The sequence below is a fragment of the uncultured Sphingomonas sp. genome (assembly GCF_964243315.1).
GTDB lineage: Bacteria > Pseudomonadota > Alphaproteobacteria > Sphingomonadales > Sphingomonadaceae > Sphingomonas.
On the sequence record NZ_CAXTEM010000006.1, the window covers coordinates 55,455 to 111,509 of the forward strand.

The following is a 56,055-nucleotide window of genomic DNA, read 5'->3' on the forward strand; positions in this document are numbered from 1 at the left end:
GCCAGCCCGCACACCGCGGTCATCAGGCTCCATAGGGCCAGCGCGATCGCGATGATGTTGACGCGATTGCCGCGGTCGGCCAGCCGCGCGACCGGGATGCCGAGCGTGGCGTAGAAGATCGCGAACGCGAACCCGGCGAGCAGCCCCAGCTGGGTGTCGCTGAGCAGCAGGTCCTTGCGGATCAGCTCCTGGAGGATCGCCAGGATCTGGCGGTCCATGTAGCTGAAGAAATAGGCGGTGGTCAGCAGCGTCAGCGTGATCCCGCGCCGCTTCAGCGCCAGCGTCGCGGCGATTTCCGGGTGGCTCGCAATTCCAGTCATCGCCATACTCGCTTTACGAAAACAAAGGCCCCGCTGCGCAGACACTCGCAGCGGGGCCAGACCGGGTCAACTATTCCGTTCGTTGCAAATCATTGCCGAACGTCATGGCTTTAGAACTTCTGGGTGATCGCCAGCTTTGCGGTGAAGCCCAGTGGCGATGCCGTGAACGGGTCGTAGTTCTGGTCGAGCCGCGCGAACGGCGGGTCGCGATCGAAGACGTTCAGCGCCGAGAGGGCGAGCGTCGTGCCGGTCCGCAGGCCGACCCGCAGCGTCGCATCCATCGTCTTGTACGCACCGATCTCCTTGCCGCGCGTCACCGACGCACCGGCAAGCGCGCCGGGGTTCGGTCCGAAGATCGCCGCGCCGCGCTGATCGGTATAGCCGTCCAGATAGTTGAACTGGATGCGCAGGCTGGTCAGACCCAGGTCGCCCTGGACGTACCAATTGCCCTTCACCTGCGGCAGCGGATAGGCGGTGGTCTGGTAATTGAGCAGCCCGACGCCGTCGAACGCGGGCTGGACGACGATGCCTTCGACCGTGATGTCCTTGGTCTTGTAGTCGATCACATAGGTGCCGTTCACCCCGACCGTGACCGCGCCGTTGCCGATCTCGCCGCGGTAGCTCGCCTGAAGGTCGAGCCCGGACGTGCTGACGTCCGCCGAGTTGATCACGTTGGTCCGCAGCCGCTGCACGTTGGCGACGTTGCAGATCCCGCCGTTGAAGGTGAAGCGCGATGCCAGCGCCGCATAGGCCGGATTGGCGCAGTTCGCCGCGCCCGATGCGCCGAACAGCGCGGTGACGATGCCCTGGATCGGCTCGCCCTCGATCGGCCCGTCGAGATCATATTTGAAATAGTCGAGGCTCGCGTTCAGGCCGCCGACCTGGACGATGACGCCACCGCTATAGGTCTGCGCCTTTTCCGGCTGCAGATTGGCGTTGCCGCTGATGTCGACCGCGCGGAACGAGGTTCCGATGATCTGCAACGCGGTCAGGTTACCCTCGAGCTGCTGTGCCGGTGGGCCACGGAACGTCGTACCCGCACCGCCCCGCAAGGCCAGCCACGGCGTGACCTGGAAGCGAAGCCTTGCCTGCGGGTTGAAGGTCGATCCGACATCCTCGCCATAATCCTCGTAGCGGGCAGAGAGCTGCAGGTTGATCGCTTCGATGATCGGCAGCTGCAACTCGGCGAACAGCGCCTTCACGTCGCCGGACACCTCGTTGTTGCGGTTGGTGCCGAGGAAGCCGAGCGCGCCGGTCTGCGGGTTGCAGGTCGCGTTGGGGTTCAACGGCGTGCCGGGGCACGGGTTCACCGCCAGGTTGCTGTCGTTGTTGTAGTTCACCTTGTACTTGTTGCGACGATATTGGCCGCCGACCGCGAAGGCGACATCGCCGCCCGGCAGCCGGATCCCGGTCTTGCCGCTGAGCACCACGTCGCCGACGAACAATTGGGTGTTGTAGGTCGTGCGCGTCGTGCGGAAGAAATTGTCGAAGGTCGCCGCGTCGTTGATCAGGCCCGCGCCCGGGGTCACGCTCAGTCCATTGGTGCCGCGCGCGCCGGCATAATTGGCGTTCATCTGCCCGGTCACCGGATTGCTGGCCGACGCGGTGGAGAAGGGGTTGAAGAAGGTGCAACCGCCCGTACCCGCGAGCGCGGCCAGCTGCGGCGCCGTCAGCCCCACCCGCGATGCCGTGCTGGCGTAAGCGCAGTTCGGTCCGCCGAACCCCGCGAGCGCATTCTGCAACAGGTCGCCGAACGTGTCGGTCCCTTCGCCCTCGCGATAATATTGCGAATAGGTTCCGCTGGTGGTCAGGTTGAGATCCGACGTTACCTCCCACGACAGGTCGGCGGTGAAGCGGATCTGGTCCGACTGGCGCTTGGTATAGGCCGAACCGCGGTCGTTACCCTTGCGATCGAGCAGCAGCGGATTGCCGCCGAGCAGCGCCGGCCGGAACAGTACCGGGAACGCCAGCGCCGGGGCGAGCGGCACGCCAGCGGGCGCAAGACACCCCGATTGCGCGCCGTAGAAGTTGCAATAATCGCGCAGCGCCGGCGCATAGGTCGGGATCTGGAAGAACCCGGAACCGCCACTCGCCGCGTTCGCGGACGGCGGCAGGGTCGGCAGGTAGGTCGGCGACGTCGTGATCCGCGTCGACGTCGTGCCATACAGCGCACTGGCGGTGAAGCGGACGGTATCGGTCAGGTCGACCGCCGCCTCGACATAGGCTTGCAACCGGTCTTCCGGCTCGACCAGATTGCCGAATTGGCCGTAATTGTTGAAGCAGCGGTCGGTCGCCTGGTTGAGCACGCCGATGGTGGTCGGCGTCGGCGCGAACGAACCGGGCGTGCTGCGGAAGCCGCCGAGGTTTTCGCAGCCGAGATCGCGGATGAAGTTCACCCCGTTCGGTACGCCGGTCGCGCCGAAGCCGGTGAACAGCCGCCCCGAAGGATCGTTGTAGGGCTGGGTCGCGTTGAAATCGAAATTTCCGGGATTGCCGCCGCCGGTCCAACCGCCTTGCGGATTGGCCGCGTAGGGCTGGATGGTGAAGTCGCGGTCGGTGGTCCGCAGCTCCGACCGGTGCTGGTAGCCGATCGACGCCAGCATCCGGAATCCGTTGCCGCTATGGCCGTAGCTTACCGCGCCGCCGTAATCGCCCTTGGATCCATCGATGTAGCGATAGTCGCCCGAGGCGAGGAAACCCTGCTGGTCGGTCCGCGTGATGAAGTTGACCACGCCCGCGATCGCGTCCGAGCCATAGGTCGCGGCGGCGCCGTCCTTCAGCACCTCGACCCGGCCGATCGCGCCCTGCGGGATGAGGTTGATGTCGACGATCGGGATGCCGCCGCCGACCGGCACCAGCCGCTTGCCGTTGAGCAGCACCAGCGTCCGCTGCGGTCCAAGCCCGCGAAGGTTGACCGATGCGATGCCCTCGTTGCCCTGCGCCCGACTGTCGAACTGGTTGGCGTCGCCGGTCACACCGTTCGAGGTCGGCAGGTTCTTCAGCAGGTCGACCGCCGATGGCGCGCCCTGTTTGGCGAGTTCGTCGCCAGAGATGACGTCGACCGGCGCCGCAGCGTCCTCGGTCGATCCCCTGATCAGCGACCCCGTGATGACGATGTCCGGTCCCGCATCGACCGCGGTCGGTGCTTCCGCGGTGGCGATGTTCTGCGCATCGGCCGGCAGTTCCGCCTGTGCAGGCGTGGCGGCGCCGCCGACCTGTGCCTGTACCGGGCTCGCGAGTGCGATCGCCAAAGTCGACAGCGCACAGGCCGCCAAATAATGCCGCTTGATCATGATGTCCTCTCCCGCCGGCCGGAACGCTTGATGGTTCCGTACCGCATCCTCGAATAGATAGAGGGCGGAAGCAGTCGTCAAGCGAAACAAACGTTGCGTTTCGCTACGGTATTTGCCTCATGGGCGAGCATGTCAGCAATACCGACTAATCATGATGCAACAGACCAAGTCTTCGATAATGCGCCGTTTACGACAAGCTCCCGCTCGAGATCAGGTCGATCCACGCGGGCAGATCGGCCAGCCCGACGAGTTCGCGGAAGCGCGGATGCCCGCCCGGTGGCGCCGCATGCTCATGCCCCCATGCGAGCGGCTGCGGAACGAACGCGGCCCACGCCCCTGCCGCCAGCGCGGGCAGCACGTCCGATCGCATCGAATCGCCGGCCATCAGCGCTTCATCGGGCGCCACGCCGTACCGCGAGAACAGCCGCGCGAAGGTGTCCGCGGTCTTGTCGCTGACGATCTCGACCCCGGCGAACCGGTCGCCCAACCCCGACGCGGCGAGCTTCGCCTCCTGGTGAAGCAGGTCGCCCTTGGTGACCAGCACCAGCCGCCCACGCGCAGCAAGCGCGTCGAGCGTCGCCTCGATGCCATCGAGCAGCTCGACCGGGTGCGCCAGCAATTGCCGCCCCGCCGCGAGGATCTCGCCGATCGCCGCCGCCGGCAACGCCGCGCCGCCGAGTTCCACCGCGGTCTCGATCATCGATAGCGTGAAGCCCTTCGCGCCATAGCCGTACAGCTTCAGATTGCGCGCCTCGCACGCCTCCAGCGTCGCCCGCGTCGCCGCCACGTCGGCGAACGGCCGCAGAATCGCCGCGAACGCCGCCTCGGCGGCTTCGAAGTGACGCATGTTGTGCCAAAGCGTATCGTCGGCATCGAGGCAGATCAGGCGGATAGGCATGACGCAGGTCTACCAAAGTGCCGGCGCGGTCGTCACCCACACTTTCCCACCCCGAGACCCGGAGCGGCAGCGCCTGTCGATAGCTGCAGCAGTAATGCGCGGCACCACCACCTCCATCTCCGCCACCCCGGCGGAGGCCGGGGCCCAGTTCGGTGACGATAGTAACTACGGACCGTCCGTCGTCACAGCCGCCTGTCTACCTGGGCCCCGGCCTCCGCCGGGGTGGGAAATAAATGTATGTTCGCGCTTCAGCTTTGCCGACGAAGCTCGAGAGGGCCTGCACGACTCCGGCCGACCCCGCCTCCCCATCAATACCCGTTGAGCTGCGCGAACCGCTCGCGGTGGTACGCCGCGTTGCCCCACATCGGCTCGATCACCGCGGCGCGCTTCATGTACAGCCCCGCGTCGTGCTCGTCGGTCATGCCGATGCCGCCGTGCAGCTGCACCATCTCGCGGCTGACCAGCTTCAGCGTCTCGCCGCCGACCGCCTTGGCCAGGCTCACCGCCTGGTCGACGTCCGATCGCCCAGCGTCGATCGCCTCCAGCGCCGCCTCTACAACCGATCGCATCAGCTCCAGCTCGGTGAACATCTTGGCCATACGGTGCTGCAGCGCCTGGAAGGTCGACAGCGGCTGCCCGAACTGCACCCGCGTCTTGAGGTAGTCGTTGGTCACCGCGAACGCCTGTTCGGCCATCCCCAGCATCTCGGCACATAGCAGCGCCGCGGCGCGATCCACTACCGCGCGAGTCAGCTCGGGCCCGCCGAGCTTTTCCGCCGGCGCGCCCGAAAACACGATCTGCGCATGGCTGCGCGAATCCGCCATCTTGCGCGTCGCCCGCGTCACGCCTTCGTCGCCCGCGACGAGGTAAAGTCCATCGACTGCCGCCACCACGAACAGCGCCGCGGTGTCGCCCTCAGCGACGAACGCCTTGGTGCCCGTCAGCAATCCGCCTTCGACCGTCGTTGCGATCTTGCCGAGATCGTGGATCGGCCCCTCATCCACCGCCAGCGTCGCGACCACGTCGCCCGACGCGATCTTCGCCAGCCAGTCGTTCTTGGCCGCATCCGACGATCCCATCGCGATCGCGGTCGCCGCGGGCCCGGTCGAGGCCAGCGGCGTCGCTGCGAGATTGCGGCCAAGCTGCTCGATCACCAGCCCCAGCGACAGATAACCGAACGCCGATCCGCCATGCTCCTCCGGCACGACGATACCGCCCCAGCCCATCTGCCCAATCTCGGTCCACGCCGCGGGATCGAAGCCCCCGGGCGTCGCGGCATTGCGGAGCTTGCGAAACGCGGTGACGGGCGACTCATTGTCGGCCCATTCGCGCGCCATGTCGCGCAGCATCGTCTGTTCGTCGTTCAGGACGGCCATTCGTTCATTCCCTCGTTAGCCAAGGATGGCGGGAGGTCCGGTCCTGCCGGCCTCCCGCCTCGCCCCGCTCTCCAACCTTATTGGTGATCCAGCATCCCGAGGATGCGCTTGGCGATCACGTTGTTCTGGATCTCGGTCGATCCGCCATAGATCGACACCGCCTTGCCCCACAGCCAGGTGCGGGTCTGCGCCAGCTCGGCCTCGCTGAAGCCTTCGCCTTCCCAGCCGACGCCGTTCATGCCCATGATCTCGACGCCGAGTTCGGCCTTGTCCTGGGTGATCCGCGCACCGACATTCTTCATGATCGACGTCGCCGCCGACGGCCCCTGGTTCGACTTGGCGTCGAGCGCGGCACGGCGCAGCGTCAGCATGAAGGCTCGGGTATCCATCTCGTGCCGCACGATCCGCATCCGCAGGTCGCTGTCGGCGATCTTGCCGTCGACCTCACCGCGATATTCCTTGGCGAGCGCGCTGACCGGCTTGCCCGCCATCATCCGACCGGCGCTGCCGCCGCCGCCCGACAGGCTCGATCGCTCATGCTGGAGCAGCCGCGTGCCGATCGTCCAGCCTTGCCCTTCCTGGCCGACCAGATTTTCCTTCGGCACCTTCACGTTGGTGAAGAACGTCTCGCAAAATGGCGAGGCGCCCGAGATCAGGCGGATCGGCTTCACCTCGACGCCCTCGGCATCCATGTCGATCAACAGGAAGCTGATCCCGGCATGCTTCTGCGTCTTGTCAGTGCGCACCAGCGCGAAGCACTTGTCCGCCCACTGCCCACCCGAGGTCCAGGTCTTCTGGCCGTTGACCAGATAATGGTCGCCCTTGTCCTCCGCGAACATCTGCAGCGACGCCAGATCCGATCCGGCACCCGGTTCCGAATAGCCCTGGCACCAGCGCACTTCGCCCCGCGCGATCTTGGGGATATGTTCCTGCTTCTGCGCCTCGGTGCCGTATTCCAGCATTGTCGGGCCGAACATCATCACGCCCATGCCGCCGATCGGGTTCCACGCGCCGATCCGCGCCATCTCCTCCTGAAGCACGCGAACCTGATCGCGTTCGAGCCCGCCGCCGCCATATTGCTTGGGCCAGGTCGGGACGCCCCAACCCTTCTCGCCCATCGCCTTCTGCCAGGCGGCTTCGTCGGCGCTGTTCTCCGACGGCCCGTCGATCGCGGACATCGCATTGTCCTTGTGCGCGAGCGCGGCCGGGAAGTTCGCGGCGAGCCATTCGCGCACCTCGGTACGAAACGCATCCAGTGGCGAGGTCGGGGCGTCGAGTTCGGCGGCGGTCGCCATGCGGTCTCTCCTGAACGTCAATCTGAAGATCGGGTATGGCCGGTCTGTCGCACGGATCGCGCCCGGATGCAAAGGCAATGCTGATAGCGCTCGTTCGTTTCAGCGGAGAAGGAATGGGTGCCCCCCTTCCCTCCGGCCCGCATTTCGCCAATGACCCAGTCCACGCACGCGGTAGCCCGCATGCGGGGGGACTCCACCGATGCGCTTCCACCACAATGCCATTCCGATCGTACTGGCGGCGGTGCTCATCGACACGATCGGGTTCGGCATCGTCATCCCGGTGCTGCCGCGGCTGATCACCGAATTGGGCCATGTCGATCTGGAACAGGGCGCCCGGCTCGCGGGCTATATGCTCGTGCTGTTCTCCGCGACGCAGTTCGTGGCGGGGCCGATCATGGGCAGCCTCGGCGATCGCTTTGGCCGGCGCCGCGTGCTGATCGCGTCGATGCTCGCCTTCGCGATCGATTACGGCCTGATGGCGCTCGCTCCGACGCTCGCCTGGCTGTTCGCCGGGCGCGCGATCGCGGGCGTCGCAGGGGCGGTATACGCGCCCGCTATGGCGGTGCTCAGCGACGTCACCCCACCCGAAAAGCGCGGCGCCACCTTCGGCCTGATCGGCGCGGCGTTCGGGATGGGCTTCATCATCGGCCCCGCGATCGGCGGGCTACTCGCCGGGCTCGGCCCGCGCGCGCCGTTCGTGGCCGCGGGCGTGCTCGCCGCGATTAACGCGCTGACGATGATGATCGCTCTTCCGGAGACCCTCGCCCCCGAGAACCGCCGCGCGTTCGACTGGCGCGCCGCGAACATCGTCGGTGCGTTCCGCCCCCTGTTCGCCGCAGGCAACGCCGCAGCGCTGCTCGGCGCGTGGTTCCTGTGGCAGCTCGCGCACATGGTCTACCCGTCGACTTGGTCGTTCTGGGCGACGATCCAGCTCGGCTGGGACGCGCGGGCGATCGGCTGGTCGCTGGCGTTCACCGGCATGTGCATGGCGGTGGTGCAGATCGCGCTCACCGGCCGCGCGATCGCGCGCTTCGGGGAGCGCGTGACGGTGGTGATCGGCCTCATATCGGGCGCGGTCGCGTTCACGGCGCTCGCCTTCGTCACGCAAGGCTGGATGGTCTATGCGCTGTTCGTCGCTGGCGCGTTCCAGGGTTTCGTCTTCCCCGCGATGAACGCGCTGCTGTCGCACATGGTCGACGCGGATCGCCAGGGCGCGTTGCAAGGCGGCATCTCGAGCATGTCGAGCGTCGCCTCGATCATCGGCCCGCTGGTCCTCACCCAGGCACTCGCGGCAGGCACCGCGCGCGGTTTCCCCGGCGCGTCGTTCCTGCTCGCCGGACTGCTCGCTACGGCCGCGCTGGTCATCATCGTGACCTTCGTCCTGAACCGTGCGCCAGCCAGAAGTTGATTGTCGCGCAGAGACGCGGAGGACGCGGAGGCGTTTCGCTTGCGGTAGCTTGATCCTTCATCGCTACCGCCGACCTTGCTGCCGCCTGTGAGGTGAAGATGCCGCCACAGGCGGCGAACGCACCACCTCCGCGTCCTCCGCGTCTCCGCGCGAACATCCTTCTTCAACGCCGACCTAAGCCGCTTCCAACCTCCGGACCACAGGCGCAACCTCCCGCCGCCCGGTGTCGAACGCCGCTGCCTTCGCCACCAGCGAACCGACCTCGCTCGCCAGCGTCCGCGCCGCCGCGGAGGTCTGCTCGACCATCGCCGCGTTCTGGCGGGTCGATCGGTCCATCCCCGCCACCGTGGTCGCGACATCGGTGAACGCAACCGATTGCGCGCGGTTGTCGCGCGCAATCGTGCCGAGCATCGCGTGCACTTCGCCGATCGCGGCCGCGATCGTCACCAGCGCGCCGTCGACCTCGGACACCGCGCCCACCGCCGCCTCGATATCGACCTGCGTGACCGTCAGCCGCTCGCGTGCCTGTCGCGCCTCGGCCTCCGCGCGGATCGCGAGCGCCCCGACCAGATCGGCGACGATCGCGAAGCCGCGCCCCGCCTCGCCCTCGCGCCCCGCCTCGATCGCGGCATTCATCGCCAGCACGCGGGTCTGGAACGCGATCTTGTCGAGCCCGCCGATCACCTCGTCGATCCCGCGCGCGCTGCCCGCCACCCGGACCATCGCGTCGACCGCCCCGCGGGCACTCGCGCGACCCTGATCGACCGTCGCGATCGTCCGGTCGGCGCGGTCTGCGGTATCGGTCGAGACCTGCGTCGTCGCCTTCAGCCGCGCGTCGATGTCCCCCAGCGCCGCCGCGGTCTCCTCCAGATCGGCCGCGTTGCGCTTGGATCGCGCCGCGAGATCGTCCGACGCCGCCGCGATCTCGCTCGACGCGGTGCCGATCTGTCCGGTGCCGTCGATCACCGCCTCGATCATCTCGCGCAGTGTCGTCACCGTCATGTCCAGATTCGCGCCGATCGCGGCATAGCTCGGCGGAAACGTGCGCCCGCCCCGCCCGGTGAGATCGCCCGCCGCCATCGCACGTAGGGCCACCGCGAGCAGGTCCGACACCGCCTGCTGGTCCGCGGTACTCCGCGCATCGTCCGCGCGGCGCGTCTCGGCCGCGACGCGGAACCGCTCGACCGCGACCGCCAGCGTGCCGAGCTCGTCCACCCGCGCCAGGTGCGGCACCGCGCAGTCGCCGCCGGCCGCGAGGTCGGTCGTCGCCGTCGCGACCTCGCCGAGCGGCACCACCACCCGCCGGACCAGATACAACGCCGCGCCGATCGCCATCGACACGATCGCCGATGCCAGCGCGATCAGCACCGCGATCCCGAGCCGAAGCTCGCTCTTCGCATCCGCATTCAGTTTCGTCTGGTAAGCCGCTGCGGCCGTCACCGTCTCGTCGATCATCCGGCGATGCGCGGCATAGGCGGCGCTCAGCCGTCGATAGCTCGCCGCCGCCGCCGCCGCGTCCCCACGGCGCACCGAGGGCAGCAGCGTGTCGTCCAGTTCACGCCAGAACAGCCGCGCCGGGGCATCGGTACGCGTGGTGATCGCAGTCTTCAGTGCCGGGTCGAGATCCGATGCCCGCCAATAGACCTGCCGGGCATCATAATCCTTGCGCAACCGCGCCAGCCTTCCCGCATGCTCGGCATAGGATGACGGATCGCGCACCAGCAGCGTCGCCTCCAGATAGGGTTCGATCACATAAGCGGGCGGCGGCAGGATGTCGGCGATCAGGTCCGATGCCTGTTGCAGCTTGACCTGGATCGGGCCCCCGACGCGGATCCGGTCGATCCGCCACGATGCCAGCATCGCCCCTGCGCACAGCAGCGCGATCAGCGATGCCGCGCTGATCCTGACGAGAACCCGAAGCGTCATGGCCTTGCACCGTCCCCTACCTCGCCGGCACGTTGATCGCCGAACGAGACATTATAGACGCGCCGCCCCGCGCCCCGTGCAGCCGGTCAGCTTTCCTTGCCCGGCCGCCGCGACAGCCCGATGTCGAGATGCGCGCCGGCGTCGAGCAGCAGCGTCTCGCCGGTGATCACCCGGCTCATCGGATCGAGCAACATTTCGATGGGTCCGGCGATATCCTCCGGCCCCGCCGCCATCGCCATCGGCGTCGCCGCCGCAATGCGCTCGTTCAGCCGCCCGAACGCCTCCGTGCCGAGCCGCTTCTCGAACCAGCCGGTGCCGACATAGCCCGGCGCCACCGCGTTGACCCGTATCGCGGGCGCCAGCACCCGCGCCAGGCTCTTGGTCATCGTTACCAAAGCGCCCTTGGACGCGGCATAGGCAACCGACGATCCGATCCCGAATACACCCGCGACCGATGCGACGTTGACCACCGCACCCATCCCGCTCTCGCGCAGCGCCGGCGCGCAGGCGCGGATCATCTGGAACGGCGCCACGGTGTTGAGCCGGTAGATGTCGATGAAGTCCTCCGCGTCCAGCGCGTCGAGATCCTCGTGGTTGGCGTATTTGGTGCGACCCGCATTGTTGACCAGAAAGTCGATCCGGCCGAACGCGTCCAGCGCCGCCCCCGCGAGCGTCCGGCACGCCGCATCCTCGACGATGTCGGCTTGCACCGCGATCGCGCCCTCGCCGAGTTCCGCCGCCAGCGCCTCCGCCTCGTCGCGGCTGTGCGCATAGTTGATCGCGCAGCGCACGCCCCTGGCGGCAAGCCGCCGCACCACTGCGGCGCCGATGCCCGTGCCGCCGCCGGTGACGATCGCGACCGCGCCCCTCATGCCTGCGCACTCGGGCGCCCGGTGGCGCGGTCATGCCAGCCGCGCAGCGCGGTCAGCTCATCCGGGATCGGGATGCCGACGAACGCCGCGAAGTCGATCGTGGTCAGCAACACGATATCGGCGATCGTATAGCGCTCGCCATCGAGCCAGTCGTGCTTGGCCAGCGCGTGGTCGAATTCGACCATCGCCGCGGTCACCCGCGGGCGCTGGCTCTCACCGAATTCCTTGTATTGCGGCTTCACCACCCGCGCGGTGAACGGATGGGTATGCGCCCATACCAGGCCTAGCGGCATCATCAGCCGCAGCTCCACGCGGCGGGTCCACATGTCGATCTCAGCGATGTTGCGCGGATCGCGGCCGAACAGCGGCGGCTCCGGATGCAGCGCTTCGAAATAGCGGCAGATCGCGATGCTCTCGGTCAGCACGCTGGTGTCGTCGAGCGCCAGCGCCGGCGTCTGCCCGAGCGGATTGACCGCCAGATAGTCGGGCGACTTGTGCTCGCCCTCGCGGATCGAGACGTGCGCCATCGGCACCCGCAGTCCCTTCTCCGCCAGGAAGATCCGCACCCGCCGCGGATTGGGCGCTGGGTTGGCGCTATCGTAGAACAGCATGGCGGCGTCTCTCCTGCGTTTTGTGTTTTCGAAGATCGCGTATGGCATTCGCGGGGCGGTTCGCCTAGCGGTGGCGGGATGGATAAGACCGCCGACCTGCTCGCATCCGACTTCGCGACGCTGCCCGTCCTGATCTCGGCGCATGCTCGCGAACGGGGCGACCGGATCGCGGTGGCCGACGATGACGGCGCGATCGACTATGCGATGCTCGACACGCTGATGGACCGCGTCGCCGCCGCCCTGCAGCGTGACGGCATCGCGCCCGGCACCGCGATCGCGATCGTCGCCGCACCGTCGGTCGACTATGCCTGCGTCTTCCTCGGTGCCCTCCGCGCCGGCTGCGTCGCCGCCCCGATCGCGCCGTCCGCCACCCCCGCATCGATCGTCGCGATGATCGCCGACTGTCGCGCCCCGATCGTCTTCCTCGACGACGATAACGCCGCCGCACTCGCGGGCGAGCAACTGCCCGCTCGTGCGGTACGGTTCGGCACGGCGTTCGCGGCGTGGCTCGCACCCGTCGGCGCAAGACCCCTGCCCGTCGTCGTTTCCCCCGCCGACGGCTTCAACATCATCTATTCGTCCGGCACCACCGGCACGCCCAAGGGCATCGTCCAGAGCCATGCGATGCGCTGGGCACATATCGCGCGCAACGCCGCGGCAGGGTTCGATCGCGCGGTGACGATGCTCGCGACGCCGCTCTATTCGAACACCACGCTGGTCAGCTTCCTGCCGACGCTCGGCTGGGGCGGCACCGCGGTGGTGATGCGCAAGTTCGACGCCCGCCGTTTCCTCGAACTCGCCGAGCGTCACCGCGCCACCCATACGATGCTCGTCCCCGTCCAATACCAGCGCATCATGGCGCTCTCCGATTTCGACCGCTTCGATCTGTCCAGCTTCAGGCTGAAGACGAGCACCAGCGCGCCCTTCTCGGCCGCGCTGAAGGTCGACGTCGTGAAGCGCTGGCCCGGGCTGCTGATCGAATATTACGGCATGACCGAAGGCGGCGCCTCCACCGGCCTCAACGCCAATGAATTCCCCGACAAGCTCCACACCGTCGGCCGCCCGCTGCCGGGGCACGAGATCAGGCTGATCGACGAGGACGGCGTCGAGGTGCCTCCGGGCGCGATGGGCGAGGTCGTCGGCCGGTCGCCGACGATGATGACGGGCTATTTCGGCCGCGACGCCGCGACCCGCGACGCCGAATGGTTCGATGCCGACGGCAACCGCTACATCCGCCACGGCGATGTCGGGCGCTTCGACGACGACGGCTTCCTGATCCTCATGGATCGCAAGAAGGACATGATCATCTCGGGCGGCTACAACATCTACCCGTCCGATCTCGAGGCTATCCTGGCGCAGCATCCCTCCGTCGCGGACTGCACCGTGGTGGGCGCGCCGTCGGAAGCCTGGGGCGAGACTCCGGTCGGCTTCTACGTCCCGCGCGCCGATGCAGCGGACGATAGCGACGCGATTCTCGCCTGGCTCAACGCGCAGGTCGGCAAGACCCAGCGTCTGTCCGCGCTCCACCGCGCGGACGAACTGCCGCGCAGCGCGATCGGCAAGGTGCTCAAGCGCGAATTGCGCGATCGGCTGACGGGGACGGCATGACGACATTGAAGGCGATCATCGATTCGCTCCAGCCGGTCGACGGCGGCTGGCGCGGCACCATTCCCGACGCGTGGCTACAGGGGCGCACCAGCTATGGCGGCCTTTCCGCAGCACTCGCGCTCCACGTCGCGCAACACTCGGACGTCGATCTGCCACCGCTCCGGTCCGCGCTGGTCGCGTTCATCGGGCCGCTGTCCGGCGAGATCACGATCCGCGCGACCCGGCTGCGGCGCGGCCGCAACGCCGCCTTCATCCAGGTCGATGTCGAGAGCGAGGCCGGGCTCGGCCTGCGTGCGACCTTCGTGTTCATGGGTCCCGTCGAATCGAAGGTCGATCACCGGGTCGGCACCGCGCCCGACTTCCCAATGCCGACGCCGGAGGACAAGGTCTTCAACGGCCTCGCCGCGGTCTCCTTCACGCAGAATTTCGAGATGCTCGATCTGCGCGACGGCACGCTCGGGCCCACCGAATGGTTGCGCTGGGTGCGGCTCGCCGATCGCGACGGCGTCGATCCGACGGTCGAGCTGATCTGCATCGCCGATTGCCTACCCCCCGCCGCGCTGAAGCTCATCGGCGGACCCGCACCGGTCAGCTCGATGACCTGGCAGCTCAACCTGCTCGGCGCGAAGCCGAGGACGGAGAATGGCTGGTGGCTGCTCCGCGCCTCGTCGGATCATGCCAAGGACGGCAGCTCCAGCCAGACCATGGCGATCTGGAACAGCGACGGCACGCCGATCGCCGATCAGATGCAGAGCGTCGCGATCTTCGCCTGACGACCGCACGATTGGGGCAGCCTCGGTCCGTCGCAAATTTCATCGTGATTACAATGTGTCGCTTGGAATCCGAAATCGGGACGCCTAACAATTGTTAGCCTCTTCCTGACTTGAGGCGCAACCTACCTGGGCGTCGGCGATCCCTCGCGGCGCCCATTTTGGCGTGGTGACGCCCAGCGCACGCGACAAGTTGCGACACATCGCTCCACCCCCGACACACCCCGGCGACAGCCATCCGCGATAAGCTCACGGGACGAGCGCACCCCACCGGGTTCGACCGCGCTTCCCAGGAGCATTCGCCATGGTAAACCCCGATGCGATGGGAGATTCGCCGCACCTGCTGCTCGTCGACGACGAGCGTTCGATCCGCGAACCGCTCGCGCAATATCTCACCAAACAGGGCTTTCGCGTCACCCAGACCGGCGACGCGGAGAGCGCGCGCACCCGGCTCGCGGCCTATGCGATCGATCTCGTCATCCTCGACATCATGATGCCCGGCGAGGACGGCCTCAGCCTCTGCCGTCACATCGCCGCGACATCCGACGTGCCGGTGATCCTGCTGACCGCGAAGAGCGAGGAGACCGACCGCATCGTCGGGCTCGAAATGGGTGCCGACGATTATGTCGTGAAACCCTTCTCCCCGCGGGAACTCGCGACCCGCGTGAAGGTCGTGCTGCGTCGCCTCACCGTCGGCGGTGCGCGCCAGCATGCGCCCGAAAGCGGCTCCTACGCCTTCGCCGGCTGGGTGCTGAAGACCGGTGAACGCGCGCTGGTCGACCGCGAGGGGGTATCGGTGCCGCTGTCGACCGGCGAATACAACCTGCTGTTCGCGCTGGTGACCCGCCCGCGCCAGGTCCTCACCCGCGATCAGCTGCTCGATCTCACCCAGGGGCGCGAGGCCGCGGCGTTCGACCGCGCCATCGACAATCAGGTCAGCCGCCTGCGCCGCAAGATCGAGACCGATGCCAAGAACCCCGACATCATCAAGACCGTCTGGGGCGGCGGCTACACGCTGGCGGCCGAGGTGACCCGCCTGTGATCCGCCTGCCTGTGACCCAACCGTGATGCGTATTTGGCCGCGCAGCCTCGGCGGGCAGATGGCGCTGCTGGTCGCGCTCGCGCTGTTCGTCGCGCAGGCGATCAACTTCGGGCTGCTGCTCCGCGAACGCCAGAGCTTCCGCCTCGCGCAGATCACCGGGCCCGCGGTCACCCGGCTGATCGACGCGGCCGAGCGCACCGCGCAGGGCCGCGGGCCCACCGCCGATCGCGGCCGCGTCCGCCGCGCCGCTACCAATCCGATCACCCCCAGCATGGCGCCCGAACCGTCGGTCGAGCGCCGTATCCGCCATGAACTGACCGAAGCCGGGCTCCAGGTCGGGCGCATCGCCACGGGCATCCGCCCGATCGACCCACGCGATCCACCCTTCCGCACCTTGCAACGCGGCGGGCCCGATCGCCTCGCCCGCTATAATGACGAACTGGTGATCGCGGTGGAGCAGCCCGGGCGGGGCTGGCTGGTGCTCCGCGGGGTATGGCCCCGCGGCGACGACGGCATCATCTGGCGGCTGATAGGCCAGACCCTGATCCTCTATGGCGTCGTCCTCGTCCCCGTGCTGTGGATCGGCCGACGCATCTCGCAGGGCTTGCGCGAACTCACCCGCTCGGCGGAGCGATTCGGCTCGACCGACAGCGGCGATCCCGTGCCAATCCAGGGCACCGACGACGTCGCTCGCCTGATCGCGGCGTTCAACGCGCTTCGCCTGCGCGTCACTGCAATGTTAGACGAGAAGGATCGAATGCTCGGCGCGATCGGCCACGACCTGCGTACCCCGCTAGCGGCGTTGCGGGTGCGGATCGAATCGGTCGAGGACGAGACCGACCGCGCCAAGATGGCCGACACCGTCGCGGAGATGAACCGCACGCTCGACGACATCCTCTCGCTCGCCCGCCTCGGCCGCCCCAGCGAACCGCTGACCGAGGTCGACCTCGCCGCGCTGGTCGACGCGGTGGTGGAGGACTTCCGCGATCTCGGCAACGACGTCACCTTCGTCGAGGCCGCACGCCTACCGATGCGGCTGCGCCCGTCGCTGATGCGCCGCGCGATCCGCAACCTGATCGAAAATGCGGTGAAGTACGGCCACGCCGCGATCGTGACCGTCGAAGCCCGCGCGCAAGACGTCGCGATCGTCGTCGCCGACAGCGGGCCGGGCATCCCCGCCGATCGGCTCGCGGACGTGTTCGTGCCGTTCACCCGCCTCGAAACCTCGCGCAACCGCAACACCGGCGGCATCGGCCTGGGCCTCGCACTCGCCCGCACCATCGTCCAGGAAGCCGGCGGCGACATCACCCTCACCAACCGCCCCGAAGGCGGCCTCGCCGCGACGATTACGCTGCCACGAAAACCGCGTTGAGTCCCCGGACCTGAGCATGATGACTTCAAGTCGAACCAGACCACCCTCTTCGTCATCCCCGCGCAGGCGGGGATCCAGACTGGCAAGCGTTGCGGCTGACATGCTGAAGCCACCCACCCCGTCATCCCCGCCTGCGCGGGGATGACGGGGTGGGTCAATCCAACGTCATCCTGCCTTAGAATTTTTTGCGTTCGTTTCGAGCGCGGTCGAGAAACCGCATGTGAGAACAATCCCCTCCTTACAGGGGAGGACCTACGACGACCTAATCCTCGACAATGCGGCTGTGCGCCCGCGTATCCCGCATCCGCAGATACACCAGCAACGACACCCCGATCATCGCGGTCACATACCAATAGAAGCCCCGCTCCAAGCCCGCATTCTTCAGCCACAATGCGACATATTCCGCCGTCCCGCCGAAGATCGTGTTGGCCAGCGCATAGGGCAGCGCGACCCCCAGCGTGCGGATATGCGCGGGGAACAGCTCCGCCTTCACCACCGCGTTGATCGACGTGTAGCCGGTCACGATCAGCAGCGCCGACAACACCAGCGACAATGCCGCCCACGGGTTCGTCACCCGTTCCAGCGCGAGGAAGATCGGCACCGTCGCGACCACGCCGGCGACGCCGAACGCGACCATCAACGGCTTGCGCCCGACCCGGTCCGACAACGCACCCGCCACCGGCTGGATCGCGGCATAGACGATCAGCGCGGCGGTCATGATCCAGGTCGCGGTCTCGCGGCTGAACCCGCTGGTGTTGACCAGGAACTTCTGCATGTACGTGGTGTAGGCGTAGAAGGCGAGCGTACCCCCCGCAGTCAGCAGCATTACCTTCGTGGCCTCCCGCGGATGGTCGCGGAACAGCGCCAGCGCGCTCGATCTCGGCGATCCGGCCGCGGCGGCGTTCGTGAAGCTCTCGGTTTCGATCAGCCCGCGGCGGATGCGGAACACCGCGATCGCCAGCAACCCGCCGACCGCAAACGGGATTCGCCAGCCCCAGCTTTCGAGCTGCGCCTCGCTCAGCACCGCCTGCAACAGCAGCAACACGCACAAGGCCGCGATCTGGCCGCCCACCAGCGTGACATATTGGAAGCTCGAATAGAAACCGCGCCGCTCCCGCCCCGCCATCTCCGACAGATACACCGCGCTCGCGCCATATTCGCCGCCGACGCTCAGCCCCTGCAGCAACCGCGCCACGACCAGCAGCGCCGGTGCGCCCCAGCCGATCGCCGCATAGGTCGGCGTCACCGCGATCAGGAACGCGCCCGCGCACATCAACGTCACGGACAGCGTCAGCGCCGACTTGCGCCCGTGGCGATCGGCATAGATGCCCATCACCCACGCGCCGACCGGCCGCATCAGGAACCCGACCGCGAAGATCGCCGCGGCGTTCAGCAACTGCGCGGTCGCGCTCGCCTTCGGAAAGATCACCGGCGCGAAGTACAGCGTGAACGCCGAATAGACGTACCAGTCGTACCATTCGACGAGGTTGCCCGCCGATCCGCCGAGGATCGACCGCAGCCGCCGGTCGACGCTCAACTTTCCTGGGCCCATCCGGCAGTGTCGGAGTAGAGATAGTCCGGTTCGAACTCGGCGACGCGCGCGAGCCGGTTATAGTCGATGATCGTGACCTCGCCGCTGCGGAACGCCAGCAAGCCGTCCTCGCGCAACGCGCGCAGCGTGCGATTGACGTGGACGCCGGTCAGCCCGCACGCCTCGCCGATATCGGTCTGCGTCAACGGCAGCTGGAACGACGATCCGTCCACCAGCTCGACCATCTTCAGCCGGACGAACAGCTCGCAGAAGAAATGCGCAATCCGCCCGTCGGCGCCCAGCCGTCCCAGCCGGAAGATCCACTCGCGGTGCATTGCCGCATCGAGCAGCGTCGAGAACCACAGCTTGCGGGTCAGATGCGGCATCTGCTCGGTAAGCTCGGTAAGCACCCGGTGATCGTAGACTGCGATCTTGACCGGCCCCAGCGTACCGATGTCGTGATCCAATCGCTTCATCGGAAAGGCATGGAGATCGATGAAGTCGCCCGGCACGTGGATCGCCACCAGCTGACGATGACCGTCGCGATCGTCCATGTAGCGGCAGACATAGCCTTCGATCAGATAGGTGCTGTTCTCGAGCCGTTCGCCGCGGCTGATGATCTGGCTGCGCGCGGGAAAGTCGCGGATGCTGCCCTTCGCATCCTCGATCGCACGCCGCTCCCCGGCGCTAAGGGTGTCGCGCCCCCGCCCCATCAGGAATCGCCGCGTGACCAGCGACGCGTCGTCGCGGTCGTCGTGCAGCTGGGTAGCGGGCACGGAAGCCATAGATCAAATGCCCAGAAGGAAGGTACGTCGACGAAACGATCGTCCAAACCGGGACACGCGTCAAGCTGCACGGTAGGGCTACCATGCATTGCGCGTAGACCGTCGCACTCGGCGATCGATCAGATGGTGGTGCGGGTGGCCGGGGTCGAACCGGCACTCCTTTCGGAACAGGATTTTGAGTCCAGCGCGTCTACCAATTCCACCACACCCGCACAGCCGGTCGAACCGGCAAGCGCGGCTACTAATCGCCACGCCCGACGATTTCAACCGGCACACGACATCGAGTTCGGGCTCAATTCGTCGGCGCCCGACGCCGATAGCTCAGCGCCTCGGCGACATGGATCCGCGCCACCCGGTCCGCGCCCGCTAGATCCGCGATCGTTCGCGCCACCCGGATCACCCGGTGGAAGCCTCGCGCCGACAGCCGCATCGCCTCCGCAGCCTGCGCGAGAAGCCTGCGCGCATCCTCCTCCAGCACCGCCACCTGCTCCAGCAACTCGCCGTCCCCCTCCGCATTGGTCCGCACGCTCGTCCCCGCATAACGGTCGCGCTGGATGGCGCGCGCCGCCGCTACGCGCAGCGCGATCTCGGCCGATCCCTCCACCGGCGGCGGCAGCATCAGGTCCGCCGCGCTCACCGCGCCCACCTCGACCGTAAGGTCGATCCGATCGAGCAGCGGGCCCGACACCTTGCCCTGATAATCGGCGGCACAGCGCGGCGCTCGAGCGCAGGCGAGGCTCGCATCGCCGAGATGCCCGCAACGGCACGGGTTCATCGCCGCGATCAGCTGGACCCGCGCCGGGTAGGTGACGTGCGCGTTCGCCCGCGCCACGCTGATCGTCCCCACCTCCAATGGCTGGCGCAGCGAATCGAGCACCGCGCGCTGGAACTCGGGAAGCTCGTCGAGGAACAACACGCCAAGGTGCGCGAGGCTCACCTCGCCCGGCTTCACCTTCAACCCACCCCCCGTCAGCGCCGCCATCGACGCCGAGTGATGCGGCGCGCGAAACGGCCGCGTCCGCGTCAACCGCCCGCCGGTCATCGTTCCCGCGACCGACTGCACCATCGACACCTCCAGCGCCTCCCCCGCATCCAGCGGCGGCAGGATGCCCGGCAGGCATGCCGCCATCAGCGACTTGCCCGCACCCGGCGGCCCGATCATCAACAGATTGTGCGCCCCCGCCGCCGCGATCTCCAGCGCACGCTTCGCAATCTCCTGCCCCTTCACCTGCGCGAGGTCCGGCCCGCGCGCGATCTCCTCCGCCTCCCCCGGTCGCGGCGCGGCGAGCAGCCCGTGACCCTTGAAGTGGTTGATCAGCGCCAGCAGGTCCGGCGCGGCGATCACCTCGATCGATCCCGCCCACGCCGCCTCAGCTCCCTGCGCAGCCGGACAGACCAGCCCGACACCTTCGGTCGACGCATGCAGCGCCGCAAGCAGCACCCCCGGCGACGGCGCGATGCGCGCGTCCAGCCCCAGTTCGCCGACGACCACATAGTCCGCCAGCGTCTCGACGTCGACCACCCCCATCGCCCCTAGCAGTGCGAGCGCAATCGGCAGGTCGAAATGCGATCCCTCCTTGGGCAGGTCGGCCGGCGACAGGTTCACCGCGATCCGCTTCGGCGGCAGCGCCAGTCCCATCGCGGAGATCGCGCCGCGCACCCGCTCGCGGCTTTCGCCGACCGCCTTGTCGCCGAGCCCGACGACGTTGAACGCCGGCAGGCCGGGGATCAGCTGCACCTGCACCTCGACGGCGCGCGCCTCCAGCCCAAGATAAGCCACCGTCCGTACGATCGTCGCCATAAGTCGCCCCCAATCCGCGTGATCCTTAAGCGCTTTCGACGGGCAGCGATGCTTGCGGCTAATACCTAGTCGCCGCCTATCTTCACTGTCTTGCTAAAACAACACACCGGCTCTACATCGCATCACGATGGCCGCGCCCCGCCTCTCCCCTGCGTTGACTTGGGCAACAGGTCTGGCTATGCGCACCGCCGACAAGGCCGTCCTCGGGGCGGCCGTTTTCTATTCAGACGATCAGGGAATGAACGATGAAGCGGACCTTTCAGCCGAGCAACCTGGTGCGTGCGCGCCGTCACGGCTTCCGCGCACGGATGGCAACCGTGGGCGGTCGCTCGGTGATCCGCGCCCGCCGCAACCGCGGCCGCAAGAAGCTGTCGGCGTAAAGACGCTTACCGCGCGCCGCGATTTCCTCGCGGCCAACGCGGGCCGGCGTGCGCCGATGCCGGGCTTCGTGCTGCTGATGCGCCGGCGTGACGATGGCGACCCGACGATGCGGATCGGGTTCACCGTCACCAAGAAGATTGGCAATGCCGTGGTTCGCAACCGGATGAAGCGCCGGTTGCGCGCCCTGGCACGTGACCTGCTGCCGACCACCGGCACGCTCGGCGCCGATCATGTCCTGATCGGCCGCAACGGCGGCAACGAGCGCGACTTCGCGCTGCTTCGCACCGAACTGGGTAAGGCGCTCGCCAAGGTGGCCCGGTGATCGCCCGCCTGCTGATCCTGCTGGCGCGCGGCTGGCAGATCGGCCCGTCGGCGATCCTGCCGCCCACCTGCCGCTACCAGCCATCCTGTTCGGCCTATGCAATCACCGCGCTTCGCCGCTATGGCGCGGCGAAGGGGGGCTGGTTGGCCGTAAAGCGGATCGCGCGATGCCATCCCTGGGGCGGGTACGGACCCGATCCCGTTCCATGACCCGTTCGCCGAGCACTGGGGCCACGTCTTGAATCAAGATCGTCAGAATTTCGTCTTGTTCGCGGTGATCGCGGCGCTGATCCTGTTCGGGTGGCCGCTGATCCAGGGCAAGTTCTTCCCCACAGCCAATCCGCCCGTCACCAAGATCGAGGCCGGCCAGACCAAGGTCGTCGCGAACAAGACCGCCGATCCGACCGCCGACACTGCGGGGGCGATCCGCAGCCGCACCGTGGTGCTCGCCGAAGCACCGCGGATCGCAATCGACACGCCGACGCTGAAGGGTTCGATCAACCTGAAGGGCGCACGCATCGACGACCTCGTGCTGGTCAAGTACAACGAGACGATCGCCAAGAACTCGGCGCCGATCCGCCTCCTCTCCCCCGCCGGTGCCCCTGAATCCTACTTCGCCGGCTTCGGCTGGCGCGACGACGGGCTTAAGCCCCCCGCAGCGGATGCGCTGTGGAAAGCGACCGGAACCACGCTCTCGCCCGGCCGCCCGGTCACGCTCGACGCCGCCAACGCGACCGGCCAACGCTTCCGCATCGTTCTCGCGGTCGACGACGCTTATATGTTCACCGTCACACAGACCGTGCTGAACGGTGGCATCTCGCCGGTTCCCGTCGCCCCCTATGGTTTCGTCAACCGCACCGGCATCTCCAAGGATCCATCGAGCATGACGATCCATGTCGGCCCAATGTCGGTCGACAATGGCGGCGCGCATTACCGGCCCAATTTCGACGACCTGCTGGAGGCGCCGTCGCGGTTCAGCACCACCGGCGGCTGGCTCGGCTTCACCGACAAATATTGGCTGACCGCGCTGATCCCCGATCAGCGCGCGACCTTCGACGGCCAGTTCCGCGGCGGCGCGCGCGACAGCTACCAGGCCGATTACTCCTTCCAGCCCAAGCTGCTGCCCCCGGGCCGGTCGATCACCCAGACCAGCCGTTTCTTCGCCGGCGCCAAGGAAGTCCGCACGCTCCAGCGCTACCAGGATCAGGAAGGCGTCGAGAAGCTCGACAAGGCGATCGACTGGGGTTGGTTCGAGATCGTCGAGAAGCCGATCTTCACCTATCTCCACTGGCTGTTCCGCATGGTCGGCAATTTCGGCGTGGCGATCATCCTGCTGACGGTGACGATCCGCGGGCTGATGTTTCCGATCGCGCAGCGCCAGTTCGCGTCGATGGCCAAGATGCGTGCGATCCAGCCGAAGATGAAGGCGCTCCAGGATCGCTACAAGGACGACAAGCCGCGCATGCAGCAGGAGGTGATGGCGCTCTACAAGACCGAGAAGGTAAATCCGGTCGCGGGCTGCCTGCCGACGCTGCTCCAGATCCCGATTTTCTACGCGCTGTACAAGGTGCTGATGCTGACGATCGAGATGCGTCACCAGCCTTTCGTCGCGTGGATCAAGGATCTGTCCGCGCCCGATCCGCTGACCCCGGTCAATCTGTTCGGGCTGCTGGCCTTCACCCCGCCCGCGTTCCTCGCGATCGGGATCGTGCCGATCATCCTCGGCATCTCGATGTACTTCCAGTTCAAGCTGAACCCCGCGCCGATGGACGACACCCAGAAGCAGGTGTTCGCGCTGCTGCCCTGGGTGCTGATGTTCGTGATGGCGCCGTTCGCGGTCGGGCTGCAGGTCTATTGGATCACCTCCAATTTCCTCGCGATCCTCCAGCAGAAGATCCTCTACGGCCGCCACCCCGATCTCGCGACGGCACCGGCCAAATAATGGCCGAGTTCGACCCCGAGACGATCGAAGCCGCGCGCAAGCTGTTCGCGGGGCCGGTGACGTTCCTCAAATCAGCGCCGACCCTCGAATTCTTGCCCGATGCTTCGGTGTCGGAGGTTGCGTTCGCAGGACGATCGAATGTCGGCAAGTCGTCGCTGCTGAATGCGCTGACTGGGCGCAACGCGCTGGCGCGGACCTCGAACACGCCGGGGCGGACGCAGGAGCTGAACTTCTTCGACGTCGGCCAGCCGCTCGCGTTCCGGCTCGTCGACATGCCGGGCTACGGGTTCGCCAAGGCGCCCAAGGATGTCGTCAAGAAATGGCGCTTCCTGGTCAACGACTTCCTCCGCGGCCGCCAGGCGCTGAAGCGCGCGCTGGTGCTGATCGACGCGCGCCACGGCATCAAGGACGTCGACCGCGAGATCCTCGAGATGCTCGATCGCGCCGCGGTGAGCTATCGCATCGTCCTGACCAAGGCCGACAAGATCAAGGCGAGCGAACTCGCCGCCGTCACCGAAGCCACCGAAGTGGAGGCGCGCAAGCGTCCGGCCGCGCACCCGGACATCCTCGCGACGTCGAGCGAAGGTGGGATGGGGATCCCCGAACTACGCGCAGCGGTGCTCGACGCAATCGGGTGATCGCGGGCTGGCATCTCCAATCCTCCCCTGCAAGGGGAGGTGGCTGGCGCCAGCCAGACGGAGGGGTGACACGCCCTTACGGATAGCGGATTACCCCTCCGTCAGTCCTGCGGACTGCCACCTGCTTTTGCAGGGGAGGATTGCGGCGGCGCAACTACCCCCGCTAGACCAGCCCCCGCCACCTCGCTAAGCCCGCGGCCATGAAACTGATCATCGGCAACAAGGCCTATTCCTCCTGGTCGCTCCGCGGCTGGCTCGCCTGCAAGCTGTCGGGTCTCGCTTTCGAGGAGGTGGTCGTCCCGCTCTACGACAATGAATGGGACAAGCGTCGCGAGGGCGACGAATTCGCGCCATCGTCGGGCAAGGTGCCGATCTTGTGGGACGGCGACGCGGTGGTGTGGGACAGTCTCGCCATCGTCGACTACCTCGCCGACAAGGTCGGCCGCGACGTCTTCTGGCCGGTCGATGATGCGCCGCGCGCGATGGCGCGGTCGATGGCCGCGGAGATGCATTCGAGCTTCTCCGCGCTCCGCCGCAAGCACAGCATGAACATCCGCCAGGTCTTCCCCGCACGGCGCCCCGACGACGATGTCATCGCCGAACTGGCGCGGATCATGGAGCTCTGGGCGCAGGCCCGTGCGCGCTTCGGCGGAGACGGTGACTTCCTGTTCGGCGCGTTCGGCGCGGCCGACATCATGTTCGCGCCCGTCATCACGCGGATCGTCACATATCAGCTGCCGATCGCGCGCTTCGCGGTCGGCTATATGGACGCGGTGCTGCAACACCGGTTCATGCAGGACTGGATCGCGGGCGCGCAGGAAGAGGAATGGGTGATCGAGCAATATGAGCAGCCCGCTAGGTGATGCGGGCGTGATCGATCCGGTCGCGCTGGCGCAGGCGCTGATCGCCACCGACAGTGTCACCCCGGCAAGCGGCGCGGTCTTCGACCTGATCGAAGCCGCGCTTGTTCCGCACGGCTTCGAGATCGACCGGTTCTTCGCCGGCGAGGCACCCGACGGACCGGTCGAGAACATCCTCGCGGTCCGCGGCACCACCGGCCCCCACCTCGCCTTCGCCGGCCACCTCGACGTCGTGCCCCCGGGCGAGGGATGGAGCGCATCGCCCTGGTCAGCCGAGATCAGGGGCGGACTGCTCTACGGGCGCGGCGCGGTCGACATGAAGGGCGCGGTCGCCGCTTTCGTCGCCGCCGCGGTCGCGCCGAGCAGCGGCATCGTCAGCCTGATCCTCACCGGGGACGAGGAAGGACCCGCGACCTACGGCACCCGCGCGTTGATCGACCGCATGGCCGACATCGGCATCGCGCCGGATCTCTGCCTCGTCGGCGAACCGACCTCCTCGGCTCGGCTCGGCGACACGATCAAGATTGGCCGACGCGGCTCGGTCAACATCTGGATCGAAATACCCGGCCGGCAGGGCCATGTCGCCTACCCGCACCTCGCCGACAATCCGATCACGCGCCTCGTCGCGGCGCTGGCGGAGATCGAAGGACTAATCCTCGACGACGGCAATGCGTGGTTTCAGGCATCGAACATCGAGATCACCGACCTCGCGGTGAACAACCCCGCGACCAACGTCATTCCCGGCCATGCGGCTGCACGGCTAAGCATCCGCTTTAACGACGAACAACGCGGCGACGCGCTGGTCGCGCGCATCACCGACTTGGTCCGGGGCCATGCGCCAGAGGCGACGGTGACCGGTCGCGTCAGCGGCGAGGCCTTCCTGACCCAGCCGGGCCGGCTCTCGACGATGGTCGCCGAAGCGATCGAGGCGCGGACCGGCCTCGTCGCTGAGTTGTCGACGACGGGTGGGACCTCCGACGCACGCTTCCTGTCGCGGCTATGCCCGACGGTCGAGTTCGGCCTGGTGAACGCGACGATGCATCAGGTCGACGAAGCGGTTGCCGTTGAGGACCTCCTCGCGCTCACCGACATCTACGCCGACATCATCCGCCGCGCCCACGCCGCAGGATGATGTAGAGCGCGCCCATCCCGCCGTGCCGGGGATGCGCCCCGCGTACTGCCGCGATGTTCCCCGCGTGGCGGGACGATGCGATCCAGTCGCTGACCGCCGACCGGATCGCGCCGCGCGCATGCGGGCGCTCGCTTTCGGGTCGCGGCGGCTTGCCCGTCACCAGCAACAACACCCGGTCGCCGCGTGCGACCGCGCGCTCGAGACCATAGTCCAGCATCGCATGCGCCGACGCGAGGGTATGGCCGTGCAGGTCGATCGAACTGTCGGGCGACACCAGCCCGCGCGAAATGCGGCGATCCCATCCGCCGTCGAGCGTGACGCCCGGCTTTTGCGGCTTCGGCTTGGCGACCGGGGGCGCGGCGGCAGGAACACGGCTGAGCGTCGCGGGCTTGCTCTTCGCGACGACGGTGTCGGCGGGCGCGATCGGCGGCGTGACGATCCCGCGGAGCGGCTTGACGCTGGCCATGACCCGCGCCCACAGCCCTGCCTCGTCAGGGCTGAGCGACCGCACCGGTCTGCAATCGCGCGATGGTCCCGACCGGCAGGAGCAGGAATGCGGTCCCGCGCGCCGCCATGCCGCCCGCGGTCGCTTCCGCCGCGGGTCCGGCGCCCCAGAAGGTATCGACCCGGTTGGCCCCCTTGATCGCGCCGCCGGTATCCTGCGCGACCCACAGCCCGCTCGCATCCGCACGATCCATCGACAGGAACAGCGGCGCGCCCAACGGCACGAACTTAGGATCGGCAGCGGCGCTCACCCCGCCATTGACGATATAGCCGAGCGCGCCGAGCGGCGGAGTGTTCAGTTCGCGGAAGAACACGAACGACTTGTTCTCGTCCATGATCGCGCGGCCCTCCTCGGGGTGCGCGCGAAGCCAGGCGACGATCCCCTGCATCGACGTCTGCCCCGGTTGCAACAGCCCCCGCGCCTTCATCAGCGCGCCGATGCCGGTGTAGTCGCGCCCGTTCTGCGTATCGTAGCCGACCCGCATCGTGGTGCCGTCGGGCAGCCGTATCCGGCCCGAGCCCTGGATCTGGAGGAAGAACACCGCCGCCTCGTCCGCACCCCAGGCGAGCACCGGCGCGCGGTCCGCCAAGGCGCCGCGGACGATCGCCGCGCGGTCGTAATAGGGCACCAGACTGCCGCCCTCGACCCGCCCGCGAACCTTCTTGCCCTTCAGGTCGGTGGAGAACTTGCCGAGATCGACGTCGACCAGATCCGACGGCCGCGCATAGATCGGCACCTCGTAACCCGCCCGACGCGTGCGTGATCCCGCGATCTCGGGCTCGTAATAGCCGGTCGCGAATGCCTTGCCGTCGCCGATCTGCGCCGCTTCGAACCAGCGCGTGAAGAAATCGCGCGAGCCCCCGCGCGGCACCGACGCCGCCGCCACGCACGCCGCGCGCCAGTCGGCTCCGCGGGTCAGCCCCGATGCGTCGGTGCGGCGTTGCAGCGTCGGACAGGTGGAGAGAAAGGCGAGCCGCGCCGCCTCCGCCTGCGCCTCGACCAGCGGCAGCTCGGTCATCGGCGGCCCGACGACGACCCCGGTGCTCGCTGCGGTGGGGGCACCCGGGGCCGCGACGGCAGGCAAAGGCGCAAATGGCGTCGCGGCGGCGATCCGGCCGTCGAACGCTCGTCCGCTCGCGACGACGCTACCCGCGCCGGTGGCGGGAGGTGGCAACGGCGCCGTAGCTGGCGGGCGACGGACCGGCTCGCGCGATGCACTGGACGGCGGAACGATCGCGCCACTGCAACCCGCAAGCATCGCGATCGCCGCGAAGCCGCTGCCGATCGCCGCAACACGCGACAGCGGCAAACCGCCCGCTCGGCAGCGCCTACCCCCCGTCATGATCTCCACCCGGATCAGGCTTCGTCGGTGTCGGCGAGCTTCCAGTTCGGATCGCTGCTCTTCAAGGTCCGTGCGAAGGTCCACACATCGTGCGTCTCGACCGCATCGGTCACCGACCCGGCCACCACGGCGCCCTCGGCGTCGCGGGTCACCGCGGCGATGTCCGCGTCGAAATTGACCGTGATCCGCGCCTCGCGCCCGTTCAGCGATGCATCCGCGATCATCGCGCGCTCGATCGAAACCAGGCGGTTGTCGAGAACATGCCCGGCTTCGCGGCGCTCGTGGATCGCCGAGACGAACGCATCGCGCACCTCGTCGACCGCTAGGAACCCCAGCGCTTCCTCGTCGCCCTTCCAATAGGCTTCGAGCGTCATCCGGTATGCAGCCTGCGCGCCCTCCAGGAAGCGTGCCACGTCGAAGCCGGGTTCACCCGCGACGATCGCCCGCAGGCCAGCTTCGGCGCGCGGATCGATGTTGCGGCTCGCGGCTTCGCGAACCTCGGGAGCGGCATCGACGGTACGCGGCACCGACAAGGGCGCGATCCGCTCTTCGGCGGGACGAGGCAGCGGTTGTTGCTCATGGCCGGTCCGCTTGCCGAGGACACTATAAAGCCTCAGCGCCAGGAACCCTGCGACCATTGCGAGAAGAACGACGTATAACACCAGGCCTCCGATCTTCTTGTCAACATAGGCCAAGGCGACGCCAATTCAAACCCGCGCCCGTTGAAACGTTCGGAACACGCTGCTAGGCGCACCGCGATATCGCGTGAACGCGCGACGGCGCCAGTTCGCTCCAGATGATATAGCGGCCCCGAGGGGCTTTTTTCCAGTCAACGCCCAGTCAAAGCAAGGATGATCTTCATGGCCGATCAGGACACCGGCACCAACCTCGAAACCCAGCCGCTGGCCAATGGCGCCGATACCGGACCGGCAGCGGGCATGATCTCGCAATATGTGAAGGACCTCTCGTTCGAGAATCCGAACGCACCTGCGATCTACCAGAACCAGAACCCGCCTGCGATCGACGTCCAGTTCAACATCGGCACCAGCCAGCTCGCCGACGAAGTGCACGAGGTCGTGCTGAAGATCGACGTGAAGGCGGACGCCGACGGCACGACCGCGTTCATCGTTGACCTCACCTATGCGGGCCTGTTCGGCCTGCGCAACGTCCCCGAAGAGCATATCCAGCCCTTCCTGCTCGGCGAAGCACCGCGGCTGCTGTTCCCGTTCGCGCGCCGCGTGCTCGCCGATTGCGTGCGCGACGGCGGCTTCCCGCCGCTGCTGCTCGAGCCGATCGACTTCGGCCAGCTCTACCTCCAGCAAGCAGAGGCCAAAACGCAGCAGGAATTCGGCGACTTCGGTCAGGCATAAGGTCCGCACGGGACCTCGACCATGAACCTCACCAGGGCCCTGGGATCGGTCGGCGGGCTGACGCTCGCCAGCCGCATCCTGGGGCTGCTGCGCGACGTGCTGTTTGCGCGCTTCGTCGGCGCCGGCTTCGCCTCCGACGCCTTCATGGTCGCGTTTCGCCTGCCCAACATGTTCCGCGCGCTGTTCGCGGAGGGCGCGTTCAGCGCCGCCTTCATCCCGATGTTCAACCGCAAGGTCGCCGATCCCGCGGGCGAGGGCCTGCCGACCGGCATCGCCTTCGCGCGCGACACGCTGTCGGTGCTGCTGCCGGTGCTGATCGTCCTGACCGCGGTAATGGAGGTCGCGGCGTGGCCGATCACCTGGATGCTGTCGGGTGGCTTCAACGACGTCACGTCTCAGGAGTTCGACTTCGTCGTCCTGCTCTCGCGGCTGACGATCCCCTATCTGCTGCTGATCAGCCTGGTGTCGCTGCTCGGTGGCATCCTCAACTCGCTCCACCGCTTCTGGGTCGCCGCCGCCGCGCCGATCCTGCTCAACGGCACGCTTATCGCGGCCCTGGTGTTCTTCCATCACCACGAAGCGCTCTACACCGCGCGTAACCAGGCGATCGCGGTGACGGTATCGGGCGCGCTCCAATTGCTGTGGGTGTGGTATGCCTGCAAGCGCGCCGGGGTCGTCCTGCCGCTCCGGCGCCCCCGCCTCACCCCCGACGTCCGCAGGCTGATGAAGCTGATCGGCCCCGCCGCCGCGGGTGCAGGCGCGGTGCAGATCAACCTCGTCGTCTCAACCGCGCTCGCCGCCCGGCTGCTGCCCGAAGGCTCGGTGACCTTCATCTATTATGCCGATCGGCTGAACCAGCTGCCGCTCGGCCTTATCGGCATCGGCCTCGGCACCGTGCTGCTGCCGACGATCTCGCGCCAGCTCGGCCGCGGTGAAGAAGCCAATGCGATGCAGACTCAAAATCGCGGCATGGAGCTGGCGCTGCTGCTCACCCTGCCCGCCACCGTCGCGCTGATCGTCTGCGGCATGCCGATCGTCGCGGCGTTGTTCCAGCACGGCAAGTTCACCGCGACCGCGGCGTTCGCCACCGCCCAGGCGCTAGCCGCCTTCTCGATCGGCCTTCCGTCGTACATCCTCGTGAAGGTGCTCACGCCGGGCTATTACGCCCGTTCCGACACCCGCACGCCCGTCCGCTACGCGACGGTGTCGATGATCGTGAACCTGATCCTGAACCTCGCGCTGATCGTCCCGCTCGGCCATATGGGCCCGCCCCTCGCCACCGCGATCGCGAGCACGGTCAACGTCGTTCTGCTCTACCGCACGCTCGCCAAGCGCGGGCACTTTGTCGCCGACGCGCAGCTCCGCCGCCGTTTCCCGCGGCTACTGGTCGCCGCGCTGGCGATGGGGCTGGTGATGTACTTTCTCAACGATTTGTTTGCGCCCTATGTCACCGGCACCAGCCTGCAGCGCTGGGCCGCGATGCTGGTGCTGGTCGCAACCGGCGGGGTCGTCTATGCGGCCGGGGTGTTCGCCACCGGCGCGATCCGCCTGCGCGACATCCGCCAGCTCGTCCGTTCCAGATAAGGTCAATCCCTTGCGCGTCGTTTCCGGCATCCAGCCCACGGGCAATCTCCACCTCGGCAACTACCTCGGCGCGATCAAGCAATGGGTGGCCATGCAGGACGCGATGGCGGTGGCCGACGACTGCCTGTTCTTCCTCGCCGATCTCCACGCGCTGACCGGCACGGTAGAGCCACGCGCGCTCGCCGCCAACACGATCGAGATGGCCGCGACGTTGCTCGCTGCCGGGATCGACCCAGATCGCGCAATCCTGTTCAACCAGGCGCGCGTGAAGGCGCATAGCGAACTCGCCTGGATCCTGGGCGGCACCGCCCGCATCGGCTGGCTCAACCGAATGACCCAGTGGAAAGACAAGGCGGGCAAGAACCGCGAAGGCGCGAGCGTCGGGCTGTTCACCTACCCGGTGCTCCAGGCCGCCGACGTGCTCGCCTACAACGCCACCCATGTGCCCGTCGGCGACGATCAGAAACAGCATCTCGAACTCGCCCGCGACATCGCGACCAAGTTCAACACCGACTATTCGATCGACCTGTTCACCCTGCCCGAGCCGTTCATCTCGACGGCGGCGCCGCGGGTGATGTCGCTACGCGACGGCGCCGCCAAGATGTCCAAGTCGGACCCGTCGGACATGAGCCGCATCAACCTGATCGACGATGACGACCTCATCGTCCAGAAGCTCCGCAAAGCGAAGACCGATCCGGAGCCGCTGCCCGACACTGCAGCCGGCCTCGCCGACCGCGCCGAAGCCCGCAATCTGGTGACGATCTATGCGGCCCTCGCCGACGAGAGCGTGGAGGCGGTGCTTGGCCGATTCGCGGGCCAAGGCTTCGGCGCGTTCAAGCCCGCCTTGGCGGATCTGGCGGTTGCGACGCTGAGCCCGATCCGCGAACGCCTCACGAGATTGTTGGAGGATCGCGGGGAAGTGGCCGTGGTGCTGGAGCGCGGCGCCTCGCGCGCTCGCGACCTCGCAGCTCCGACGCTAAAGGCCGCGCAGGAAGCGGTAGGCTTGCTGATCTGATGCGCGCGCCGGCAGCGTAAAGGAGGCTTGCCGCCCGCCTGCTTGTGCTCCCGCGAAGGCGGGAGCCCAGTACTGGGTCCCCGCCTGCGCGGGGACACAACATGTTGAGCATTCGATAAGTGGTTCGAACGAGCGAACCAGCGTCAGCCCCTCAACGCACCCCTTCTTTGCGCGCTCCATCGATCATCCCGCGCGCGATCTGGCGCACCCGCTCGTCGTCCTTGGTTTCGTCGCGTGCCGGGTCACCCAAATGGTCGAGGCTGTTCTCCAGATGATCGAGCAGCCCCGGATGGCGGTCCTCGACATATTCGATGAGCTTGAACAGCAAATGCTCCGTCGCGATCTCGCGCTGCCGAGTGTTCACGGTGTCGTCGTTGGTCATCATGATCTCCGGGTTGGACCCGGCTCAACGTGCCAGCGGCGCCAACGGTTCAGGCCTCGAGCTCCCGCATTAGCGAACGCACCGCAGTGTCGATGTCGCCATCCGTATCCCGCAGTTCCTCTATCCTGCGCACTGCGTGGATCACGGTGGAATGGTCGCGCCCACCGAATTTCCGCCCGATCTCGGGCAGCGAGCGCGTCGTCAACCGCTTGGCGAGGTACATCGCGATCTGCCGTGGTCGCGCCACGGCGCGGGCACGGCGAGCGGAGATCAGGTCGAGCGGCTTGAGGTCGAAGTGCGACGATACCAGCTTCTGGATCTCGTCGATCGTTACCCGCCGCTGGGCGCCCCGCAGCACGTCGCCGAGCGTCGCGACCGCGAAATCAAGATCGATCGTTTCGCCGGTAAGCTGCGCATAGGCGACAACGCGGTTGAGCGCGCCTTCGAGTTCGCGGATATTGGCGTGGATCCGTGCCGCGAGCAGATCGAGCACCGGGGCGGGCACGACGACGTCCGGCATATCGGCCAGCTTGCGCTCCAATATCGCGCGGCGCAGCACCGGGTCGGGTGCCTTGATATCGGCGACCAGCCCCATCGAGAGCCGCCCGACGATCCGCGATTCGACGCCGTCGAGCGCCTGCGGGCACCGGTCGGCGCTGATCACCAACCGCCGCCCGCCGCCGATGATCTCGTTGACGGTGTGGAAGAATTCTTCCTGAGTCGCGTCTTTGCCGGCGATAAACTGAAGATCGTCAATCAACAGCAAGTCGGCAGACCGCAGGCGCTGCTTGAACGCGAACGTGTCCTTGCCGCGCATCGCTGCGACGAAGTCGTACATGAAGCGCTCTGCGGACATGCACAGCACGATCGCGTCGGGCTGGATGGCGAGGAACGCGTGGGCGATCGCGTGCATCAGGTGGGTCTTGCCCTGGCCCGTGCCGCTATGCAGGAATAGCGGGCTGAAGCGCGGCACGCCGGGTTCGGCCAGCGCCCGAGCGGCGTTGAACGCGACGCGATTCGACGCATCGACCACGAACCTTGCGAAGGTGAAGCGCGGATCGAGGGTCGGCTGCTCGCTTGCCGGACGGACCGCGGCGGGGGCCGCGAACTCGACATCGGCAGGAGCGGTCACCACCGGCACCTGGTCGGGCGCCTGCGTCTCGATCGTGACGCTGCGTACCTGCGGCAGTAAGGCACGAAACTCCAGGTTCAGGCGGTCTGCATAATGATTGCGGACCCAATTGGTCATGAAGGCGGAGGGCAGGCCCAAACGGATCGAGTCGCTATCCCCGCCCTCGATCAGCTCGATCGGCTTCAACCACTGGTCGAACAGTCGCGCCCCTGCGGATTCGCGCAGATTGGTGCGCACCCGAGCCCAGGCCCGCGCGGCCTCGCTCGTCTGCGTCGCTCCTCCCTGCCAATTCGCCACGCGCACCTCTCCTCCGGCCCGCACGAGCGTTCGTGCGGTGCCGCTGCAAGTCGACGGAAAATATCCCCCCGTTCGGCCGATCGGCCGTCCGGCATTTCCTGCCTGTGTATGAAGCGGATCGGTGGTCACCGCCGCTGCGAGGTGCGATCTATGCGCCTGCGGTTGAGTCGAGCAAGAGCACGACCTGTCACATTTCCTAAATAATGCGGATTGACTCGGTTTCGCCCGCAGATTTGCGTCGTATATTTAACAACCCGCTGAATTAACAGGCGTTTTCCTCGCGCACGACGATCCGCAACTTGCCTTGCCGGGCGCGAATCGCGGTGAATCCTACGTTTCTGTTTTCGTTCCTGCGGGCGCGCGGCGGGCAACGAAAAACCCGCCAGATTTGCATCTGGCGGGCTCGAATATCGTAGCCGATTGCAGTCGGGATCAGCCGATCGCGGACAACGCCTTGGTAAGGCGGGCGAACTTGCGGCTCGCGGTGTTCTTGTGGAGCACGCCCTTTGACACGCCGCGTGCCAGCTCCGGCTGGACCTGCTGCAACGCGGCTGCGGCGGCAGCCTTGTCGCCCGACGCCAGGGCGGCCTCGACGCGCTTGACGAAGGTGCGGATGCGACCGACGCGGGCGCCGTTCACTTCGGCGCGACGATCGTTGCGACGGATACGCTTCTTGGCTTGCGGCGTGTTCGCCATGTTCGGTCCTCGTAAATTCTGTTCGATGAAAAAGGGGCGCCGGGAACACCCTACGCTCTCTCGAAGGTGCGGCCCTTAGCGAGAGGTACGCCGCGGGTCAACCGCGCTGGCAGGTCGGGCACCAGAATGTCGACCGGCCATTCTCGGCCCGACGCCGCACCACGCCCCCGCAATGACAGGCTTCCCCCTCACGGCCATAGACCAGGAACTGCTTCGAGAAATAGCCGAGCTCGCCGTCGGGCCGCGCATAATCGCGCAGCGTCGATCCTCCCGCGTCGATGGCCGCCAGCAAAACCTCGCGAACCGCGACCGCCAGCCGTTCGAGCCGGAACAGCGCAACCCTGCCCGCTGCCCGTGATGGAGCGATCCGGGCGAGGTGCAGCGCTTCGCAGACATAGATGTTGCCCAGCCCAGCGACGATCCGCTGGTCGAGCAGCATCGCCTTGATCGGAGCACTGCGCCCGGCGAGCGCGGCCAGCAGATGATCGCCGGTGAAATCAGGGCCGAGGGGCTCGGGCCCCATCGCGGCGAACGGTGGATAGTCGCCAATCGAGACGCTCGACCACAGGTCGAGAAAGCCGAATCGCCGCGGATCGTTGAGCGCGAGTCTTCGCCCCTCGGCCGTCTCGATGAGCAGATGGTCGTGCGCTAACTCCTCGCCCGGATCGACCCTCCAGCGGCCCGACATGCCGAGATGGAAGATCAGCGTGTCGCCGCGATCGGTGAGGATCGTCCCGTATTTGCCGCGTCGCCCAAGCGACGTCACGGTCGCCCCGGTCAGCCGCTGGCGCAGATCGACCGGGATCGCCTTGCGCAGATCGGCACGGCGCGGCTCGACCTTGATCAGGCGCTGGCCGGTCAGGACGGGGGCGAGCCCGCGGACCGTGGTTTCGACTTCGGGGAGTTCGGGCACGATCCGCAGCTAGGTTGGGTTTGCCGCCGCCACAAGCACTGGCTAGAGCGGGCGGATGAGCGATACCGTTTCCTTCGGCTACGAAGACATCCCCGCGACCGAAAAGACCGCGCGCGTCGGCGGCGTCTTCACCAACGTCGCGAGCCGCTACGACCTGATGAACGACGCGATGTCCGGCGGCATGCACCGGCTTTGGAAGGACCGCTTCGTCCGCCGCGTTCAGCCGCGTACCGGCGAGCAGATCCTCGATATGGCCGGCGGCACCGGCGACATCGCGTTCCGCCTCGCCTCGTCGGGTGCGTCGGTGACGGTCGCGGACATCAACCCCGCGATGCTGGACGTCGGCATGGAACGCGCGGCGAAGCGCGGCATCGACGGTTTGGTATGGACGGAAGCGAACGCTGAGACGCTGACCTTTCCCGACCGGTTCTTCGACGCCTACACGATCGCGTTTGGCATCCGGAACGTCACCGACATCCCCAAGGCCCTGCGCGAGGCGAACCGGGTGCTGCGCCGTGGCGGGCGGTTCTTCTGCCTGGAATTCTCCACCACCTTGTGGCCGGGCTTTCGCGAGATCTACGACGCCTATTCGCACAAGATGGTGCCGAAGCTTGGCCAGTTGCTCGCGCAGGATTCGGAGAGCTATCGCTATCTCATCGAATCGATCCGCCGCTTCCCGGACATGCCGACCTTCGAACGGATGATCGGTGAGGCGGGCTTCGTGCGTACCAAGGTCGAGCCGCTGCTCGGCGGGCTGGTCGCGATCCACAGCGGCTGGAAGATTTGATCGTGCGACAGCAGGATCAAACGTCGGCGCAGGCCGGGGTCCAGGCTCAGGACGCGTGACCGCCCCCATCGTTCATGTCTGGCGGCTCCTCCGCTGGGGCCGAATCCTCGCGCGGCACGGTGCGCTGCGCGGGATCGAGCGCGATCCTAACACACCCGCGCCGGTGCGCCGGCTTGCGCGGATCGCGCGGTTCGGTGCGCGCGTGCCCGCGGTGCCGCGCTATGCGGATGCGTTCCAGGCGATCGGCCCCGCCGCGATCAAGCTCGGCCAGACTCTCGCGACTCGCCCCGATCTGGTCGGCGACGCCGCCGCGCACGATCTGCTGCGCTTGCAGGACGCGCTGCCGCCGGTCCCGTACGAGACCATCCACGCCGCGATCGAGGCTAGCCTCGGCCGGCCGACCAGCGACTTCTTCACCCGGATCGAGCAGGTCCCGGTCGGCGCCGCATCGATCGCGCAGGTCCACCGCGCGGTGACCATCGACGGTCGCCAAGTCGCGGTGAAGGTGCTGCGCCCCGGCGTCGAGGCCGATTTCACCCGCGCGATCGCGACCTACCAATGGGCCGCGGCGCAGCTCGAGGCGATGAGCGTCGAGGCTAGGCGGCTCCGCCCCCGGCTTACGATTGAGACCTTCAAGCGCTGGACCACGCGCGAACTGAATTTCCGGCGCGAGGCGGCGTCCGCGTCCGAACTCGCCGAGGCGATGACCGCGGAACCCGATTTTCGCGTCCCAGCGATCGACTGGCAGCGGTCCACCGCCAAGGTGCTGACGATGGAGTGGATCGACGGCATCAAGCTGTCGGATCGCGCCGCACTGGTGGCCGCTGGCTATGACCTGCCCAAGCTCGCCCAGACGCTGATCCGCGCCTTCCTGCGCCAGGCGATCGCGGAGGGGTTCTTCCACGCCGATATGCACCAGGGCAATCTGTTCGCGCTGCCCGGCAATCGCATCGCGGCGATCGATTTCGGGATCATGGGCAGGATCGATCGCCGCGCGCGGGTGTGGCTCGCCGAGATCCTCTACGGGCTGATCACCGGCAACTACAAACGCGTCGCCGAGATTCATTTCGAGGCGGGCTATGTCCCCTCACACCACAATGTCGCCGAATTCGCGACCGCGTTGCGCGCGGTGGGCGAGCCGATGCGGGGGTTGCCGGTGAAGGAGATGTCGATCGGGATGATGCTCGACGGGCTGTTCTCGATCACCCGCGACTTCGACATGGTCACCCAGCCGCATCTGCTGCTGCTCCAGAAGACGATGGTTATGGTCGAGGGCGTCGCCACCGGGCTGGATCCCGACATCAACCTGTGGGAGTCGGCGGCGCCGTTCGTGCGCGAATGGATCCGCACCGAACTGGGCCCCGAGGCGGCGCTCGCCGACAGGTTGCTCGCCGACGTGCGGACGCTGGTCGGCATCCCCGAGCTGATCCGCCGCATCGAGGCGCGCTACCCCGCGCCCGGTGGCGAGCCCCCTGCCCCGCCGCTTGCCGAGATCGAGGTGATCCGCATCGGCGGCGGCTGGCGCTATGCGGTGGTCGCAGTGCTGACCGCCGCGGCGAGCGTCGCGACCACGTTGCTGGTGCTGCGGTAAGCGATCGGCGATGCGCCGTCCCCCGGCCCCCCTCTGGCTGTCGCAGCCGTCGCGATTCGCCACGCTGTCCGCAGGCCGGGCGCGGGTAGCGCTGGCGCTGCTGGCGATGCTGCTGCTGGCGACGCTGCTCGCGCTCGGCACGCCGGGCCCGCCCCCGGTCAGCGGCGATCCCGCCAATCGCGCGGACGACCAGACCGACGTGGTGCTCTACGAGACGATCGTCGAGGGCGTGCGCCACGGTGGCAGCTATTACCCCGTCGCCGCCGACGCGCTGCGTGCCGGTGACTATCCGCTCCGCCCGTTCGTTACCTTCCGCCTGCCGACGCTCGCGATGGTGCAGGCGGCGCTTCCCGCGATCGTCACGACGATGCTGCTCTACCTGCTCGCCGCCACGACCGCGCTCGCGTGGCTGGCGCGGCTGCGCTCCGCCTTTTCGCGCGGACCCCCGCTGATCATCGCGATGGCACTGCTCGCGGGCGGGATGATGGCGTTCGTCCAATCGGATCTCGTCGCCTTCCACGAGGTTTGGGCGGGGCTGTTCGTGGCGCTATCACTTGCCGTGCGTCGGCCCGACAATTGGACGCCGGCGGTGGCGTTGGGGCTGGCCGCGGTGCTGATTCGCGAGACCGCCGGGCTCTACCTCGCGTTGATGGCAGCGTTCGCCTGGATCGAGGGCGATCGGCGCGAGGCGCTCGGCTGGGTCGCGGCGATCGGCGTGCTGGCGTTGGCGGTCGGGCTGCACGCGCATGCGGTGGCGCAGGTCGTCCGCCCGCTCGATCCCGCGTCGCCGGGGTGGAGCGGCATGCTCGGCTTCGGCTTCTTCGTCCGCACGATGACGATATCGACCGCGCTGGCGCTGGCGCCCGAATGGCTGGCGGCACCGCTGGTCGGGCTGGCGCTGTTCGGTTGGGCGGCGTGGCGCGATCCGCTCGCGCTGCGGGTACTGGCAATCACCGGCTCCTATGCGCTGGTGCTGGCGCTGTTCGGCCGCACCGATACCTTCTATTGGGGGTTGCTGGTGGCACCGACGATGCTCGTCGGGCTCGCCTTCGCACTCGACGGCGTCCGCGACCTTATCGTCGGCGCGCTGGACCGGCGGCGGATCACGGTGACGAGGATGGTTCGATGAAGCGCATCCTGTTGATCGTCGGCGGCGGTATCGCGGCCTATAAGGCATCGGAACTGGTTCGGCTGCTGCGCAAGCGCGGCCACGCGGTCCGCTGCGTCCTGACCGATGGCGGCGCGCATTTCGTCACTCCGATGACGCTGGCCGCGCTCAGTGAGGACAAGGTCTACACGACGCTGTGGGACCTGAAGGACGAGAGCGAGATGGGCCATATCCAGCTCAGCCGCGAAGCCGACCTCGTGGTGGTCGCCCCCGCCACCGCCGACCTCATCGCCAAGATGGCCGCAGGGCTCGCCGGCGATCTCGCAACCACGGTCCTGCTCGCGACCGACAAGCCCGTGATCGTTGCGCCCGCGATGAACGTACGGATGTGGCATCACCCCGCGACCGTCCGCAACATCGCGCAATTGCACGCGGACGGCGTGACCGTCCTCGACCCCGACGACGGCGCGATGGCCTGCGGCGAATACGGCAAGGGCCGCCTGCCCGATCCGGAGGCGATCCTCGCGGCCATCGAACACGCGCTGCACGGTCGCCGCGGCGGGCCGCTGCACGGCCGTCACGTTCTCGTCACCGCGGGGCCGACCCACGAACCGATCGATCCGGTTCGCTTCATCGCCAACCGATCCTCCGGCCGGCAAGGTTTCGCAATCGCCGCCGCCGCCGCCGCCGCGGGCGCACGGGTTACGCTGATCGCCGGGCCGGTCGATCTCGCCACGCCCACTGGGGTCGACCGCATCGATGTCGTCACCGCCGAGGACATGGCGCATGCGGTCAACGCCGCGCTGCCCGCCGATGTCGGCGTGATGGTCGCCGCGGTGGCAGACTGGCGGGTCGACGTTGCCCCGCAGAAGCTGAAGAAGGGCGATGCGTCGCCGACCCTGGCGCTCACGGAAAACGTCGACATTCTCGCGACGCTCGCGCGCAGCCCCGATCGCCCCAGGCTGCTGATCGGTTTCGCGGCCGAGACCGAGCACGTCGTCGAACATGCCAGCGCCAAACGCACTCGCAAGGGCGCCGACTGGATCGTCGCCAACGATGTGTCGGGAGACGTGTTCGGCGGTGACGCCAACACCGTGCACATCGCCACCGCGCTCGGGGTCGAATCATGGGATCGCCTCCCCAAGGCGGCGGTCGCGGCGAAGCTGGTGGCGCGGATCGCCGACACGCTGGAACATGACGCATGACCGCCATCCGGATCGCGCTGATGCGGCTGCCGCATGGCGAAGGGCTGCAGCTGCCCGCCTATGCCACTGCGGGTGCGGCAGGGATGGACGTGGTCGCCGCGGAGGATCTGGTTCTCGCACCCGGCGCGCGGCACGCGGTGGCGACCGGCTTCGCCATCGCCATTCCCACGGGGTTCGAGGTGCAGGTGCGACCCCGTTCGGGCCTCGCGCTCAAGCACGGGATCACCTGCCTCAACACGCCGGGCACGATCGATTCGGACTATCGCGGCGAGGTGAAGGTGATCCTCGCCAATCTCGGCAGCGAACCGTACGCAGTGGTCCGCGGGGAACGCATCGCTCAACTCGTGCCGGCGCCGGTGCAACATGCTATCATCGACGCCGTCGACTCGCTCGACGACACGGAGCGCGGTAGCGGAGGCTTCGGATCCACCGGACGATGATGACGGGCTGGCTCATGATCGCGGCACAAGCCGCCGCACAGGTGGCGCCTACGGTCCCGCCGAACTGGGCCGCGCTGCCACTGTTCTCGCTTCCGCTCCGCACCGACGGGTTCCACGTCTCTTCGTTCGTGCAGGGCGAGGTGAAGGCGGGTCGATGCCGGGTCGAGCCCGATCCGGCGGGCATGTCGCGCGTCGATGTGCCGGTCGCGATCCTGATCGGCGCCGAGGGCGTAATCCGCCAGGTCGTCCCGCAGGCGATCGACTGCCCGACCGTGGAGCAGTTCACCGTCGGCTATGTCTCCACCCTCGCGCGTAGCGCGGTCGCGGCCGATCGCAACCGGGTCAAGCCCGGCTGGTATCGGTTGCCGGTGACCTATCAATGGCAGGGATGACCCTCGGCGACGACGAGCTCGCACGCTACGCCCGTCACATCGTGCTGAAGGAGATCGGCGGCGACGGCCAGCGACGGATCGGCGCGGCGCGGGTTGCGATCGTCGGCGCGGGCGGGTTGGGATCGCCCGCGATCCAGTATCTCGCGGCGGCGGGCGTCGGGCGGCTCGTGCTAATCGATGACGATGTGGTCGACCGATCCAATCTGCAGCGGCAGACGATCTTCGCGACCGACGATGTCGGCACCGCCAAGGTCGCCGCGGCGGCGGCGGCGGCGGTGCGGATCAACCCGCATGTCGCGGTCGATGCCTATCGAAAGCGCATCGATGCCGACAATGCGGCGACCTTGATCGCGGGGGCGGACGTCGTGCTCGACGGTTGCGACAATTTCGCGACCCGGCTGGCGGTCGCCGACGCCGCGCTCGCGCTGCGTATCCCGCTGGTCTCGGCAGCGGTCGGCCAATTTGAAGGGCAGCTCGCGGTGTATCGTGGCTGGGAAGCAGGCAAGCCCTGCTATCGCTGCTTCGTGGGCGGCGATCCCGATCAGGCCGCGAACAGCTGCGCCGAGGACGGTATCCTCGGCCCGGTCACCGGCATCCTCGGCAGCCTCGCCGCGCTCGAGGTGCTGCGCGCAGTCGTGCCGTTCGGTGACGACAGCGCGGGCAAGCTCCTGCTCGTCGATGCATTGGCGCTACGCTTTCGCACGCTCGTTCTGCCGAAGGACCCCGGCTGCCCGGCCTGCGCGCCTCAAACGCCGGTATAACCGCGATACCATTCCACAAAGCGCGGAATGCCGACGTCGATCGGCACCGCGGCACGGAAGCCCAGATCGCGTTCGATCGCACTGGTATCGGCATAGGTCGCGACGACATCGCCCGGCTGCATCGGCATCATCTCGCGGATCGCGGGTCGCCCACAGGCGGCTTCGATCAGGTCGACGAATCGACCGAGTTCCTCAGCGCGATTGTTGCCGATATTGTAGATCGCGTGCGGCGACACGCTGCCCCCTGCCTTCGGGTTGCGATCGTCCGCGGGTGGTGAATCGAGTGCGGCGACGATGCCCCCGACGATGTCGTCGATATAGGTGAAGTCGCGCTGCATCGCGCCGCCGTTGAACACCTTGATCGGCCGCCCCTCCAGGATCGCGCTGGTGAACAGCCACGGCGCCATGTCGGGCCGCCCCCAAGGTCCGTAGACCGTGAAGAAGCGCAACCCCGTCATCGGCGTGCGATACAGATGCGCATAGCTTTCGCTCATCAGCTCGTCCGCCTTCTTGGTGGCGGCATAGAGCGAGACCGGGTGATCGACGCGGTCTTCGACCCGGAACGGCAGTTCCTTGTTGCCGCCATAGACCGACGACGACGATGCGTAGACGAGGTGCTCCGTCTCCCGCGCCCGTGCGAGTTCGAGCATGTTGAGATGACCGAGCAGATTGGCCCGCGCATAGGCCCGCGGGTTCTCAATCGAATATCGCACCCCGGCCTGTGCGGCGAGATGCACGATCCGGTCGATCGTCGCGCCGCCCACCGCCTGCTCCAGCGCCGCCTCGTCGGCGATATCGACCTCGACGAAACGCACCCGCTCGCCATGATCACGCGCCAGCGCCGCCAAACGGTCATGCTTCAGCTGGACCGGATAATAGGTGTTGAGGTCGTCGATCCCGAGCACATCCTCGCCGCGCGCCGCCAGTGCGTGCGCGACGTGATAGCCGATGAACCCCGCCATCCCGGTGACGAGGATCGTCATCCGATCAATTCAGCAACGACTGGGCGAACGCGCGAACCGCGGGTCCAATGTCCTCGCGGGCGAGCGCCAGCGCCAAATTGGCCTGGATGTACCCGGCCTTGTCACCGCAATCGTAGCGATGCCCGTCGAAGGTGAAGCCGTGGAACGGCTGCTTGCCGATCAGCTGCGCCATCGCGTCGGTCAGCTGGATCTCGCCGCCCGCACCCGCGCCCTGCGTCTCCAGGATGCGCATGACCTCGGGCTGCAGGATATAGCGGCCGGGGATCATCAGGTTGGACGGCGCCTTGCCCTTAGGCTTCTCGACCAGCCCGGTGACTTCGGTCAGGCGACCGTCGACAGCGCCCGGCGAGATGATGCCGTATTTGTCGGTCTCGCTGTCGGGCACTTCCAGCGCGCCGACAATGTTGCCGCCGACGCCGGCATAGGCGTCGACCATCTGTTTCATAAAATTGGGCGTGCCGACCATCAGTTCGTCGGGCAGCAGCACCGCGAAAGGCTCGTCGCCGACGATCTCGCGCGCGCACCACACCGCATGACCAAGGCCGAGCGGCTCCTGCTGGCGGACATAGACGGGCGAACCCGGCTTCTGCCGGATGCCTTCGATCGCGACGAGCGACTTGCCGCGCGCACGCATGGTGTCCTCGAGCTCGTAGGAGATGTCGAAATGATCCTCCAGCGCACCCTTGCCGCGGCCGGTGACGAAGATGATCTGCTCGATCCCCGCTTCCAGCGCTTCCTCGACCGCATATTGGATCAGCGGCTTGTCGACGACGGTAAGCATTTCCTTCGGCATCGCCTTGGTCGCCGGCAGGAAGCGCGTGCCGAGCCCCGCCACCGGGAACACCGCCTTGCGCACGGGCTTGATCATCACATCGTCCTTCTTGTCTCGACCGGGGGTCGCTTACCGATCCGGCGCCTTCCCCGCAAACGCGATTCGTGTCCTCGCCGCGTCGGCTTAGCATCGTCTTAAAGTCCGAACGCTAACGCACCCCGATGACAAAGATCCTCATCGTGTTCGGCACGCGTCCCGAAGCGATCAAACTGTTTCCGGTGGTCACCGCGTTGCTCGCGACGCCCGGGCTGACGGTGCGCACCTGCGTCACCGCGCAACATCGCGGCCTGCTCGATCAGGTGCTCGCGGTCGCGGGGCTGGTGCCCGATCTCGATCTCGATCTGATGGAGCCCGGCCAGTCGTTGGACCGCCTGACCGCGCGGCTGCTTACGGGCTTGGGCGAGGTGATGGACGTCGAGCGGCCCGATCGTGTCATCGTCCAGGGCGACACCGCCACCGCGATGGCGGGCGCGCTCGCCGCCTATTACCGCAAGATCCCGGTCGCGCATGTCGAGGCGGGGCTGCGCTCCGGCGACATCTACCATCCCTGGCCCGAAGAGGTGAACCGCCGCATCGTCGCGCCGATTGCCGATCTTCACTTCGCGCCCACCGCCACCGCTGCGGCGGCCTTGACGCGCGAGAATATTCGCGACGGCGTCCATGTCACCGGCAACACCGTGATCGACGCGTTGCACTGGACGAAGGCGCGGATCGTGGCGGACCCCGCGATTGCCGCCGGGCTCGACGATGTCGCCGAGCGTTTTGCCGGCAAGAAGATCGTCCTCGTCACCACGCACCGCCGCGAGAATTTCGGCGACGGCATGGCAGCCATCGCGCGCGCGATCGCGCGGATCGCCGCGCGCGAGGATGTCGCCATCCTCTTCCCGGTGCACCCCAACCCCAATGTTGTCGCGGTGATGGACGACATCCTCGGCGATCATCCGCGCATCGCGCGCGTCGCCCCGCTCGATTACCCGCATTTCATCCGCGCGCTCGATCTCTGCCACCTCGTGCTGACCGATTCGGGCGGCGTGCAGGAGGAGGCACCCGCCTTCGGCAAGCCGGTGCTGGTGATGCGCGACACCACCGAACGGCCGGAAGGCGTCGAAGCAGGCACCGCGCGCCTGGTCGGCACCGACGAGGCGCGCATCGTTTCCGAAGTCTTCAGGCTTTTGGACGACAAGGCCGCCCACGCCACCATGGCCCGTGCGCACAACCCCTTCGGCGACGGCCAAGCCAGTAAACGAATCGCGAGGATCATCGCCGATGCTGTCAGCGCCTGACCTGAAGGTCGCCATCCTCGGGCTCGGCTATATCGGCCTGCCCACCGCGGCGGTGATCGCGCGAACCGGCGCGCAGGTGCTCGGGGTCGATGTCGCGCAGTCGGTCGTCGACACGGTCAATTCGGGCAAGGTCCACATCGAGGAGGTCGATCTCGACGGCCTCGTCTCGGGCGTGGTCGCGCGCGGCACGCTGATCGCTTCGACGCAGATCGCGCCTGCCGATGTCTTCGTAATCGCGGTTCCGACCCCGTTCGCGGCCGATCATGCACCCGACATCCGCTACGTGCTCGAAGCGACGGCGACGATCGCGACGGTGTTGAAGGCGGGCGATACGATCATTCTCGAATCGACCTCGCCGGTCGGCACCACAGAACAGGTGCGCGACCTGCTCGCGCGCTTGCGACCCGACCTGCGCGTGCCGGGGCGGACCGGCGACGGCGCCGACGTCGCGATCGCCTATTGCCCCGAACGCGTGCTGCCGGGCCGCATCCTCGTCGAACTCATCGACAACGACCGGGTGATCGGCGGCATCACGCCACGCTGCGCCCGCAAGGCACTGGCGTTCTATCGGCGATTCGTGCGCGGCGCCTGCGTGACGACCACCGCGCGCGCCGCGGAGATGACCAAGCTTACCGAGAACGCGTTTCGCGACGTCAACATCGCCTTCGCGAACGAACTCTCCCTCATTGCGGATACGATGGGCGTCGATGTCTGGGAGGTGATTCGCCTCGCCAATCGTCATCCGCGCGTGAACATCCTCCAGCCTGGCCCCGGCGTCGGCGGGCACTGCATCGCGGTCGACCCATGGTTCCTGGTCCATGCCGATCCCGAGAACACGCCGCTGATCCGCACCGCGCGCGAGGTCAACGACGGCAAGACCGCGCATGTGATCGCGCAAGCGACCGCATTGATCGAATCGCTGCCCGGCACGCCGGTCGCGTGCCTCGGCCTGGCCTTCAAGGCCAATATCGATGACTTTCGCGAGAGCCCGGCACTGCTGATTGCGACGACGCTCGCCGCCCGTTTCGGCAACCGCGTGCGCATCGTCGAACCCTATGCGGCATCGCTGCCAGCCAGCTTCACCGGCAGTGGCGCCACGTTGATCGATATCGACGCGGCAATCGCCAGCTGCCCAATCATGATCGTGCTCGTCGATCACGACGTGTTCCGCTCGGTCCCGCTGGAAGAGCGCGCCGACAAGCGGGTGCTCGATACCCGTGGGATCTGGCCCGACCAGCCCCGCATCACCAGCTTCGACGCAGCCGCGGCCACCCCGCTCAGGCTCGCCGGCTGACGCGAGTTGCGACCGCGCCCACGGGCACCTATAGGCGGCGGCTTGCCGGACACATCATTCAGCCATGCTACGTAACTTCCTGAAATCGCGCGCGGCCAAGCCCGGCTTCGCCATTCCGCCCGGTGAGCGGGTCTATGCGATCGGCGATCTGCACGGGTGCGACGATCTCCTCGCCCGCCTGCTCGACCAGATCGACGCGGACGACAAGGCGCGTGGGCCGGCGAAGACGACGCTGATCTTCCTCGGTGATCTCGTCGACCGTGGCCCCGCCTCGGCGCAAGTAGTCGAGCGGCTGAGACGCCTGGCGTCGGCGCGGCCCAACACGCGGTTCCTGAAGGGCAATCATGAAGAGATCTTCCTCGGCGCGGTCGAGGGAGAGCCAAAGGCGCTGCGGCTGTTCTGCCGGATTGGCGGGCGGGAGACGGTGATCAGTTACGGGCTCGATCCCGATCGCTACGACCGGCTCGATTATGAGGAGTTCGCGGCCGAACTGAAGCAACTCGTGCCGGAAGAGCACGCGGCGTTCATCGATGGTTTCGAGGACATGATCGAGATCGGCGACTATGTCTTCGTCCATGCCGGGATACGCCCCGGCGTCGATCTGGGCGAACAGCAAAGCCGCGACCTGCGCTGGATCCGCGATCCGTTTCTCGACCATGATCGCTCGTTCGACAAGATGATCGTTCACGGGCACACGATCTCTCCGGAGGTCGAGTTCAGGAGCAATCGGATCGGGGTCGATACCGGTGCTTACACCAGCGGTCACTTGTCGGCGCTCGGGCTCCAAGATGCGACGAGCTGGACTATTGTTACAGTTTAACTTCGCTTCACCGCAAGAATTACCCGACGAGCAGCTATACACCCTCTTTCCGCAACTTGCTGGCATGCTATGAGGTAAAACGGCGCTGGATTGTTGCAGCGCCGCAACAGTGCGGAAGACATTCGCATAAAACCCGTTCGCGGGTTGCCTTGCTCTCCCGGTGGTGGCAAGGCACCGGCTGACGAGCAAAGAGGGAGTTCGACATGCGTCTTGGTAAGTATTTCATGGCCGCAGCAGCCGCCACGATGGCAGTTGCTCCGGCAGTGGCCGCTCCGGCGAACCCGGCAGCGAGCCTCTCGGTTTCGAAGTCGGTTCGCGCCGCTTCGGTTTCCGCGAAGAAGGATAAGCTTGCAGGCGGCGGCGTTATCGTCGCTATCCTGGCCGCAGCAGCGGTCGTCGCAGGCATCGTAATCGTCGCTGACAGCGATGACGACGCAGACAGCAACTAAGCTTAACCGCTCAGTTGAGGAAAATAGCGGTCCTAGGGCCGCTATTTTTTTGTCTGCGGTAGATGATTGTACCTGTGTTTGAGGGCGATAGGAGTTGAGCGGCGCGGGTGCTTACCTCCACTTGCACGCATTATGCGTGACAACCCGGTCCGCGCGGCGCCGCGGAGATCGTCGGCCCAAACGTCTTTCGAAGACGAAGTGAGCCGGACTGCGCTAGGGGACCGCAAGTAGCGCTCCGCCAGCTTGTTCGTCATCCCCGCGCAGGCGGGGAGCCAGACTGGCTGACTTCAGTATGTCAGCCGCATCGTTGTTCGCTAGTCTGGATCCCCGCCTGCGCGGGGATGACGGAAACGGGCAGCTCGATGTTTTCTACTCTCGGGAACTCAACGACTGAGCCACCCCCGTTCGCAGTGATGGGGGATAGTAGCCGCCAAGCAGCGTATCGACCGTCGGTGTTGTAGGACAGACTGGCACTGTGCTCGGGCATCGACGAAGCTCGCTAATTCCCGAAGAACAGATCGATGGCCGTTTAGACCTCACAATATCGGGTTAGCTCTCTGACGCTGAGTGGGCCGACGATTACTGGACCATGCCGTGTCTCACTGCCGTCGGCGACGACAGGAAGTCAGCCCTCCTCCAATCTCGCCTTACGACGGTGCCACCGCTGGTTGCGGGTCAGCCGGAGCGTGCCTTGATCGACCTGGCAGCCATCACTGCGGCGGCGGGCCGCCAGGCATGCCGCCGGGCATACCACCCGGGGCGCCGCCGGGCATGCCGCCCTGGCCCATCATCTGCTGTTGCTGCTGCATCTGGCGGACGACCGCCTCGGGCAGGAAGTCGACCAGTTCGATGTCGAAGGCTAGCGTCGAGTTGCCAGGGATCGGGCCCTTGGTCTCAGCGCCATAGCCGAGGCTCGGCTTGATCCATACGCGGTACTTGGCGCCCTTGGGCATCAGCTTCAGCGCTTCGGAGAAGCCGGGGACGACGCCTGCGACGGGCATCGGCGTCGGCTGCTGCGACTTGTCGAAGGTCGTGCCGTTGAGCAGCTTGCCCTCGTAGTTGATCAGCGCGATGTCGGCGTCGGTCGGCTTGGCCGCGCCGGGCTTGCCGGGCGCGATCACCTTGTACTGGAGACCGGACGGCGTGGTCACCACACCGCGGGCGCGGGCGTTGCGCGCCATGAAATCGTCGCCCTGACGGGCCAGCGCGAAAGCGGCGATGCACGCCAGCGCGATTCCGATCCAAAGATAGACGATATAGCTGCGCTTGACGGGCTGCAGCGGCACGGCGGTAACGGTCGACATGGCGAGACACCTGGAGTGGGTGATGCCGGGCCGGCCGTCACCGGTGAAAAGTCACAAAAGTCACACCCTACGCGCACGCGCGCGCGAGGTAAGGCAGCCGGTTCTTACCGGGCGCCGTCGCGCTCCATGCGCTTGCGCTCCAGCTTGCGGGCGCGGCGGACGGCGGCGGCACGCTCGCGAGCGCGCTTCTCCGAGGGCTTCTCGTAGTGACGGCGCAGCTTCATTTCGCGGTACACGCCTTCGCGCTGCAGCTTCTTCTTGAGCGCGCGCAGGGCCTGATCGACATTATTGTCGCGAACGATGATCTGCATAAACCGCCTGGACTCCAGTCAAATAGCAAACGCGGCTGCGGACCCAGTCCGCGCCGTGCGAACGGGGCGATTAGCAGCGAGCCCCAGCGATGGCAACCCTCCCCGGCCCGCGGAGAGACGCTTTGCCGCCGCCTTGCAGCAGGGCTAAGGCCGGTGGATGACCCCGCTGACGCTATACAACAGCCTGACTCGATCGCTGGAGCCGTTCCGACCGATCGATCCCGCCAACGTTCGGATCTATTCCTGCGGCCCGACAGTGTACAATTATGCGCATGTCGGCAATCTGCGCGCCTATGTCTTCACCGACACGCTAGGACGGGTGTTGCGGTGGAAGGGCTATCCCCTCACCCACATCATCAACATCACCGATGTCGGGCATCTGACGTCGGACGCCGATTTGGGCGACGATAAGATGGAGGCCGCGGCGCGAGCGAGCGGGCACGATATCTGGAGAATCGCCGCGCATTACACCGCGGCGTTCAAGCAGAACCTTAAGGATCTGCACATCGGCGATCCGGCCGCCTTCCCGCTCGCCACCGATCACATCGCCGAGATGATCGCGTTCGCCGAAACCATCGCCGAGCGGCATTGTTATCAGCTCGCCGACGGCCTGTATTTCGATACCGCGACCGTCCCCGACTACGGCCGGCTGGCGCGGACCGGGAGCGACGATGTCGAGGGGCGCATCGATCCGGTCGCGGGCAAGCGGCATCCGCAGGATTTCGCGATCTGGCGGACCTCCGCCCCCGGCGAGAACCGGCAGATGGAGTGGGACTCGCCTTGGGGCCGGGGCGCGCCGGGCTGGCATCTGGAATGTTCGGTGATGAGCCGCAAATATCTGGGCGCGTCGTTCGACATCCATACCGGCGGCATCGACCACCGCGAGATCCACCACCCCAACGAGATCGCGCAGAACCAAGCCTATTGCGATTGCGCGGACACCGGCGCGACCTTCTGGATGCACAACAACTTTCTCGTCGACCGCGCGGGAAAGATGTCGAAGTCGGCCGGTGAATTCCTGACCCTGCAGGCGCTTGTCGATCGCGGGTTCCACCCGCTCGCATACCGGCTGATGTGCCTCCAGGCGCAATACCGGTCGGAGCTGGAATTCTCGTGGGACAATCTCTCGGCGGCATCGACCCGGCTGAAGCGGCTGGTTCACGCCGTCGCCGCCCTGCGCGATCGCCCCGCCGCGCCCACGACGGGCGCCACCGCACCGTATCGCGCGCAGCTCGACGAGGCGGTGGCCGACGATCTCAACACCGCCAGGGCGCTGCCGGCGCTCGACGCGCTTCTCGCCGACAAGCGGATCTCGCCTGCCGACCGCCTTGCCGCGCTGGCGGATTTCGACGCGGTACTCGGGCTCGACCTGCTGACCTTGCGCCGCGAGGATCTGCGAGTCCGTCCGGTATCGGCGGCGATAGATGCCGCTACCGTCGAAGATCGCCTGGCCGCGCGGCGCGAAGCGCGCGCGGCGAAGGATTTCGCGCGATCCGACGCGATCCGCGACGAGCTCGCGGCGATGGGTGTCGAGGTGATGGACGGTGACCCGCTCGGCTGGGACTGGAGGATCGACACATGAAGGCTGTCCTACCCGCGATCGCGCGCGGGCTGCTCGAACCGCATCTGCCCGCCACGGTCGAGCCCGCGTGGTTCGCCTCGCCCGCGGACGCCAACGCGATGATCGCGGATGCCGAGATCGCCTGGGTCGACATGCAGCCGACGCACCTCGTCGCGGAAGCGCTGCAAGCCGCGGGACCCAATTTGAAGTGGGTGTCGACCATCTATGCCGGGCTCGACGCCTTCCCGCTCGACACGCTTCGCAGCAAGGGCGTGACGCTGACCAACGGGGTCGGGATCAACGCCTATGCGGTCGCCGAATATGCGGTTCTGGGCGTGCTCGCCGCGGCCAAGCGCTTCGACGAGGTCGTCCGCGCGCACGACCGCCACGAATGGCCGGGCGATTCGGCGGGCAAGATCGAACTGTTCGAGACCAGCGCGCTGGTCGTTGGCTATGGCGCGATCGGCCGGTTGATCGGCGATCGGCTCGCGGCGTTCGGGGTCGCGGTGACCGGCGTCACCCGATCGGGGCGCGACGGGACGCTGACCCCCGATACTTGGCAGGCGACGCTCGGCGATTATGACTGGGTGATCCTCGCCGCGCCATCGACCGACGCGACCAAGGCGATGATCGGCGCGGTCGAGCTCGCGACGATGAAGCCCGGCGCGTGGCTGATCAACATCGCGCGGGGCGATATGATCGACGACGACGCGCTGATCGATGCGCTGGCGAAAGGCGGCATCGCGGGTGCGTTCCTGGACCCGACCAACCCCGAACCGCTGCCCGCAGATCACCCGCTCTGGTCCGCCCCCAATTGCATGATCACCATGCATCTGTCGGGCCGCAGCCAGACCAAGATGTTCCGCCGCGGCGCCACGCTGTTCCTGGAGAACCTCGCGGCCTATGTCGCGGGCCGGCCGATGCGCAACGTCGTCGATCTCGACGCGGGTTACTGAAGCGCCTCGTCGCGGCTGGCGAGCAGCGGCGGCAGGTAGGGACGCGCCGAGCCCGCCGGGATGCGCGCGATCTCGTCGGCGATCGCCTGCGCGCGTGCTTTGGACGACGGATGCGTGCGGCTGCGGAACAGGCCGCCATCGACGTCGCCGCCATGATCGCGCCAGAACGCGACCGCGCCCTGCGGATCATAGCCGGCGTTGCGCAACAGGTGCATGCCGAGCAGGTCCGCCTCGGTCTCGGTGCGGCGGAAGATGCGGGCATTGCGGCCAACCTCGGCGAGCAGCCCGCGGCTGACCTTCGCCGCATCGAGCCGCGCGCGGTGACGCAGGATGTTGTGCGCGAGTTCGTGCGCGACGACGACCGCGACCTGATCGTCGGTGTATCGTTCGAAAAAGCGCACCGCGACCTGTACCGTCCGGCCGTCCGCCGACGCCTCCATACCCGGGCCGAGCAGCACTTCGAAACTCCCCGGACATCCCGCGACCGCAGCGATCGCGATCGTCCGCCGCGCACCGCCCTTTAGCAGATCGACCCGCAACGGCGCGCCGATGGGCTGGCGGGCGATCAGCGCGTTTGCGGCATCGCGCGCGCTGCTGTCGGCCTTCGCGCCCGGCGGTCCAGTCAGTTGCTCGCCGTTGATGGCGACGAGCGAGTCGTTCGCGACCACGCCGGCGCGCGCCGCGGGTGCGGCGGGCACGACCGCCTCAATTGCAATCGGCGTTTCGAACCCGAAGCTCGCCCGTGCCTGCGCGCGAAGATCGGGCTCATATTGGCCGAGGCTGTGGATCGCCCAGCCCGGCGACGGCACGAGATCGCGGCAGAGGGTCGCGTTGGCGGTGGTCAGCCGATAGGCGATGCCCGCCAACCGCTGATCGACGATGCGCAGCGCCGCGAAAGTCGCCGCGGGATCGGCCTGCGGCGAAGCGGGCGCCGGAACCAGGGCGACGATGGCGGCGAGGATCGCAAAACGGCGCCGGAAAGCGGGAACGAGCGGCATGATCATGCGATGCGCGCCCTAAGCCGTCCCGGAGCTGAACGCCACCGCCGCCGGTCCCGGACGCCCGTGCGCATCCGCTCCCTGCCCCGCCCAAGCTTTCCTTCGTTGCGAAAACCGGCGTTTGCGGGCATGGCCGGGCACGAACAAAGGACCGAGAACATGGCCGCAAACTGGGCCCCCGATAGCTGGACTCACGCCGATGCGCGCCAGCTTCCCGACTATCCCGATGCCGCCGCGCTCGACGCCGCGACCGAGACGCTGCGCAATTATCCGCCGCTGGTGTTCGCTGGCGAGGCGCGCAACCTCACCGAGTCGCTGGGCGAGGTGGCCGAGGGTCGCGCGTTCCTGCTCCAGGGCGGCGATTGCGCGGAGAGCTTCGCCGAGTTCCACCCGAACAACATTCGCGACACGTTCCGCGTCATCCTGCAGATGGCGGTGGTGCTGACCTTCGCGTCGAAGCTGCCGGTGGTGAAGCTCGGGCGGATGGCGGGCCAGTTCGCCAAGCCGCGCAGCACCCCGACCGAGGTGATCGACGGGGTCGAGCTGCCGAGCTATCGTGGCGACAACGTCAACGACATCGGCTTCAGCGCCGAAAGCCGGATTCCCGATCCGCAGCGGATGATCCGCGCCTATTCGCAGTCGGCAGCGACGCTGAACCTGCTGCGCGCGTTCGCGCAGGGCGGCTATGCCAACCTGCACCAGGTGCATCGCTGGACCCACGACTTCATGGGCCGCAGCCCCTGGTCGAAGAAATACGCCGAGACCGCCGACCGGATCGGCGAAGCGCTGGAGTTCATGAAGGCGTGCGGGATCGACCCGGAGATCGTGCCGCAGCTCGCGCAGACGCATTTCTACACCAGCCACGAAGCGCTGCTGCTGCCGTTCGAACAGGCGATGGCGCGGCAGGATTCGCTGACCGGCGACTGGTACGACACCAGCGCGCATTTCCTGTGGATTGGCGACCGGACGCGGTTCGAGGGATCGGCGCACGTCGAGTTCCTGCGCGGCATCGGCAATCCGATCGGCGTGAAATGCGGGCCGTCGCTGGAGCCCGACGCGCTGCTGCGGATGCTCGATACGCTCAACCCCGCGCGGGTGCCCGGGCGGATGACGCTGATCACGCGCTACGGTTACGACAAGATCGAGGCGCACCTGCCGAAGCTGGTCCGCGCGGTGACGCGCGAAGGCCATCCGGTGGTGTGGAGCTGCGATCCGATGCACGGCAACGTCGTGAAGGCCGCCAACGGCTACAAGACGCGGCCGTTCGACCGGATCCTCGCCGAGGTCCGCGGCTTCTTCGCGGTCCACCGCGCAGAGGGCACGCATGCGGGCGGTATCCATGCCGAGATGACCGGGCAGAATGTGACCGAATGCACCGGCGGCGCGGTCGACGTCACCGAACAGAGCCTGGCGGATCGTTACCACACGCATTGCGACCCGCGCCTCAACGCGAGCCAGAGCCTCGAACTCGCGTTCCTGCTGGCGGAGATGCTCAACGCGGAGATGGCGGAGCGCCGCAAGGTCGCCGCCTGACTGGGCGTCGCGCCGCCTCGCGGCGGCGCGCTGCTCCAACCGTCTTGACGCCCGGCGCCCCCTCCCCTAGACGCGCCCCTCCACCGCGGCCCCTTCGTCTAGCGGTTAGGACGTCGCCCTCTCACGGCGAAAGCACGAGTTCGATTCTCGTAGGGGTCACCACGCCAAGCGCTGGTTTTGCATCGGTCGGGGATCTTGGCTCCAGCCTCTATCCGTCTCCGCCCTCGACAAAAAGGTAGCGGGCGTGCACCGCGTCCCCATGAGCGACCAGCAAGATCAAGGCTCGACCGAGCCTGCCGATGTTCATGACGATCGGGAGGACTGGGACGCCATCGTCGTCGGCACGGGCATGGGCGGCGGCATGGCCGGTCGCCGGTTGACCGAGCAAGGCTTGCGAGTGTTGTTCCTTGAAAAGGGAGACACGCTGGCGCCGATGGAGCGGCAAATCGCGCCGGCGGGCAACGATCCGACGGAGCGTCAGAGTCGGGGCTTGTGGCCAGATCTGTTCGGGACGTCGGTCGACGACATCGATGCGGATCTTTCGATGTCGATCGGCTGCGGCGTTGGTGGATCGACCTTGCTGTATGCGGCGGCGCTCGAGCGTTTGGCCCGCGACGATATCGACGCGACCGAGGATCATCCGCATCCGACCGGCGGTTGGCCGATCGCCTATGATGAGCTCGTGCCTTATTATCGGCTCGCCGAACGCTGGCTACGCGTGCACGGCACCACGATACCGGGCGAGAATGACGCGGAGGAACTACTGCGGCCGCCGCCCATGCGCGCGAGCGATGCGGTCCTGATGCAGGATATGGCCGCGGCGGGACTGGCCCCATACCGGCTGCATGTCGGCATCGCCTACAAGCCGGGGTGCAAGGAATGTCTCGGCGTGCCTTGCCCCATCGGGTGCAAAAGCGACTCGAAGACGTGCGGGGTGGATCCAGCCCTCGGCGCCGGCGCCACGCTGGTGACCGGCGCGGACGTCGTGCGGCTGGAAGCGGATGCGACGCGCGTAACCGGGGTGATCTATCGCCGCGCCGGCAAGTTACACCGTGTCCGCGCGCCGATCGTCATCCTGGCCGCGGGGACGATGCGCTCCGCTCCACTCCTGCTTGGCTCTCGCAGCGCCGCATGGCCGGAGGGGATCGCAAACCGCTCGGGCGTGCTCGGTCGCAACCTGATGTTCCACGTCGATAATTGGTTCGCGATATGGCCGAGCCGCAAGGCAGAGGGGCAAGGCCCGACCAAGACGATCGGTAGCCGTCAGCTGTACCGCGCGGACGGTCTGCGGCTCGGCATGATCCAGGCGACCGGTCTGTCCGCCGGCTACGGCAACATCCTCACTTTCCTGTACAATCGGTTCGATGCGAGCCGCTGGCGCGCGCTGCGTCCCGCGCGACCGTTCTTGCGTGTCCCTGCCAAGGTCGCCGAGAAGCTCTTCGGGACCGCGACCATCCTGACCATGTTGGTCGAGGACCTGCCCTATCTCCACAATCGTCTGGAACTCGACCCGAAAAGCCCGTCCGGGGTTCGGGTGCATTATCGCACCCCCGAAGAATTGCGGTCGAGAGCCCGTGCCTCGCGCGGCTTGTTGAAGCGTGCCTTCCCGAACAGCCGGCTGTTCTGGTTGAGCGCGGACGCACTGATCAACTGGGGGCACCCGATGGGAACGTGCAGGTTCGGCAACGATCCCGCCACCAGCGTGCTCGATCGCGACTGCAAGGCGCACGGGATCGACAACCTCTATGTCGTCGACGGATCGTTCATGCCGACCGGCGGCGGGGTGAACCCGAGCCTGACGATCGCGGCCAATGCGATCCGGGTGGCGGACCGGATCGGCGAACAGTTCGCGTCGTCGCGGCGGTCGTCAGCCCAGGCCGACCCGGCGGAGCAGCTTTCGCTTTAGCCCCACCGGCGGTTCCACGATCGTCTCCCCCGAGAACATCCGTCCATTGGGTCCGCCAGGAGGAAGATCGATCCAGCGCAGCCCCCAGACCGCAGCTACCGCCGGATCGATACCGTCGGCGAT

At 67.3% G+C, this 56,055-nt stretch carries 54 protein-coding genes and 2 tRNA genes (2 of these 56 running past the window's edge); 31 read left to right on the top strand and 25 right to left on the bottom strand.

What is annotated here, in order from left to right; genetic code table 11:
- From ACFE77_RS03465 to ACFE77_RS03485, 5 genes are all read right to left on the bottom strand, one after another.
- Positions 1 to 320, bottom strand: partial view of a spinster family MFS transporter gene (locus tag ACFE77_RS03465; protein ID WP_375420229.1) — the 5' portion only. The gene continues 982 nt to the left of window position 1, outside the view; only the first 320 of its 1,302 coding nucleotides appear in the window; it begins with the start codon at positions 318 to 320; its stop codon lies off the left edge, out of view.
- 110 nt (positions 321 to 430) lie between these two features.
- On the bottom strand, positions 431 to 3,613 hold the full coding sequence (locus ACFE77_RS03470) for a TonB-dependent receptor domain-containing protein (protein ID WP_375420230.1): 3,183 nt from the start codon (positions 3,611 to 3,613) through the stop codon (positions 431 to 433).
- A gap of 187 nt (positions 3,614 to 3,800) precedes the next feature.
- Positions 3,801 to 4,511 (bottom strand): HAD family hydrolase, encoded by a 711-nt coding sequence (locus ACFE77_RS03475; RefSeq protein WP_375420231.1) that lies wholly within the window; start codon positions 4,509 to 4,511, stop codon positions 3,801 to 3,803.
- A gap of 308 nt (positions 4,512 to 4,819) precedes the next feature.
- A complete protein-coding gene (locus ACFE77_RS03480; protein ID WP_375420232.1) occupies positions 4,820 to 5,887 on the bottom strand; it encodes an acyl-CoA dehydrogenase family protein in 1,068 nt (355 codons plus the stop codon).
- Between the two features lie 77 nt (positions 5,888 to 5,964).
- A complete protein-coding gene (locus tag ACFE77_RS03485; RefSeq protein WP_375420233.1) occupies positions 5,965 to 7,182 on the bottom strand; it encodes an acyl-CoA dehydrogenase family protein in 1,218 nt (405 codons plus the stop codon).
- 199 nt (positions 7,183 to 7,381) lie between these two features.
- Here ACFE77_RS03485 and ACFE77_RS03490 point away from each other — a divergent pair, with 199 nt between their 5' ends.
- On the top strand, positions 7,382 to 8,590 hold the full coding sequence (locus ACFE77_RS03490) for an MFS transporter (RefSeq protein ID WP_375420234.1): 1,209 nt from the start codon (positions 7,382 to 7,384) through the stop codon (positions 8,588 to 8,590).
- 174 nt (positions 8,591 to 8,764) lie between these two features.
- Here the strand turns inward: ACFE77_RS03490 and ACFE77_RS03495 are convergent, their stop codons facing one another.
- From ACFE77_RS03495 to ACFE77_RS03505, 3 genes are all read right to left on the bottom strand, one after another.
- Positions 8,765 to 10,516: a methyl-accepting chemotaxis protein gene (locus ACFE77_RS03495; RefSeq protein WP_375420235.1), complete on the bottom strand. Its 1,752-nt coding sequence runs from the start codon at positions 10,514 to 10,516 to the stop codon at positions 8,765 to 8,767.
- An 86-nt stretch (positions 10,517 to 10,602) separates the two neighbouring features.
- Positions 10,603 to 11,388, bottom strand: coding sequence for an SDR family NAD(P)-dependent oxidoreductase (locus tag ACFE77_RS03500; RefSeq protein ID WP_375420236.1), 786 nt, complete (start codon positions 11,386 to 11,388; stop codon positions 10,603 to 10,605).
- Positions 11,385 to 11,999, bottom strand: coding sequence for a glutathione S-transferase family protein (locus ACFE77_RS03505; RefSeq protein WP_375420237.1), 615 nt, complete (start codon positions 11,997 to 11,999; stop codon positions 11,385 to 11,387). Before ACFE77_RS03505 ends, ACFE77_RS03500 begins: the two co-directional genes overlap by 4 nt.
- 78 nt (positions 12,000 to 12,077) lie before the next feature.
- Between ACFE77_RS03505 and ACFE77_RS03510 the strand changes: the two genes are divergently transcribed.
- The 4 genes from ACFE77_RS03510 (at position 12,078) to ACFE77_RS03525 (ending at position 16,791) form a co-directional block, all read left to right on the top strand.
- A complete protein-coding gene (locus tag ACFE77_RS03510) occupies positions 12,078 to 13,607 on the top strand; it encodes a class I adenylate-forming enzyme family protein (RefSeq protein WP_375420238.1) in 1,530 nt (509 codons plus the stop codon).
- Positions 13,604 to 14,380 carry a thioesterase family protein gene (locus ACFE77_RS03515; RefSeq protein ID WP_375420239.1) on the top strand — a complete coding sequence of 259 codons (777 nt, stop codon included), beginning with the start codon at positions 13,604 to 13,606 and terminating at the stop codon, positions 14,378 to 14,380. The genes ACFE77_RS03510 and ACFE77_RS03515 overlap by 4 nt, the downstream gene beginning before the upstream one ends.
- Positions 14,381 to 14,699: 319 nt before the next feature.
- Positions 14,700 to 15,419, top strand: a complete 720-nt coding sequence (locus ACFE77_RS03520) for a response regulator (protein WP_375420284.1) — start codon at positions 14,700 to 14,702, stop codon at positions 15,417 to 15,419.
- Positions 15,420 to 15,444: 25 nt separating this feature from the next.
- Complete coding sequence (locus ACFE77_RS03525; RefSeq protein WP_375420285.1) at positions 15,445 to 16,791, top strand: ATP-binding protein; 1,347 nt, start codon at positions 15,445 to 15,447, stop codon at positions 16,789 to 16,791.
- 262 nt (positions 16,792 to 17,053) lie between these two features.
- Here ACFE77_RS03525 and ACFE77_RS03530 read toward each other — a convergent pair whose 3' ends face one another.
- The 4 genes from ACFE77_RS03530 to ACFE77_RS03545 form a co-directional block, all read right to left on the bottom strand.
- On the bottom strand, positions 17,054 to 18,343 hold the full coding sequence (locus ACFE77_RS03530; protein ID WP_375420240.1) for an MFS transporter: 1,290 nt from the start codon (positions 18,341 to 18,343) through the stop codon (positions 17,054 to 17,056).
- Complete coding sequence (locus ACFE77_RS03535) at positions 18,325 to 19,107, bottom strand: Crp/Fnr family transcriptional regulator (RefSeq protein WP_375420241.1); 783 nt, start codon at positions 19,105 to 19,107, stop codon at positions 18,325 to 18,327. Before ACFE77_RS03535 ends, ACFE77_RS03530 begins: the two co-directional genes overlap by 19 nt.
- Before the next feature lie 127 nt (positions 19,108 to 19,234).
- A tRNA-Leu gene (locus ACFE77_RS03540) sits at positions 19,235 to 19,319 on the bottom strand.
- A gap of 80 nt (positions 19,320 to 19,399) precedes the next feature.
- Positions 19,400 to 20,908, bottom strand: coding sequence for a YifB family Mg chelatase-like AAA ATPase (locus tag ACFE77_RS03545; protein ID WP_375420242.1), 1,509 nt, complete (start codon positions 20,906 to 20,908; stop codon positions 19,400 to 19,402).
- Between the two features lie 245 nt (positions 20,909 to 21,153).
- On the opposite strand from ACFE77_RS03545, the gene rpmH reads away from it, so the two are divergent.
- From rpmH to dapE, 7 genes are all read left to right on the top strand, one after another.
- Positions 21,154 to 21,288 carry a 50S ribosomal protein L34 gene (gene rpmH / locus ACFE77_RS03550; RefSeq protein ID WP_174292372.1) on the top strand — a complete coding sequence of 45 codons (135 nt, stop codon included), beginning with the start codon at positions 21,154 to 21,156 and terminating at the stop codon, positions 21,286 to 21,288.
- A gap of 56 nt (positions 21,289 to 21,344) precedes the next feature.
- Positions 21,345 to 21,611, top strand: a complete 267-nt coding sequence (rnpA, locus tag ACFE77_RS03555; protein WP_375420243.1) for a ribonuclease P protein component — start codon at positions 21,345 to 21,347, stop codon at positions 21,609 to 21,611.
- Complete coding sequence (gene yidD, locus ACFE77_RS03560; RefSeq protein WP_375420244.1) at positions 21,608 to 21,820, top strand: membrane protein insertion efficiency factor YidD; 213 nt, start codon at positions 21,608 to 21,610, stop codon at positions 21,818 to 21,820. Before rnpA ends, yidD begins: the two co-directional genes overlap by 4 nt.
- A gap of 28 nt (positions 21,821 to 21,848) precedes the next feature.
- A complete protein-coding gene (gene yidC / locus ACFE77_RS03565; RefSeq protein ID WP_375420245.1) occupies positions 21,849 to 23,552 on the top strand; it encodes a membrane protein insertase YidC in 1,704 nt (567 codons plus the stop codon).
- Entirely contained in the window at positions 23,552 to 24,190 is a 639-nt protein-coding gene (gene yihA, locus ACFE77_RS03570) for a ribosome biogenesis GTP-binding protein YihA/YsxC (RefSeq protein ID WP_375420246.1), read from the top strand. Before yidC ends, yihA begins: the two co-directional genes overlap by 1 nt.
- Positions 24,191 to 24,390: 200 nt before the next feature.
- A complete protein-coding gene (locus ACFE77_RS03575) occupies positions 24,391 to 25,053 on the top strand; it encodes a glutathione S-transferase family protein (protein WP_375420247.1) in 663 nt (220 codons plus the stop codon).
- Entirely contained in the window at positions 25,034 to 26,182 is a 1,149-nt protein-coding gene (gene dapE / locus ACFE77_RS03580) for a succinyl-diaminopimelate desuccinylase (RefSeq protein WP_375420248.1), read from the top strand. Before ACFE77_RS03575 ends, dapE begins: the two co-directional genes overlap by 20 nt.
- Here dapE and ACFE77_RS03585 read toward each other — a convergent pair.
- The 3 genes from ACFE77_RS03585 to ACFE77_RS03595 all read right to left on the bottom strand — a co-directional run bounded on the left by ACFE77_RS03585 (position 26,154) and on the right by ACFE77_RS03595 (position 28,691).
- Positions 26,154 to 26,648, bottom strand: a complete 495-nt coding sequence (locus tag ACFE77_RS03585) for a Smr/MutS family protein (RefSeq protein WP_375420249.1) — start codon at positions 26,646 to 26,648, stop codon at positions 26,154 to 26,156. The genes dapE and ACFE77_RS03585 overlap by 29 nt on opposite strands.
- Before the next feature lie 25 nt (positions 26,649 to 26,673).
- Positions 26,674 to 27,945: a murein transglycosylase A gene (locus tag ACFE77_RS03590; protein ID WP_375420286.1), complete on the bottom strand. Its 1,272-nt coding sequence runs from the start codon at positions 27,943 to 27,945 to the stop codon at positions 26,674 to 26,676.
- Between the two features lie 98 nt (positions 27,946 to 28,043).
- The gene (locus ACFE77_RS03595) at positions 28,044 to 28,691 is read right to left on the bottom strand and encodes a Tim44/TimA family putative adaptor protein (protein ID WP_375420250.1); all 648 of its coding nucleotides are present in this window, start codon (positions 28,689 to 28,691) and stop codon (positions 28,044 to 28,046) included.
- A 198-nt stretch (positions 28,692 to 28,889) separates the two neighbouring features.
- On the opposite strand from ACFE77_RS03595, the gene secB reads away from it, so the two are divergent.
- The 3 genes from secB to trpS are packed head-to-tail and all read left to right on the top strand — an operon-like array spanning position 28,890 to position 31,998.
- The gene (secB, locus tag ACFE77_RS03600; protein ID WP_375420251.1) at positions 28,890 to 29,399 is read left to right on the top strand and encodes a protein-export chaperone SecB; all 510 of its coding nucleotides are present in this window, start codon (positions 28,890 to 28,892) and stop codon (positions 29,397 to 29,399) included.
- A gap of 21 nt (positions 29,400 to 29,420) precedes the next feature.
- Entirely contained in the window at positions 29,421 to 30,983 is a 1,563-nt protein-coding gene (gene murJ / locus ACFE77_RS03605) for a murein biosynthesis integral membrane protein MurJ (protein ID WP_375420252.1), read from the top strand.
- A 10-nt stretch (positions 30,984 to 30,993) separates the two neighbouring features.
- On the top strand, positions 30,994 to 31,998 hold the full coding sequence (gene trpS, locus ACFE77_RS03610; protein WP_375420253.1) for a tryptophan--tRNA ligase: 1,005 nt from the start codon (positions 30,994 to 30,996) through the stop codon (positions 31,996 to 31,998).
- Between the two features lie 151 nt (positions 31,999 to 32,149).
- Here the strand turns inward: trpS and ACFE77_RS03615 are convergent, their stop codons facing one another.
- The 4 genes from ACFE77_RS03615 to mutM all read right to left on the bottom strand — a co-directional run bounded on the left by ACFE77_RS03615 (position 32,150) and on the right by mutM (position 35,418).
- Entirely contained in the window at positions 32,150 to 32,380 is a 231-nt protein-coding gene (locus ACFE77_RS03615) for a hypothetical protein (protein WP_375420254.1), read from the bottom strand.
- A 49-nt stretch (positions 32,381 to 32,429) separates the two neighbouring features.
- Positions 32,430 to 33,809: a chromosomal replication initiator protein DnaA gene (gene dnaA / locus ACFE77_RS03620; protein ID WP_375420255.1), complete on the bottom strand. Its 1,380-nt coding sequence runs from the start codon at positions 33,807 to 33,809 to the stop codon at positions 32,430 to 32,432.
- A gap of 432 nt (positions 33,810 to 34,241) precedes the next feature.
- Positions 34,242 to 34,505, bottom strand: coding sequence for a 30S ribosomal protein S20 (gene rpsT, locus ACFE77_RS03625; RefSeq protein WP_375420256.1), 264 nt, complete (start codon positions 34,503 to 34,505; stop codon positions 34,242 to 34,244).
- A gap of 97 nt (positions 34,506 to 34,602) precedes the next feature.
- Positions 34,603 to 35,418, bottom strand: a complete 816-nt coding sequence (gene mutM, locus ACFE77_RS03630; RefSeq protein ID WP_375420257.1) for a bifunctional DNA-formamidopyrimidine glycosylase/DNA-(apurinic or apyrimidinic site) lyase — start codon at positions 35,416 to 35,418, stop codon at positions 34,603 to 34,605.
- Between the two features lie 55 nt (positions 35,419 to 35,473).
- On the opposite strand from mutM, the gene ACFE77_RS03635 reads away from it, so the two are divergent.
- The 7 genes from ACFE77_RS03635 to ACFE77_RS03665 are packed head-to-tail and all read left to right on the top strand — an operon-like array spanning position 35,474 to position 41,702.
- On the top strand, positions 35,474 to 36,205 hold the full coding sequence (locus ACFE77_RS03635) for a class I SAM-dependent methyltransferase (RefSeq protein WP_375420258.1): 732 nt from the start codon (positions 35,474 to 35,476) through the stop codon (positions 36,203 to 36,205).
- A gap of 55 nt (positions 36,206 to 36,260) precedes the next feature.
- On the top strand, positions 36,261 to 37,796 hold the full coding sequence (ubiB, locus tag ACFE77_RS03640; protein WP_375420259.1) for a 2-polyprenylphenol 6-hydroxylase: 1,536 nt from the start codon (positions 36,261 to 36,263) through the stop codon (positions 37,794 to 37,796).
- Between the two features lie 10 nt (positions 37,797 to 37,806).
- Positions 37,807 to 38,925, top strand: a complete 1,119-nt coding sequence (locus ACFE77_RS03645) for a hypothetical protein (protein ID WP_375420260.1) — start codon at positions 37,807 to 37,809, stop codon at positions 38,923 to 38,925.
- Positions 38,922 to 40,109 carry a bifunctional phosphopantothenoylcysteine decarboxylase/phosphopantothenate--cysteine ligase CoaBC gene (gene coaBC / locus ACFE77_RS03650; protein WP_375420261.1) on the top strand — a complete coding sequence of 396 codons (1,188 nt, stop codon included), beginning with the start codon at positions 38,922 to 38,924 and terminating at the stop codon, positions 40,107 to 40,109. The genes ACFE77_RS03645 and coaBC overlap by 4 nt, the downstream gene beginning before the upstream one ends.
- The gene (gene dut, locus ACFE77_RS03655; RefSeq protein ID WP_375420262.1) at positions 40,106 to 40,549 is read left to right on the top strand and encodes a dUTP diphosphatase; all 444 of its coding nucleotides are present in this window, start codon (positions 40,106 to 40,108) and stop codon (positions 40,547 to 40,549) included. The genes coaBC and dut overlap by 4 nt, the downstream gene beginning before the upstream one ends.
- Positions 40,549 to 40,941, top strand: coding sequence for a hypothetical protein (locus ACFE77_RS03660; protein ID WP_375420263.1), 393 nt, complete (start codon positions 40,549 to 40,551; stop codon positions 40,939 to 40,941). The genes dut and ACFE77_RS03660 overlap by 1 nt, the downstream gene beginning before the upstream one ends.
- Entirely contained in the window at positions 40,938 to 41,702 is a 765-nt protein-coding gene (locus ACFE77_RS03665) for a ThiF family adenylyltransferase (RefSeq protein ID WP_375420287.1), read from the top strand. The genes ACFE77_RS03660 and ACFE77_RS03665 overlap by 4 nt, the downstream gene beginning before the upstream one ends.
- Here ACFE77_RS03665 and ACFE77_RS03670 read toward each other — a convergent pair.
- Entirely contained in the window at positions 41,687 to 42,685 is a 999-nt protein-coding gene (locus ACFE77_RS03670; RefSeq protein ID WP_375420264.1) for an SDR family NAD(P)-dependent oxidoreductase, read from the bottom strand. The genes ACFE77_RS03665 and ACFE77_RS03670 overlap by 16 nt on opposite strands.
- 4 nt (positions 42,686 to 42,689) lie before the next feature.
- Positions 42,690 to 43,556: a UTP--glucose-1-phosphate uridylyltransferase GalU gene (gene galU, locus ACFE77_RS03675; RefSeq protein ID WP_375420265.1), complete on the bottom strand. Its 867-nt coding sequence runs from the start codon at positions 43,554 to 43,556 to the stop codon at positions 42,690 to 42,692.
- A 122-nt stretch (positions 43,557 to 43,678) separates the two neighbouring features.
- Between galU and wecB the strand changes: the two genes are divergently transcribed.
- From wecB to ACFE77_RS03695, 4 genes are all read left to right on the top strand, one after another.
- Entirely contained in the window at positions 43,679 to 44,800 is a 1,122-nt protein-coding gene (gene wecB / locus ACFE77_RS03680) for a non-hydrolyzing UDP-N-acetylglucosamine 2-epimerase (RefSeq protein ID WP_375420266.1), read from the top strand.
- Positions 44,784 to 46,094, top strand: a complete 1,311-nt coding sequence (gene wecC / locus ACFE77_RS03685) for a UDP-N-acetyl-D-mannosamine dehydrogenase (protein WP_375420267.1) — start codon at positions 44,784 to 44,786, stop codon at positions 46,092 to 46,094. Before wecB ends, wecC begins: the two co-directional genes overlap by 17 nt.
- 64 nt (positions 46,095 to 46,158) lie before the next feature.
- Entirely contained in the window at positions 46,159 to 46,914 is a 756-nt protein-coding gene (locus tag ACFE77_RS03690) for a metallophosphoesterase family protein (RefSeq protein ID WP_375420268.1), read from the top strand.
- Between the two features lie 203 nt (positions 46,915 to 47,117).
- Positions 47,118 to 47,363: a hypothetical protein gene (locus ACFE77_RS03695; protein WP_375420269.1), complete on the top strand. Its 246-nt coding sequence runs from the start codon at positions 47,118 to 47,120 to the stop codon at positions 47,361 to 47,363.
- Positions 47,364 to 48,073: 710 nt separating this feature from the next.
- Here the strand turns inward: ACFE77_RS03695 and ACFE77_RS03700 are convergent.
- Both ACFE77_RS03700 and rpsU read right to left on the bottom strand, forming a co-directional pair.
- A complete protein-coding gene (locus ACFE77_RS03700) occupies positions 48,074 to 48,667 on the bottom strand; it encodes an FKBP-type peptidyl-prolyl cis-trans isomerase (RefSeq protein ID WP_375420270.1) in 594 nt (197 codons plus the stop codon).
- A gap of 104 nt (positions 48,668 to 48,771) precedes the next feature.
- Complete coding sequence (rpsU, locus tag ACFE77_RS03705) at positions 48,772 to 48,978, bottom strand: 30S ribosomal protein S21 (RefSeq protein WP_010162663.1); 207 nt, start codon at positions 48,976 to 48,978, stop codon at positions 48,772 to 48,774.
- A gap of 157 nt (positions 48,979 to 49,135) precedes the next feature.
- Between rpsU and cysS the strand changes: the two genes are divergently transcribed.
- Entirely contained in the window at positions 49,136 to 50,560 is a 1,425-nt protein-coding gene (gene cysS, locus ACFE77_RS03710; RefSeq protein WP_375420271.1) for a cysteine--tRNA ligase, read from the top strand.
- Positions 50,557 to 51,495 carry a D-2-hydroxyacid dehydrogenase gene (locus tag ACFE77_RS03715; protein WP_375420272.1) on the top strand — a complete coding sequence of 313 codons (939 nt, stop codon included), beginning with the start codon at positions 50,557 to 50,559 and terminating at the stop codon, positions 51,493 to 51,495. Before cysS ends, ACFE77_RS03715 begins: the two co-directional genes overlap by 4 nt.
- On the opposite strand, the gene ACFE77_RS03720 is transcribed toward ACFE77_RS03715, so the two are convergent.
- Positions 51,489 to 52,499: a M48 family metallopeptidase gene (locus ACFE77_RS03720; protein WP_375420273.1), complete on the bottom strand. Its 1,011-nt coding sequence runs from the start codon at positions 52,497 to 52,499 to the stop codon at positions 51,489 to 51,491. The genes ACFE77_RS03715 and ACFE77_RS03720 overlap by 7 nt on opposite strands.
- A gap of 153 nt (positions 52,500 to 52,652) precedes the next feature.
- Between ACFE77_RS03720 and ACFE77_RS03725 the strand changes: the two genes are divergently transcribed.
- The 3 genes from ACFE77_RS03725 (at position 52,653) to ACFE77_RS03735 (ending at position 55,932) form a co-directional block, all read left to right on the top strand.
- Positions 52,653 to 54,026, top strand: coding sequence for a class II 3-deoxy-7-phosphoheptulonate synthase (locus ACFE77_RS03725; RefSeq protein WP_375420274.1), 1,374 nt, complete (start codon positions 52,653 to 52,655; stop codon positions 54,024 to 54,026).
- Between the two features lie 87 nt (positions 54,027 to 54,113).
- Positions 54,114 to 54,188: transfer RNA gene (locus ACFE77_RS03730), tRNA-Glu, on the top strand.
- 97 nt (positions 54,189 to 54,285) lie between these two features.
- Positions 54,286 to 55,932 (top strand): GMC oxidoreductase, encoded by a 1,647-nt coding sequence (locus ACFE77_RS03735; protein ID WP_375420275.1) that lies wholly within the window; start codon positions 54,286 to 54,288, stop codon positions 55,930 to 55,932.
- On the opposite strand, the gene ACFE77_RS03740 is transcribed toward ACFE77_RS03735, so the two are convergent.
- Positions 55,894 to 56,055 carry the 3' portion of an SDR family oxidoreductase gene (locus ACFE77_RS03740; RefSeq protein ID WP_375420276.1) on the bottom strand. Its footprint extends 567 nt past the window's final position, so the window shows 162 of its 729 coding nt (coding positions 568–729); the start codon falls outside the window, past its right edge; its stop codon occupies positions 55,894 to 55,896. The two genes, ACFE77_RS03735 and ACFE77_RS03740, sit on opposite strands and share 39 nt — an antisense overlap.

Excerpts from the sequence above, each read along its gene's own strand:
- ACFE77_RS03525 (WP_375420285.1), top strand. The coding sequence starts at position 15,445 with ATGCGTATTTGGCCGCGCAGCCTCGGCGGGCAGATGGCGCTGCTGGTC.
- ACFE77_RS03660 (WP_375420263.1), top strand. The coding sequence starts at position 40,549 with ATGACGGGCTGGCTCATGATCGCGGCACAAGCCGCCGCACAGGTGGCG.
- ACFE77_RS03575 (WP_375420247.1), top strand. The coding sequence starts at position 24,391 with ATGAAACTGATCATCGGCAACAAGGCCTATTCCTCCTGGTCGCTCCGC.
- rnpA (WP_375420243.1), top strand. The coding sequence starts at position 21,345 with ATGCCGGGCTTCGTGCTGCTGATGCGCCGGCGTGACGATGGCGACCCG.
- ACFE77_RS03505 (WP_375420237.1), bottom strand. The coding sequence starts at position 11,999 with ATGCTGTTCTACGATAGCGCCAACCCAGCGCCCAATCCGCGGCGGGTG.
- dapE (WP_375420248.1), top strand. The coding sequence starts at position 25,034 with ATGAGCAGCCCGCTAGGTGATGCGGGCGTGATCGATCCGGTCGCGCTG.
- rpsU (WP_010162663.1), bottom strand. The coding sequence starts at position 48,978 with ATGCAGATCATCGTTCGCGACAATAATGTCGATCAGGCCCTGCGCGCG.
- ACFE77_RS03720 (WP_375420273.1), bottom strand. The coding sequence starts at position 52,499 with ATGATCATGCCGCTCGTTCCCGCTTTCCGGCGCCGTTTTGCGATCCTC.
- ACFE77_RS03520 (WP_375420284.1), top strand. The coding sequence starts at position 14,700 with ATGGGAGATTCGCCGCACCTGCTGCTCGTCGACGACGAGCGTTCGATC.
- secB (WP_375420251.1), top strand. The coding sequence starts at position 28,890 with ATGGCCGATCAGGACACCGGCACCAACCTCGAAACCCAGCCGCTGGCC.
- ACFE77_RS03715 (WP_375420272.1), top strand. The coding sequence starts at position 50,557 with ATGAAGGCTGTCCTACCCGCGATCGCGCGCGGGCTGCTCGAACCGCAT.
- ACFE77_RS03500 (WP_375420236.1), bottom strand. The coding sequence starts at position 11,388 with ATGAGGGGCGCGGTCGCGATCGTCACCGGCGGCGGCACGGGCATCGGC.
- ACFE77_RS03480 (WP_375420232.1), bottom strand. The coding sequence starts at position 5,887 with ATGGCCGTCCTGAACGACGAACAGACGATGCTGCGCGACATGGCGCGC.
- ACFE77_RS03470 (WP_375420230.1), bottom strand. The coding sequence starts at position 3,613 with ATGATCAAGCGGCATTATTTGGCGGCCTGTGCGCTGTCGACTTTGGCG.
- ACFE77_RS03700 (WP_375420270.1), bottom strand. The coding sequence starts at position 48,667 with ATGTCGACCGTTACCGCCGTGCCGCTGCAGCCCGTCAAGCGCAGCTAT.
- ACFE77_RS03475 (WP_375420231.1), bottom strand. The coding sequence starts at position 4,511 with ATGCCTATCCGCCTGATCTGCCTCGATGCCGACGATACGCTTTGGCAC.
- ACFE77_RS03665 (WP_375420287.1), top strand. The coding sequence starts at position 40,938 with ATGACCCTCGGCGACGACGAGCTCGCACGCTACGCCCGTCACATCGTG.
- ACFE77_RS03585 (WP_375420249.1), bottom strand. The coding sequence starts at position 26,648 with ATGGCCAGCGTCAAGCCGCTCCGCGGGATCGTCACGCCGCCGATCGCG.
- ACFE77_RS03645 (WP_375420260.1), top strand. The coding sequence starts at position 37,807 with ATGCGCCGTCCCCCGGCCCCCCTCTGGCTGTCGCAGCCGTCGCGATTC.
- murJ (WP_375420252.1), top strand. The coding sequence starts at position 29,421 with ATGAACCTCACCAGGGCCCTGGGATCGGTCGGCGGGCTGACGCTCGCC.
- wecC (WP_375420267.1), top strand. The coding sequence starts at position 44,784 with ATGCTGTCAGCGCCTGACCTGAAGGTCGCCATCCTCGGGCTCGGCTAT.
- ACFE77_RS03515 (WP_375420239.1), top strand. The coding sequence starts at position 13,604 with ATGACGACATTGAAGGCGATCATCGATTCGCTCCAGCCGGTCGACGGC.
- ACFE77_RS03535 (WP_375420241.1), bottom strand. The coding sequence starts at position 19,107 with ATGGCTTCCGTGCCCGCTACCCAGCTGCACGACGACCGCGACGACGCG.
- ACFE77_RS03635 (WP_375420258.1), top strand. The coding sequence starts at position 35,474 with ATGAGCGATACCGTTTCCTTCGGCTACGAAGACATCCCCGCGACCGAA.
- wecB (WP_375420266.1), top strand. The coding sequence starts at position 43,679 with ATGACAAAGATCCTCATCGTGTTCGGCACGCGTCCCGAAGCGATCAAA.
- ACFE77_RS03615 (WP_375420254.1), bottom strand. The coding sequence starts at position 32,380 with ATGACCAACGACGACACCGTGAACACTCGGCAGCGCGAGATCGCGACG.
- ACFE77_RS03485 (WP_375420233.1), bottom strand. The coding sequence starts at position 7,182 with ATGGCGACCGCCGCCGAACTCGACGCCCCGACCTCGCCACTGGATGCG.
- cysS (WP_375420271.1), top strand. The coding sequence starts at position 49,136 with ATGACCCCGCTGACGCTATACAACAGCCTGACTCGATCGCTGGAGCCG.
- ACFE77_RS03530 (WP_375420240.1), bottom strand. The coding sequence starts at position 18,343 with ATGGGCCCAGGAAAGTTGAGCGTCGACCGGCGGCTGCGGTCGATCCTC.
- ACFE77_RS03545 (WP_375420242.1), bottom strand. The coding sequence starts at position 20,908 with ATGGCGACGATCGTACGGACGGTGGCTTATCTTGGGCTGGAGGCGCGC.
- ACFE77_RS03695 (WP_375420269.1), top strand. The coding sequence starts at position 47,118 with ATGCGTCTTGGTAAGTATTTCATGGCCGCAGCAGCCGCCACGATGGCA.
- ACFE77_RS03495 (WP_375420235.1), bottom strand. The coding sequence starts at position 10,516 with ATGACGCTTCGGGTTCTCGTCAGGATCAGCGCGGCATCGCTGATCGCG.
- dut (WP_375420262.1), top strand. The coding sequence starts at position 40,106 with ATGACCGCCATCCGGATCGCGCTGATGCGGCTGCCGCATGGCGAAGGG.
- ACFE77_RS03490 (WP_375420234.1), top strand. The coding sequence starts at position 7,382 with ATGCGCTTCCACCACAATGCCATTCCGATCGTACTGGCGGCGGTGCTC.
- ACFE77_RS03725 (WP_375420274.1), top strand. The coding sequence starts at position 52,653 with ATGGCCGCAAACTGGGCCCCCGATAGCTGGACTCACGCCGATGCGCGC.
- rpsT (WP_375420256.1), bottom strand. The coding sequence starts at position 34,505 with ATGGCGAACACGCCGCAAGCCAAGAAGCGTATCCGTCGCAACGATCGT.
- ACFE77_RS03690 (WP_375420268.1), top strand. The coding sequence starts at position 46,159 with ATGCTACGTAACTTCCTGAAATCGCGCGCGGCCAAGCCCGGCTTCGCC.
- ACFE77_RS03670 (WP_375420264.1), bottom strand. The coding sequence starts at position 42,685 with ATGACGATCCTCGTCACCGGGATGGCGGGGTTCATCGGCTATCACGTC.
- ACFE77_RS03735 (WP_375420275.1), top strand. The coding sequence starts at position 54,286 with ATGAGCGACCAGCAAGATCAAGGCTCGACCGAGCCTGCCGATGTTCAT.
- ACFE77_RS03590 (WP_375420286.1), bottom strand. The coding sequence starts at position 27,945 with ATGCTTGCGGGTTGCAGTGGCGCGATCGTTCCGCCGTCCAGTGCATCG.
- coaBC (WP_375420261.1), top strand. The coding sequence starts at position 38,922 with ATGAAGCGCATCCTGTTGATCGTCGGCGGCGGTATCGCGGCCTATAAG.
- ACFE77_RS03510 (WP_375420238.1), top strand. The coding sequence starts at position 12,078 with ATGGATAAGACCGCCGACCTGCTCGCATCCGACTTCGCGACGCTGCCC.
- yihA (WP_375420246.1), top strand. The coding sequence starts at position 23,552 with ATGGCCGAGTTCGACCCCGAGACGATCGAAGCCGCGCGCAAGCTGTTC.
- rpmH (WP_174292372.1), top strand. The coding sequence starts at position 21,154 with ATGAAGCGGACCTTTCAGCCGAGCAACCTGGTGCGTGCGCGCCGTCAC.